Genomic DNA, 57,671 nt, shown 5'->3' with positions numbered 1-57,671 from the left:
AGGTTTGGATGGTGAATAAGCCTAAGGGCTGTGACCTTCATTACGTGTAAAAATGATGATAAAAAGCCTGCTTGATATTCAAGTGGGCTTTTTTGTAACTAAAGTTGGCCTCTTTAAGCTAAATATTGAAAGTTAATTTTTTCGATGCTTACTTTTACTCTGAAAATGGTGTTAAAAATTTTAGTGAGTTAAATAAACGATTGCTAAATGTATTGAGTGCATATTTTGGCTGCTTGGTGCTATTTTTCAATTAGTACTCGAAAAAAAGCTATTTTGCTGTACAATCCTGAGCGCGCTCAGCAAGCTGGGCCAGTTTGACCTTATAACTAAGCAGGAGATGCCATGTTAGATCCAAAAGTAATTGTCGCTCTCGACTACCCAAGCCAAGACGAGGCACTCGCCTTTGTTGATCGAATTGAACCGGGAAGTTGCCGATTGAAAGTTGGCAAAGAGATGTTTACTTTTTTTGGCCCTGACTTTGTGCGTAAACTGCATGATCGGGGCCATTCTGTATTTCTTGATTTGAAATTCCACGATATTCCTAATACCTGCTCACGCGCAGTGGCTGCGGCTGCTGATCTGGGTGTTTGGATGGTGAATGTTCATGCCAGCGGTGGCGAGCGGATGATGACAGCATCACGCGAAATTCTTGAGCCGTTTGGCAAAGATCGTCCGCTACTTATCGGTGTAACCGTGCTGACCAGTATGGAAGCATCCGACCTGCAAGGCATAGGTATTACGGCTGAGCCAAAAGAGCACGTATTGAACCTTGCTCGTTTGACTAAGAACAGCGGCCTTGACGGTGTAGTGTGTTCTGCCCATGAGTCAACAATGCTGAAAACAGAACTGGGAAGCGAGTTTAAGTTAGTTACCCCGGGTATCCGCCCTGCAGGTAGCGCAGCAGGCGATCAGCGCCGTGTCATGACCCCAGTTGAAGCGGTACAAGCTGGCTCTGACTACTTGGTTATCGGCCGACCAATTACCAAAGCGGCTGATCCGGCAGCGGTTCTAGCTGAAATCAACAAGACGCTTGTTTAACTGACTGCTGCTTATTTTGTAAAGACAGGTCCTCATGAGGGCCTGTTTTTTTATATATCAATATAAAATTCGTGATAGAGCAGACAGTTGCTCGTCGTTGCTCATCCTAAACTAGATTAAGGAAATCTAGTTTAGGTGGTCTATGGACTCGGATTTAGCATTAACTTCTCCTTATATTCGGTTGGCTATTGCTTTACTGCTTGGTGCCATCATAGGTATCCAGCGCGGCTGGGTCGAGCGTAATGAAGCGGCCGGGAGCCGAATTGCCGGGATCCGAACCTATTCCTTAGTCGGTTTGCTCGGTGGTATCTGTGGGCTGATGGCTGAACATTTCTCCGAGCTATTTCTCGGCTTATCGTTTGTCGCGCTTACCATTGTTTTGACCGTTGCTTATTCCCACCGTCTAAAGTGGCAAACCAACCTCAGTATCACGGGCTTGGTGGGTACGTTAATTACCTTTCTGCTCGGGGCACTGGCGATTGTTGGTGACCCTACTTTGGCTGTCTCGGCTGCGGTGATCACCGCGATTATTCTTGATAACAAACAAGAGCTGCACGCAGCCCTGCAGCGGTTGCAAGAGTATGAACTGGATGCCGCCCTTCGTTTGTTGCTTATCTCTGTTGTATTACTGCCGCTACTGCCCAATGAACCGATGGGACCGTGGGGAGCCATCAATCCCTACGAAATTTGGTGGATGGTGGTGTTGATCGCCGGTATTTCGTTTGTCGGCTACTTTGCAATGAAGATCGGCGGGGCGAAAAAGGGTATTTTGTTGACCTGCCTCTTTGCCGGGCTCAGTTCGTCGACGGCTCTGACATTACAGTTTTCCCACTTGTCGAAACAGCAGCCGCAACTTAATGGCTTGCTAGGCAGTGGGATCTTGCTTAGCTGTGGGACCATGTTCCCTCGTATTATCTTTGTATGCTCAGTGGTAAACCGGGAGCTAATAGATTGGCTGTGGTTGCCTATGCTATTGATGATGCTTGGTTTCTACTTGCCAGCATGGTGGATATGGCAGCGAAACAAAGTCGATAGCCAGACTAGCCCCGAGATGAAGCAAAACCCGCTGGCGCTGACGTCAGCACTGGGTTTTGGGCTTATATTGCTACTGATTATCCTACTGGCCAACGGGTTGCAGGAGTGGTTTGGTAATACGGGGACCTTGGTGCTGGCGGCGATTTCAGGGATCACAGATGTTGATGCTATTACACTTGCGCTAGGTCGGCAGAGTGCGGATGGCCAGATGCTAGCTACGGCATCGATGGGGATATTTATCGCGGCTGCCGTGAATAGCCTGGTAAAAATGGGGATGGTGTGGTTTATCGGTGAGTCTGGATTGCGTAAGTATGTTGCTTTGCCTGTGATAGGGGCGGTGATGCTTGGTGGCTTGGCGGTGTTATTGGCTTAGCCAAGAACACCGCAGGTGGAAGTAAAAAACGGACGGTATGCCCGTTTTTGATTTCGCATTATTCGCCCCGTCTAAAGTGCCGTCTTAACACTCGATTTTTGGTGTTGCCCGGCTGAGACGGTTGCTCCGGTCATGGGATGGGGCGGAAAAGTGACTGTCGAGCAACTTCTGGGTCAGTGCGTGCTGCGGGTTGCCGAAGACTTCATTGGTTTTGCCTTCTTCAACAATCACACCGTGTTGCATCACGATAACCCTGTCCGAGAAGTGCTTGATCACTCCCATATGCTGCGATACATAAATGTATGACAGTCCCATCTCTTCTTGAAGCTCAAGCAGCAGGTTGATGATCTGTGAGCGCATCGACATATCAAGCCCGTTAAGCGCTTCGTCAGCCACAATAATACAAGGTTGCAGAATCAAGGCTCGTGCTAGTGATACGCGCTGCTTTTGGCCGGTTGCCAGCATTTGTGGGTAAAAATAAGCATGTTCAGGTAGCAAACCCACACGCTTCAGGGTTTCCATGATCCGACGCTCACGGGCTTGTGGCGTCATGCTAGTATTTCGTTTCAGCGGTCCTTCGAGGATTTTACCGATCTGTATTCGCGGGTTTAGCGATGTGTTGGGATCTTGGAAGATCATTCTGATCAGTTTGCAGCGGGTCTGGTAGTCTCGGTGTGTTAATGGCTCACCATTCACACGGATCACTCCCTCAGTAGGCTCGACCACCCCAGAGAGCATTCGTGCTAACGTGGACTTTCCTGATCCGTTTTCACCCATAAAGGCAATAGTCTCTCCGGCTTCCAAGCTGAAGGAGACTGGTTTTACTGCTTCTATGGTACGGCGACGGAATAAGCCTGAGCGGTAATGGTAGTCTTTTTTTAGGTTTTCGACTTCAAGTAACGCACTCATTTTGTATTGCTCTCCATGTTCAGCGGAAAGTGGCAGCTGAACTTGTGATTCTTGATCTTTTTGCGCTTCGGCACTTCGACACATTTACGCTGGGCATGCGGACAGCGGGGCCCGAGTCGGCAGCCAATAGGCAGGTGCTGAAGCGGGGGAATAGAGCCAGGCAGGGTTTCCAGCTTACTTTTATGGGCAAGTTTATCGAGATTGAAATCCGGCATGGCCCGCAGCAACGCTTCGGTATAGGGGTGATGCGGTGACTCCAACAATTGTTGTCGATTGGCTGACTCAACAGATTGGCCACAGTACATGACTGTGATCCGGTCTGCCCATTGAGTTACGGTGGTCAGATCATGGCTGACCAGCAAAATGGTCGTATTGCCCAGTTGATTCATCCGGCTCAATAAGCGGAAAATTTGCGCTTGAGTGATCGGATCCAAATCATTGGTCGGTTCATCGGCGATCAGTAGTCGAGGGCGGTTGGCGATCGCCATGGCAATCATCACCTTTTGGCATTCCCCATCAGTCAGTTCGTAAGGATAGCTCCGCATCACACGGCGGTGATCTTTGATCCCGACTTTGTGGAGTAGGGCGATAGCCTGCTTCTGGCGCCAGTGGAACCGTTGCCAGAAAGAGCCATTAAACGATGCTGATGGAATGGCCTCTTCTAATTGTTCACCGACTTTTTCAGACGGATCCAGGCATGATGACGGCTCCTGGAAGATCATTGCAATTTCACGGCCGACGACCCGGCGCCGCTCTCGAGCTGACAGGGTCAGTAGGTCTATATCACCAAGCCGCAGGCGGTCGGCACTGACCCGCCAGTTGCTTTTGGTCACACCGGCGATGGCTTTGGCTACCAAGCTTTTACCCGAGCCGGATTCGCCGACTAAGCCACGAATTTCGCCTTCGTTAATAGTCAGGCTCATCCGTTCGACGGCTTTTACCATACCTTGCGGCGTATCGATCTCAATGGTCAGGTTACGAATATCTAATAGTGGCATCAGTCAATCCCCGCATTAATGGCTTGGCGGAGTCCTTCTCCTACTAAGTTTACAACCAAAACACTGAATGTAATGGCCAGTCCCGGTAAGGTTACTGTCCATGGAGCAAGATAGATCAGTTCGATGGAATCACCCAGCATTGCGCCCCATTCAGGCATCGGTGCTTGGGCACCAAGACCAAGAAAACCCAGTGCGGCAATATCGAGAATAGCAATAGAAATTGCCCGAGTGAATTCATTGGTCAGCACGGTCAGGATATTGGGCAAGATAGAGTTGTACAGCAGGTAGAAGTTGTTGGCACCGTCAAGACGTGCCGCCATGATATAGTCTTTTTCTACCTCGTTGTGTACTGCGGTATACACCGCACGGATAAAGCGCGGGATCAGTGCTAGCCAAATCGCCAGCAGGATATTGGTCTCACCCGGCCCCATGTAAGCGACAACGATTATCGCCAGCAGCAGGGAAGGAATAGACAGTACGGTATCCAACACGTGGTTGAGGAAGCTGGATTTCAAGCCTTGGGTCATCCCGGCCAACACGCCGATCAAAATCCCGATAGTCGCGGAGCCAATAGCTACCAGCACGGCGTAGCCGAAAGTCAGACGTGAACCGAGCAATAAGCGGCTGAGCATATCGCGACCAAGGTCGTCGGTACCGAAGAAGTATTCGACTTTACCGGCTGTATCCCACGATGGCGGCATCAGCAGTTCACCCACTTGGCTGAAAGCATCGTAGGGCGTTAGCCAAGGTGCTAGCAATGTAATGACACTGAGGAGAACCAGGCACCACAGACCAAACATCGCTAAGGAGTTGTTTTTGAAGTTTTGCCAAGCCCGCTCACGCTGGGTTGGGATCTTGGTCTCCTGGTAGATGTTATTTGATAGCATACCATTCCTTCCGTACGAGAGGATTGACAAGGGCGCCGGTCAAATCAGACAGGATATTGGCAATCAGGATAAAGGTACCTACGGTGATCACTCCGGCTTGGATAGCGACGTAGTTCTGGCTTGAAATGGCATCAAGTAACCAACGGCCGATCCCCGGCCAGTTGAAGATAGATTCGGTTAGCATCGCGAAGGTCATCATGGTCGAGAACTGCATACCCAGTTTCGGGATAATCGGTGGAATGGCATTTCTCAGTACATGCCGGGTAATGATTTCAAACATCGATAAGCCCTTAGTTTGGGCAACCTTGATGAAGTTTTGATCCATGACATCAGATACAGATGCACGGGTTAGCCTGATCACCTCGGTAGTTGGTGCCATTGCTAATACCACCGTAGGCAGCACAAGGTGTCTGATGGTATCCATCAGGGCTTCAGCACGGTAAGGCTTGTCAGATAGCATCACATCGATTAGCGCAATACCGGTGACATGGTCAATTTCGTACAGCAAACTGTAGCGACCAGAAACGGGTAGCCAACCTAATTTAAGTGAAAACAGTAGGATAAGCAGCATCGCCAACCAAAAAAGTGGAATAGAGTAACCCACGAGAGTGATTGAAGAGATGGCGGTGTCAATGAATTTGCCGCGTTTGACACCGGCAAGGGTACCCACAGGGATACCGATGATCAGCGAAAGCACAAAAGCAAAGAAACTCAGTTCAAGAGTCGCCGGGAAAACTGCCATCACTTCGTTGACGATTGGCTCGCCTTGGAGGTTCATGCCTAAGTGGCCAGCCATCAAGTTCTCAAGGTAAATCGCCCAACCAGACCAGAATGACTGTGTGCTCCACAGTGACGCATTGTCTAGGCGCAAAATACTATAGCCGATCAAGGTCAGGATCAGCAGAGTAATCAGAAAGAGGTTTAGCCTACGGATGGTATAGATAAACATATTAGTTCTCGCTCCGGAAAACTGTCGAGAAGGAGCGGGTGCCAAATGGACTCATCTGCAAACCCTGGAGGGATTTGTGATGAACCTGGAAATGGACGCCATGGGCCAGTGGGACAATAGGTACCTCGGTATCCAAGATATCTTGGGCGAGGTGGTAATAATTGAGTCGCTGGTTCAGTTTAGGGGTTCTCGATGCTAGCTCCAACAGGTTGTCAAAGCTGAGGTTACACCAGTTAGCGACATTCAGGCCGGCTTTCTTGGCATCGCAAGACAGCAGCGGGCGCAGGAAGTTGTCCGGATCGCCGTTATCGGCAATCCAACCGGTTAAGATTAAATCACTGTTGTACTTATCAATTGCACTAAAGCGGTTGACGGTATCTTGGGTGATAATATCTACCTTGACTCCGACAGCATTGAGATCCGCTTGGATTAGCTCTGCCGTTTTGCGCGGGCTCGGATTATATGGACGTGGCTCAAGCGGTACCCATAGGGTCAAAGCCAGGTTTTTGTCGTAACCGGCTTCCTTGAGTAGGGCAAGTGCCTTTGCCGGGTCATAATCCAGTGCCTGGCTACCATGGTTGTAAGCCCAAGACATTGGCGGCAGAAGGCTACGTGCTTTGGTACCGGTACCGTAATAGACCGAATTGAGCAGATTCTCACGGTTGATGGCATGGTTGATGGCTTTGCGAACTCGAATATCACTCAGCTCTGGCTGGTTGTTATCCAGCGCTAAGAACGCCACGTTCATGCCGGTTTGGGCATTAAGGTTAAAATCATCGTCGGCACTGATGACGGGTAGTTGACTGGCAACAGGTGATGACAGTACATCACACTCGTTGCTAAGCAATTTGGCCAATGTACCCGTACCGCGACTCGCGATATCGAACACCACTTGTTCCATGGGGGCCTTACCTTGCCAGTAGTTTTCATTGCGGTTTAGCCGAACAAAATCGTTGGCTTGGTAGCTATCGAGGTAAAACGGCCCAGTTCCAACGGGTAAGGAGTCCAGTTGATCTGGCTTGCCGGCGCGCAGAGCTTGCTCGGCATATTCCTGTGAGTGGATCACTGCATAGGTCGTTGCCAAGTTGGACAAAAAGGCGTTATCAGGCCGGCTTAGAGTAAACCTTACTGTGAGTGGGTCAACAACCTCGATATCTTCAATCAGGCTGGAAAATCCCTGGCTGTCGAACCAAGGATAGCGACCGCCGGAGATCGCATGGAAAGGGTGATCCGGTTGAATGACGCGTTTAAAGCTAAACACCACATCCTGAGCGTTGAACTGGCGTGTAGGTTTGAACCAATCAGTGGTTTGAAACTCAACACCTTGCCTTAACGTAAAGGTATAGACCAAGCCATCATCACTGGTACTCCAGCCCTCGGCTAGCGATGGAAGAGGCTGGTGGCTAATAGGGTCGAGGAGTAACAAGCGGTCGAAAAGTTGCGCAGCCAAGGTATCAGCCGTTAACCCACCGTCGATTAGCTGTGGGTTAAAGGTTGTTGGCTTATCTTGTCCGCAATAGACGAAGCCGCGGCTGCGAATATTGCTATCCTGCTGCGGGTCATCACTACAGCCAATCAGGCCGGCAAGGCTGACGCACACAAGCAAAAGACGAGTATAGGCGCTCATAAGATAAGAAATTTTTTGGAAACAAGATTATAAATTTACCATTAACCCAGTCTGTCACCAAGTCACCTTACTAAAATACCTGTTATTTCTGGGTTCTTTATGGCTAGAAAATGTACAGAAAAGTGCTTTTAGTCATTTCCGACCAACTGGTACTTGCGCAGCAGTCCCCTCAGTTGATGGTAGCTTAAGCTGAGTAAGTCAGCGGCTTTGCGCTGATTATACTGTGCTTGTTCGAGAGCCTGTTGAAGAATGGCAATCTCCTGATCTTGTTGCCACTGGCGAAAATCAATGGGGAATTCCCATGTGCCGTCGCTGTGGCTGATTGCGAGATCACCAGTGGAAGAGCTGGGGGCGGTATGATTTTTACTGCTGCTTTCATTGCCGTCCTCTTGTTGCCAAGGTGGCGTGAACGGGTCAAAAATAATGGTATCGACCGGTTCATTTTCGATGCTATGGCGAAAGACGGAGCGCTCAGTCACATTCTTCAGTTCACGGATGTTGCCGGGCCAGGGATAGGTTTGCAGTTGCTGCTGAGCTTGCAGACTGAACCCGGCGAAAAAGCTGAAGTTAAGCTCGCGGCACATTTTCACGGCGTAGTATTCGGCAAGGGGTAAAATATCTTCTTGTCGTTCGCGCAATGGCGGTAAGTGAATGATGTCGAAGGCAAGGCGGTCGAGCAAATCGGAACGGAACTTACCCTCTGCGGCCAGTTGCGGCAGGTTTTCATTGGTAGCGCAGATCAACCGGACATTGGCCTGGCAAGTTTTGCTGCCACCCACTCGCTCATATTCGCCGTATTCAATTACCCTGAGCAGTTTTTCCTGTACTCCCATAGGTGCCGTTGCTAGTTCGTCGAGAAACAAGGTCCCATTCTCGGCGCGCTCGAAGCGCCCTTGGTGCCGGCCTTTGGCGCCAGTAAATGAGCCAGCCTCGTGGCCGAACAGCTCGGAGTCAATCACACCTTCACTCAGCGCGGCGCAGTTTAGCGAGACGAGGGGTTGGTCCCACCGGCGTGACAGATAATGCAGGCGCTGGGCGATGAGCTCCTTACCCGTTCCTCGTTCGCCGATGATCAGGATCGGACGATCAAGCGGAGCAAGGCGCGAGGTTTGATCCAGTACCGTGAGGAACGCTTCGGACTCGCCGATGAGGTTATCTGTCTTTCGCATGGTTAATCTCACTAATAGTTGGCGTAATTGCTTACACCTTAGCAGGAGGACTGTTAGGGTGTAAATCTAAGTATATGATATATAAAAGACAAAAAGTTGGCATGCTTGTTGTAATGGTAAATAGAGTTACAGTTCTGGAACAGAACGCAAATATATTTAGGAGATGTAATTATGGGTATTTTTTCTCGCTTTGCCGATATTGTTAATGCCAACGTCAACTCACTGTTGGACAAGGCTGAAGATCCGCAAAAGATGATCCGACTTATCATTCAGGAAATGGAAGATACGCTGGTTGAAGTGCGTACGTCTTCAGCCCGTGCATTGGCTGACAAGAAAGAGCTGCAGCGCCGTATCCAGGCGATTGAAGCTCAGAGCCGTGATTGGCAGGAAAAAGCCAGCTTGGCGATTCAGAAAGGCCGTGAAGATCTTGCTCGTGCTGCGTTGATTGAAAAGCAGAAGCTTAACGACGTCGCGCTGACATTAAATGAAGAGTACAAGCTGGTAGAGGCAACTATTGAGAAGCTTGCAACGGAAGTGGCGGAGTTGGAGCGTAAGCTGCAAGAAACCCGCGCCCGCCAGCAGGCGTTGGTAATGCGTCACAAAGCTGCCGATACTCGTCGTGATGTGCGTCGTCAATTAGATACAGGTAAAGTCGATGAAGCGTTGTCGAAATTCGAGCAGTACGAGCGCCGTATCGATGAGATGGAAGCAGAAGCTGACAGCTATAGCATTGGGCGTGGCAAGAACCTAAACGATGAGTTTGCTGATCTGCAAGCGCAAGATGAAATTGAAAAAGAGCTTGAGCGCATGAAAGCCAACCTTAAGGACAAAGAGTAATTCACCTTACCGGAAATTGGTTGTTATGATGGCAATGGCTATTGTGACAATCTAATGAATTGAATCTGCGCGAAAAAAGGAGAAAAATAATGTCTATGGGGTTTATTGTTGGGCCGTTAGTCGTATTCATGATCTTTGTTGCCCCACTGTGGTTGATCCTTCACTACCGTAGCAAGAAGCATGCTGGTGAAGGGTTGTCTGGTGACGATCAGCAGAAACTACAGGAGCTGGTGGCTCGCGCAGAGCAGATGCAAGAGCGGATCGTGACCTTGGAACGTATCTTGGACTCGGAAGTCCCACAGTGGAGGCGCAAATCATGAATAAGACCCTCTACCGAGACCCGAAAAACGGCAAGCTAGGTGGCGTTTGTGCCGGAGTTGCCGAATACTTTGGTATGGAAATCTGGTTGGTGAGGATCCTCACTGTGTCAGCGTTTTTACTTGGGGTGGGATTCTTTGTCACCCTGGCCTATGTCGCCGCTTGGCTGATCCTCGATAAGATGCCCGAGGAACGCATACAGCAGCAGACGATTTTCCGCGATCACCATGTTAAGCAGAAACCATGGCAAGCCGGAAAGCCAGCAGGCCAAATTTTACAGAATGTCGAGAATGAGCTCGATAACATGGAACATGAGTTACGTGATATGGAGGCTTATGTGACTTCATCGGCGTTCAAAGTGGACCGCGAGTTTCGCAACCTATAACTAATGAGCAAGCTGAAAAGCAGGCGATGGCCTGCTTTTCTTTTTTTTGCAAACCACCTTCTAGCAAATCCAAGCTTGATGTCTACTGGGTTAACGTCCCAATTCATCAGAGGTTAATAAGCCGGGGCTTATAGTCAGGGTTATGGTTTCTCTGGGGCATTATTTCTTTGGGACTTTTGGGGAGTAGGCTTCGCATCCGCTCTGTGCTGTGTTTGATATTTTCAGGATAGTTTATGAATCGATTTAGCAATGAGTTGAACAAACTGGTGAACAGGAGTTTAGACCGCCATGTCCGTTTGGCGGTGACGGGCCTATCCCGGGCGGGTAAGACCGCTTTCATTACTTCACTGGTTAATCAGCTCATGCATGTGAGTACCAATCCGCGATTGCCGCTATTCACCGCCGTGAGGGATGATCAACTGCTGGGCGCTAAGCGGGTGCCGCAAATTGATATGCATGTGCCTAAATTTGCTTACGAAGAAGGGATGGGATCACTGCTATCGACACCGCCGAGTTGGCCCGAGCCGACGCGCGATGTCAGCCAGACACGTTTGGCACTGCGTTACAAGCCACAGCGTGGAGCAATGAAACTGTTGCAAGAAACGGCAACATTGTATTTGGATATTGTCGATTACCCCGGCGAATGGTTATTGGATTTACCACTGTTGGAACTGGACTTTATGGCATGGTCGCGCCAGCAAGCCCAGATCCTGAAAGGTAAGCGTGCCGAGTTGGCATCGGATTGGTTGGCCATGGCCGAGTCTTTCGACCCATTGGCGCAGGCAGACGAGGCGTTGATTGAACAGATCTCGGCGCGTTTTACCGAATATTTGTATAAGTGCAAAGCTGAAGGTGGATTGCACTGGGTTCAGCCGGGCCGATTCGTTCTACCGGGTGAGCTGGCGGGCGCACCGGTATTGCAGTTCTTCCCGATGGTCTGGCTCGATAAGATAACCGAGCAGCAATGGGCCGATGCCAGTGAAGAGACCAACCTCGGAATGCTTAAAAGTCGCTACCGTTACTACCAGCAGCATGTGGTGAAGGCGTTCTATAAGGAGCATTTTTCCAAGTTCGACCGCCAGATCATCTTAGTTGACTGTTTGCAGCCGCTCAATGCCGGGCCGGAATCATTCAATGATATGCGCCAAGCGCTCGATCAGCTGATGCAGAGCTTCCGTTACGGTCGTAGCTCAATGTTAAAACGCTTGTTTTCACCCAGAATCGATAAGGTACTGTTTGCGGCAACCAAAGCTGATCATGTCACTCCCGAGCAGCATCCCAACTTGGTGAGTTTGCTACAGCAGCTGGTCAATGAAGCATGGCAGACCGCATCATTTGAGGGGATCAAGATGGATTGTGTCAGCCTGTCTTCGATTCAGGCCACCGAACCTGGGTTTGTTGATTATCATGGCCGCCAGGTGCCTGCATTACGTGGCCACCAAATTGACGGTGATGCCAAGACCTTATTTCCTGGTGAGGTGCCACGTCGTTTGCCAAACGATACTTTCTGGCAGCAATCAGGTTTTGATTTTATTAATTTCCGTCCGCTTGAAATGCAAAGCGACGAGCCATTGCCACATATCCGCATGGATAAGGCGATGGAATACCTGCTGGGGGATAAATTGCGATGAGTGAGTCGTTAAAAAGTAAGATCGTCTTTGATGAGCCATCAAAGTCAGACGCGGATGCTGTCGAGGTTGAGTTGACGTCACAGTTGCAGTTTGCCGAGCAGGACAAGAGTTTCTTACCGGAAGCGATGGATACCGAACAGCCGGACGTTGAAGCCGAACTCGACCGAGCCCTGCGCAGTAAGCCCAAGCGCCGCTCTGGTTGGCTAAAAGGCTTGTTGGTTGGCGGTGCTGCCATGGTGGGTTGGCAAACAGTGGATTATGTCGTGACGGCCTATCAGGGCGGTGATTGGCTTGCCTTAGGCTGGAGCGTCATTGTTGCCGGTATTGCCGGTGCGGGGATCACGGCACTAGGACGTGAGCTAATGAGCTTGCGCCGCCTAAAGCGACGTCAGAGTGAGCGAGAGCAGGCGCAAGCATTGCTTGAGGCCGATGGTATCGGTCAAGCTAAGGCGTTTTGTACCCGGCTAGCCAAGCAGGGCAAGGTGATGGAAGAGCATGCTGGTTATGATAAGTGGCTGCAGTCATTGGCGGCCACTCATAATGACCGTGAGGTAATGCAGCTTTATGACCGCATGGTGCTGGGTCAGCAAGACAAGATGGCGCGTAAGCTGGTGGCGAAATATGCCAGTGAAGCCGCGGTTATGGTGGCGGTCAGTCCGTTGGCCTTGGCGGATATGTTGCTGGTGGCTTGGCGGAATTTCCGATTGATTGACCAAGTTGCTAAGGTTTATGGGGTCGAGTTGGGATATTGGTCGCGGATCAAGTTGGTAAAATTGGTGCTGGCCAATATGGCGGTCGCGGGGGCCAGCGAGGTGATTGCCGATAGTGGCATGGACATGTTGTCGATGGATTTGGCAGGTAGAATGTCTACCCGGGTCGCGCAAGGGGTCGGTGTTGGTCTGCTGACGGGCAGACTAGGGCTCAAGGCGATTAACGTGATGCGTCCGCTGCCGTGGCAACCCGAGCAGCAACCTAAGCTGAGTGAAATTCGTAAAGATTTGCTTAGCAGGCTGACCCACAAAGAACGCTAAAGACCAAGCTTATCGTAATGGAAATATTTCATCACTAAATGAAGGCCCATAGCGGCCTTCTTTCCACTCTTTCCACCCCTCATCCCGCTTCGTTTTTCTTATTCATTGGGTCGATATTGATCCGGTAATGGATTGATAGTGCGCAACCTCTCAGCTACGGACGTCAATGACTTGACTCAACTACGGGGAAGGCGCAAACTTCTAGTGTCAACAATTCCTGACACCTTGGAAGATAATAAATATGAGGCTACAAGTCTTTTGCGAAGACCGACTTGGTATGACCCGAGAGTTGCTGGATATCCTTGCGAGCCGGCAGATTGACTTACGGGGCATCGAAATTGACCGGGTTGGGATCATTTATTTAAATTGCCCCGAAGTTGAATTTGAGCAATTTAGCCAGTTGATGTCACAGATCCGCCAGTTGGATGGGGTGACTGATGTTAGAAAGATCCAGTTCATGCCTAGCGAACGTGAACACAAAGAGCTGAAAGCGTTACTGGAAGCCTTACCTGATCCGTTTTTCTCTATTAGCTTGCAGGGCAAGATTGATCTTGCCAATGACGCAGCAGAAGTCTTGCTCGGCAAACCCCGTGAGGAGATTGTCGGCGAACATATCCAAACTTTCGTCGGCTTTAATATCCACAACTGGTTGGAAAATGATAATGCCAGCCGTCGGAGTGAGTTGGTTGTGCTCTCAGGCCTCGACTACATGATGGAAATCATGCCGGTCTATGTGACCGATGAAACGGAAGAACAGGTACTGGCCAGTGCGGTTACCCTGCTCAAATCCCTTTCGGAAGCCAAGATGCCCTTAGCGATGCGACAGCTCAGTGGTGATAATGGATTCGAACATCTGGTCGGTCAATCATCCCGCTTCAAGCAACTAGTCTCGCAGTCGAAGAAGCTGGCTATGCTGGATGCACCATTATTGATCCAGGGTGAAACGGGTACCGGTAAAGAGATGCTGGCAAGGGCTTGCCATCAACGCTCACTGCGTCGCGATAACCCATTCCTGCTCGTCAACTGTATGTCGATGCCAGACAATGCAGCCGAAACAGAATTGTTCGGTATGGCCGCGACCACGACCGAGCCGGGCAAGAAAGGGATCTTCGAGCAAGCTGATGGTGGTATTGCCTTTTTATACGAAGTCGGTGAGATGTCAGAGCACCTGCAAATCAAACTGCTTCGTTTCCTGCAGGACGGTACGTTCCGCCGTGTTGGTGAAGAGCAGGAGATGAAGGTCGATGTCCGGGTTATCTGTTCGACCCAGAAGAAACTGCCTGAGCTTGTCGCGACCGGACAATTCAGGGAAGACTTGTACTATCGCTTGAATGTATTGGCATTGACTGTCCCGCCGCTACGTGAAAGAACGGCGGACATTGTTCCGTTGGCCGACTTGTTCCTGAGCCAGTTTGCTCAAGAGCTACAACAGCAGAAACCAGCGATTTCCGCCGAAGTTGCCCAATACCTTAGCCAATATGCATGGCCGGGTAATATTCGCCAGCTTCGCAATGTACTGTTCCGCGCCATGACCCAGTTAGAAGGGACGGAAATCAAAGTCGATGATATCCAGTTGCCAGAAAACGAGTCAGCGACAGTGATCAGCGAGGAGACCCTTGATGGCTCGCTTGACGAGATTATGAAGCGCTATGAGTCGGGTATTTTGAGTAGCTTGTACCGCAGCTATCCGTCGACACGCAAACTGGCGAAAAGGCTGGGGGTTTCACATACCGCGGTCGCTAACAAGTTACGCGAATACGAGATCGGGAAGCATTAATCTGACCCCACCCAGTTATGTTTGAAAACGTTAATCCAAACGCCCGATGAACTTCATCGGGCGTTTTCGTTTAGAGCGGATCCTACTCACTTCAACAATGTCAGTTTCCCTTGTTCCAGCTCTCTGAGCTGGCAGATAAGTTCTTGCCCATAGCGACAGCTTTGCTGGGCCTCTACTTCGGAGGCGACGCGGTGGCAAGGGATGATAATAGGAATTGGGTTGACGTTCTTAGCCATACCGATAGCGAGAATAGCGGTGGAATGTTCAATGTGTGTGGCGATTTGCTGGTATGAGCGATGGCTGTTATAAGGGATTTCGCAGATGGCTTGCCATACTTGTTGCTGGAACTCTGAGCCGGGAGGGGCAAGGGGGAGGGTAAACTGCTTTCTTTTTCCATCGAGATACTCAGCGAGCTGGGTGATGTAAGGCGCCATGAAATCCGGGTCGTGATTCCAGTGGCTGTCTGGGGCAAATCCGCCACTGGCGATGGTCAGTTGCCGAAGTCCTTGCTCGTCTGCCAATAAATATATTTTGCCCAATTCCGTATCAAGGTGGTCGTAATACATAATCTTCACTGTGTTGGTTAGCGTCAAACGCGGCGCGGCTATCACAATGATAGTTCAAACATACGGCCAAATCTTTGTCATGAAATAAGTTTATGGCTAAGGTGTATTCATCATCAACGGGCTGTGCTAACGTTTCAACATTACGTATGGCATAAGGATAAGGTGCTGTTGTTTCATTCGATTATCAGCCGAGCAACATCAATCGATATAGGTGATGCCACTGTTAGGCTTATTACCCCTAAAGATGTTGTGGCCATTACTGCCTATTATCAGCGAAACCGGGCTTTCCTTCAGCCTTGGGAGCCGTTGCGTGAAGAAGCCTTTTTTACCGAAACCGGCTGGCAGCGACGGCTGGAACAGCTTATGCAATTGCATAAGCACAAAATGGCTTATTACTTTATTATCCAGCAAAAAGACAGCGATGAGATTTGTGGTGTGGTGAATTACAGCAACCTTGTCCGTCACCCTTTCCATGCTTGCCATGTCGGATATTCATTGGATCAGGACTGCCAAGGGCAAGGGTTGATGAGTAGGGCACTGGCAGCCGCCAATTGCTGGATGTTCGAAGATCAAAGCTTCCACCGTATTATGGCCGCGTATATGCCCCGTAATGCGAAGAGTGAGGCGGTATTGAAAAAATGCGGCTTTGAAATTGAAGGCGAAGCGAAAGACTACCTCCTGATTAACGGCAAGTGGGAAGATCATATCTTGACGGCATGTATCAACGAAAATTGGACGATGCCACTGTAGTCGTATGCAACATCACTGGTACGTGAAATAAAAAACGAGAGCCATAGGGCTCTCGTTTTCGTTAGGGGTATGGATTGCTTGGATTGGGGTAGAACGGTATTAGATACGTTGCCAAAGCTCGGTGTATCGGCCGTTCTGGCTCAGCAGTGCGTGGTGCTTGCCTTGCTCGATAATTTCACCTTCATCCATCAAACAGATATGATCCATGTGCTCCAAACCAACCAGTCGGTGGGTAATGAACAGCACGGTCTTGTCTTTGGCGTGTTCCAGTAGCAAAGTCATGATCTGCTGCTCAGTACGGCGGTCAAGGCCTTCGGTTGGTTCATCCATCAGTAGGATTGGCGCGTCGTGCAGCAGGGCACGGGCGATACCGATACGGCGGCGTTCACCACCAGAGATTTGGCGTCCGCCTTCACCAAGCCATGTATCCAGCCCTTTACCTTCCAGCAAAGCGTCTAGGCCAACGTTGGTAAGCACGTTGCAGAACTCATCGTCAGTACCTTTCGGCTTGGCAAGCAGCAGGTTTTCGCGCAGCGAACCGTTGAAAACATCAACACGCTGGCTAACAACAGTAATTGCTTGGCGCAGCGGCGCTTCTTGCCATCGGGGTAGCGGTACTTCATCGAGGGTGATTTGCCCCTGCTGCGGATCCCAGTTACGGGTGATCAGCTGCAACAGGGTCGATTTACCGCAACCAGTTCGGCCTAGCAGTGCGACTTTTTCGCCTTTGCCTATGGTCAATGAGATATTTTTCAATACCGGTTCGTCACTGCCGTAATAGGTGTAGCTGATATTCTGGAGATCCAGAGCACCCTCAACTTCTGCGGTATGGCCGTTAGGATCAAACGGTGTATCTGGTGTCGCTTCAATAATCTCATTCAGTCGACGGGCAGATGTCAGGGTTTGCCCCAAGTACTGGAATGCCCCAGCCACTGGCATCATCAGCTCGAAACTGGCCATGGTGGCGAAGGCGACCATGGCAACAAACGGATCTGGTGCTTGTCCGGCTATGCCATCAGCCGCAATCCAGGTGATCAGCACCAAAGTCCAGCCCGTTGCTGCCATCAGGATCGCATTGGCAAGGCCGGTAAGGTTGGCCATCTTCCGCTGCGCATCCAATAAGGCTTGTTGCTCATTTAGGGCGGCTTGGTAGTAACGGTCCTCGGCATTGAACAACAGCAGCTCGGCATTGCCCTGGATCCAGTCCAGCATTTTCACCCGGTAGTTGGCTTTGGCCATCGTTAGGGTTTCACCGTTGGATTTACCTAGACGGTAGAAGAGAACCGGTAGGATCAGCATCAGGCTGAGCAAAATGGCACCAAGGGTCAGGCCGATAGTGACATCAAACCAAGCAAGGAAGCCGGTGATAGCCAGCAACCCAATAACACCGATAAGTAATGGATTGACCAAGCGTAGGTAGACGTGGTCCATCGCATCGACATCGGCGACCAAGCGGTTGAGCAAGTCAGCATCGCGTAGGTTGGTCTGGCGACCCGGGATCAACGGAGTCAGCTTGCGGAAGAAGAACAAACGCAAGTCAGCAAGCAGTTTGAAGGTTGCGTTATGGCTGACCACTCGCTCGCCCCAGCGGCCCGCCGTACGGGCAATAGAGAAGCCGCGTACACCCGCACCCGGTAGCATGTAGTTGAAGGTTTCACGGGCAATAGTGAGGCCTGCAACGGCTGAAGCCGTAATAAACCAGCCCGATAGGGTCAACAGGCTCATGGCAGCCAAAAGAGTGCCTAGCCCAAGCAACATGCCAAGTGTCATGCCGAACCAGTGTTTACGGTAGAGTTTGAGGTAAGGGATTAAATCACGCATCGAGATCCCTCTTGTCGGTGTGGGCTAGCATGTCTGCAAGCAGACCTTGCTGGCGGATGTGTTCGAAAGGACCATTTTGGACCAGTTTACCGTTTTCCATCACCAGAACGCGGTCCATTGCGGCCAGTTGATCGAGACGGTGGCTCACCATCAGAGTGGTTTGACCGCTCACTGCATTTTTCAGGCTTTCCAAGACTAAGTGTTCGCTGTTGGCGTCTAGACTTGCCGTTGGTTCATCCAATATCCAGAAGGCACCGCTTTGCAACATGGCCCGAGCTACGGCAATACGCTGGGCTTGGCCGACAGATAGGCCACCAGAGCGATCACCGACTTGATGGAGGTAACCTTTCTCTAGGCGCTGGATGAACTCGTCAGCATAGGCTTGTTGAGAGACCTGCTTGATGTGTTCTTCGGTGGCCAATGGGTTACCCAATGTGATGTTGTCGCGAACAGTACCGTGCAACAGTAGTGGGTTTTGGCCGACCCAGCTTATGGCTTGTCGCCACTGGCTGTGATCGAGTTCTTTAAGCTCGGTTCCGTTGATTTTCAAGCTACCGCGGTAGGGTAGGAAGCCCAGTAGGGCATTGAGCAGGCTGGTTTTGCCGGCGCCACTAGGGCCGATAAGCGCGACTTGTTCGTGGGCGTTGATGGTAAAGCTAAGAGGGCCAGCCAGTACTTGGCCTTGCGGGCTCAGTACTTCCACTTGTTCGGCTGTAATCGAGATAGTCTCTGGTGATTCCAAGTTAGTTTGGCCTTGGCTCATGCCATCGGCTTCGCTGTTAAGGAATTCAACAATGGACTCTGCTGCACCGATAGCCTGTGCCTTGGCATGGTAGAAGGTGCCAAGATCACGCAATGGCTGGTAGAACTCGGGTGCCAGTATCAAGATGAACAGACCGGTAAACAGGCTGATAGGTACGCCGTAGTGACCGAAGTTGAGTTCACCGATAAATGAGAAGCCAAAGTATACCGCGGTAATTGCAACTGAGAGCGCCGAGAAAAACTCCAGCACGGCCGATGAGAGGAAAGCCATTCTCAATACTTCCATGGTCCGCTTACGCAGGACATGGGATGCAGCATGTAAGTTTTCGGCTTCAGCTTCAGCGCGGTTGAATAAGCGCAGGGTCGATAGGCCTTGTAATCGGTCATAAAAGTGACCGGACAGGCGTTGCAGTGCTTTGAAGTTCCGGCGGTTGGCATCGGCTGCACCCAAACCAACTAGAGCCATGAACATTGGTACTAGCGGTGCGGTGATTAGGAAAATCAGGCCAGCTGCCCAGTTGAGCGGGAAGACTGCAAACAAAATCACCATAGGAACTAATACCGCGATCGACATCTGCGGAATGTAGCGGGAGAAGAAGTCCTGCATCTCTTCTACTTGCTCAAGTACTAGGCTAGCCCAGACACCGGCAGGTTTGCCTTTGATATAGGCGGGGCCCAGTTGTTGCAGGCGTTGCAGGATCAACTGGCGAATATGCAGCCGGATCTGCTCGCCGCAGCGGTAGCCGTATACCTCGCGTCCCCAGCTACAGGCAGCCCTGAGACCGACTATGGCAAAGAGCCCGGCAAAGCTAGAAACGAGTTGGTATTTATCTGTGTGTTCAATAATGAGTTGGTGCAGGATATGGGCAAGCAAAGCCGCTTGACCAACGAGTAGCAACCCCGACAAGAACCCCAGGCCGACACTGAGCATGAGCCAGCGTTTAGCCAGCTTACTCTGTGATTTCAACCATTTGGTTAAATCGCGTTGTAATTGTTTATCCATATTAAATACTTGCGCTACTCAGAAGAGCAGGCTTAAAAGTGAAGGCTAAAAAGGCCACCTTGAGTGGTGGCCGTGAGTATTATTTTTTTTCTTCTAACGCGTCGAGATAACGCTCTGCATCAAGTGCAGCCATACAGCCAGTACCGGCTGATGTGATGGCCTGACGGTAGGTGTGGTCCATAACATCACCAGCGGCAAAAATGCCTTCTACGCTGGTTTGGGTCGCGTTACCTTCAGTACCTGACTGTACTTTGATGTAACCGTTGTTCATTGTGAGCTGGCCTTCAAAAATACCCGTATTTGGCTGGTGGCCGATAGCAATGAAGGCACCCATGACTTCAAGGGTTTCAGTCGCTTCTGACTGGGTATCTTTGATACGAACTGCGGTTACCCCCATCTCGTCACCCAAGACTTCATCCAGTACACGATCGGTGTGTAGGATGATGTTGCCGTTTTCTACTTTGTCCATCAGTCGCTTGATCAGGATTTTCTCTGAACGGAAAGTATCACGGCGGTGGATAAGGTGAACTTCTGAAGCGATGTTAGATAGGTAAAGAGCTTCTTCGACAGCGGTATTACCGCCACCTACAACGGCAACCTTTTGGTTACGGTAGAAGAAACCGTCACAGGTCGCACAAGCCGAAACCCCACGTCCCTTGAAGGCTTCTTCTGACTCCATGCCTAGGTATTTGGCTGATGCACCTGTTGAGATAATCAATGCGTCACAGGTGTACTCGCCGCTGTCGCCTTTAAGGCGGAAAGGGCGCTGGCTAAAATCAGTCTCGCTAATATGATCAAAAATGATCTCTGTTTCGAATCGTTCTGCGTGTTCTTTCATGCGATCCATCAGACCTGGGCCTGTTAGACCTTCGGCGTCACCTGGCCAGTTTTCAACTTCTGTGGTGGTGGTAAGCTGACCACCTTGCTGCATGCCCGTAATCATTACTGGGTTAAGGTTGGCACGAGCAGCATACACTGCGGCTGTATAGCCAGCAGGACCAGAACCAAGGATGAGCAGTTTACAATGTCTTACGTTACTCATTACTTCTCCAGGCTGAATGAGGTTTTAGATCTTATGAGGGGTGATTGTAGGTAAATTGAGGCGCTATGGAAAGAGGGGATTGTAGCGCGGGCTTTTCCCTGTAAAATCACGCTGCCGAGTTTAATACTCGGCAGCAGGGATAACTCACTTAGATTATTTTTACATAAGCTATAACTTATAGTTATAAATATTCAAGGTTAGTGCATGCTGATGGCGACAGTCGGATCAGTGAAATGCAAGTCAAAACTGTCGGCAACTTCTTTACAAGTAACTTTACCGTATATCACATTCATGCCAGCAAGGAATCCGGGATCAGCCAGCAAGGCTTTTTTGTAACCGAGGTTCGCAAGCTTTATTACATAGGGCAGCGTCGCATTATTAAGCGCAAAGGCAGACGTTCTTGCGACGGCTCCCGGCATATTGGCCACACAATAATGCACCACACCATCGATGATATAGGTGGGGTCTGTATGGGTGGTAGGGTGAGAGGTTTCAAAGCAGCCACCTTGATCAATTGCGACGTCTACTAGTGCAGATCCGGTCTTCATTTTCTTGACGTGATCAGCGGTGATCAGCTTGGGCGCCGCTGCACCGGGGATCAGCACCGCACCAATGATAATGTCGGCTTCAGGCACCAGTCGGTCGATGATCTCGGTGGTTGAGTAGATGAGATTCACCGCTCCTTTGAATTCGGTATCCAGTGCTCTGAGAGTATCGAGATTACGGTCAAGCAGGGTGACGTTAGCACGCATCCCCACCGCCATGCGCGCGGCATTGGAGCCGACGACCCCGCCTCCTAAAATCAGCACGTTGGCCGGTTCTACGCCAGGAACGCCACTGAGCAGCAACCCTCGTCCTCCGTTAGAATTCTCTAGTGTTTGGGCTCCTGCTTGGATAGACATTCTGCCCGCCACCTCAGACATTGGGGCTAAAAGCGGTAATTTGCCTGAGGAATCGGTGACGGTTTCGTAAGCAATACAGACAGCTTTGCTGTCAATCAGGTCTTTTGTTTGCGGAAAATCTGGTGCAAGATGGAGATACGTGAATAAAATCTGCCCTTTATTCAGCATGGCTCTTTCTTCTGCTTGAGGCTCTTTTACTTTGACAATCATCTCTGATCTGGTAAAAACTTCTTTAGCGTTAGAAATAATTGTAGCGCCAGCGTTTTCATAGTCTGCGTCTGACAGCCCGATCCCGACTCCGGCCTGGGTTTCGACCAAGACTTGATGACCGAGCGATGTGAGCTCACGGACACTGCTGGTGACTAGGCCAACACGGTATTCGTGGTTTTTGATTTCTTTGGGGACTCCAATAATCATGCTGCTCCTCCCTTGGCATCCAGTATGATTGGCTATTGACAAGGATGTAAATGCAGATCTAATGGCAGTATAGTTTGACTAACAGAGTATTTGATTCTAAAAAATAGAAAGATATAGTATATTTTTTTGCAAGGAAGTAAGAAGGTGGAATAAAAAATGGTAGATACCAAGAAAAAACCATCCAAGGAATTGGATCGTATTGACCGTAACATTTTGAATGAGCTTCAAAAAGATGGTCGTATTTCAAATGTAGAGTTATCCAAGCGTGTCGGCTTGTCTCCAACACCATGTCTTGAGCGTGTACGTCGTCTAGAGCGTCAGGGCTACATCAGTGGCTATACAGCGCTTCTCAATCCGCAGTATCTTGATGCCTCTCTGTTGGTTTTCGTAGAGATCACGCTAAACCGCGGTGCTCCAGATGTGTTTGAGCTGTTCAATGCGTCGGTACAAGAGTTAGAAGATATCCAGGAATGCCACCTGGTATCCGGTGATTTCGACTACCTACTGAAAACCCGTGTGGCAGACATGTCCGCTTACCGTAAGCTACTAGGTGAAACCCTGCTACGCCTTCCTGGTGTTAACGACACCCGTACCTACGTGGTGATGGAAGAAGTGAAGCAGACCAACAACCTTGTGATCAAAACACGTTAAGCTTCACTGGTTATATGGGTCTATACCCAAGGATTTTGGGTATATCAATCAAGCGGCGTTCAGCCGCTTGATTTGTTTCTACGGACTAACCAATGAAAAGTAAATAATGTCCATGCAATACTGTGTTAGTCATTGCTAACTCAAGGTGCTTGGATTTTCAGCACTTCCTGTGAAAACTTTGTCGCCCCTTCCTATATTCACCTTTTCAAAATGGCAAAAACTGACGCTATTTAGTATAAGATATGCGTTAGGTCATCAGGCCCTATTTTTACTGGCGCCTGACACGCCATCAGCTATTGGTATAATAATAACACCGAGCAGGGATGTCCTTGTTCTGATAGTTAAAAAGATTCAACGCATCTGCCTGTAGGCAGAATGGGTTGGGCATTAAGCAATTTGTTACATCGGAGTGTTTTTTTGAGGAAAGTAAAGGGCAAGAAGCAGCCTAAAATGCGTCTTTCCGGGGGACAGCGCTTACTGGAAAGCTTTCTTATCATCGGCATCCTGTCGGCGATTTTCATCATGGTTGCGCTGTTAAGTTTTGATCCTGCCGATCCCTCTTGGTCCCAGACGGCTTGGGAAGGGCCGGTGCAAAATAAGGCAGGGGCCTTTGGTGCTTTAGTTGCCGATACCTTGCTGTTTGCATTTGGTTCGCTTGCCTACCCACTTCCTGCGGTGATTATTCTCGCTGCTTGGATATTGTTCCGCAGGCGCCAGCAGCCCCTCAAGCTAGATTACATGATTTATGGTACCCGCTTGCTTGGTTTGTTGTGCATTTTTGTCGCCAGCTGCGGACTTGCTGATCTTAACTTTGATGATATCTGGTATTTCTCCTCCGGCGGTGTGATTGGTGATGTCGTATCGAATATGGCACTGCCAATGTTCAATTTGCTGGGGGCCACACTGATCCTGATGTTTGCCTGGGCGGTGGGTTTTACTCTGTTTACGGGCATCTCTTGGCTGACCATCGTCGACATCATTGGTGAGACGGTACTCGGTTCTATGGCATGGCTGTTAAACAAGGTGCGCTCTGACAAATCAGAGACATTGACACCATTTGCGGCAGATATCCCGGATGAGCACCAGACCGAGTTCGGTCGCCAGCTTGCGATGCAACAAACGGAATCAGAGCCTGATGCGGACGATGTTTTGCTGGCTTCGAGTAGCCGTACAGCGTCACCTCATATTGAGGAACGACATCGCTTTGCCCGTCAGGAGCCAAGTTTTGACCAGTCAGCTCAGCATGATCCGTTACTGAGCGGTACTCAGCATGCTGCAGAGCAAGCCGATCCGCTATTGAATACCAGCGAACCGAAAATTGTAATGCCTGAGCGTCATCGTCAGTCCCAGGCCCAAGCTCATGGTAACAGCGCGATTGCCACTGCTGCTGTGACAACTGCGGTTGCTGCCAGTGCTGAAGCAAGCTCTGAAACTGTAGCCAATGTGGCGATGGCCGAAGCAGCAAATATTCAAGTGCCAGTCGTTAACGATCTCGCTGTTGAAGCGGAAAGTGTTGCGTCAGCTGCTCAAAATCAGCCGTTACCTAGCCAAGCGGTTATTCAAGCTGAGCCGGAACAGCTATCGGTGACTACCCCGGTAGAATCTGCGTTGTCTAGCATGCCGGAAAGCCCTATATCAGAAAGTACTGCCGCATTGAGTGCTGAAGAGATTGTTGAGGTTAATTCGACCCAGCAAGCCAAGGGGATGTCAATCGCCGAGCTTGAAAGGCAGCTAGATATCGATGAAAACTTCTCTGTATATGTCGATGAAGGAAAATTAACACCACAAGAAGATGTCGTTGCCTCAGGCATTGCCTCTTCCGTTGAGATGAATGCAGAGCAGACGGCTTCTGGACTTGAACCCGCTGCTGCTCCTGCGTTTGAATCAACGCCTTCTGCTAGCATGTCATTTAATAATGACGAGTTTATTCCTGAAGTGTTAGAGGATAATTCATCATCTGTTCACTTTGAGCCTGTTACAACAGAACCTCATGTTGCTCAAACTGGTATGTATGAACCAGTTCAACAGGAGGTGACAGCTATGGTAGAAAGTAGCCAAGAAGTACCGGTTGATAGCACTGCGCCAAACGATATCGAGTTAGCTCACGATATTGAAATTGGTGTTCAGGATGGGATGTCTGAGCTTGAACGGGCTGAGCGTGAAATGGCGCCTGTCGATAGCGAGGACCACATCGAAAACAGCAGCGGGGAAGGCTTGAATGATGAAGAAGCCTTCCTCAAGAAGATCCGTGATGCCCAGAAAGCCCAAGCCCAAGCGGCTGGCTTGGATAACCCGTTCTTGATGAAACGGGAAGCGGATTTGCCAAAACCGACTTCGCCGATGCCAACCATCGATCTATTGGCCCCACCGAAACAAAACGTTCAATCGACGACCGAGGAAGAGCTCAAGCAGACAGCGATGCTGGTTGAATCGAAACTTGCCGATTATAAGATCAAAGCCAAAGTCGTTGGGGTATATCCGGGTCCCGTTATTACCCGCTACGAGCTCGATCTTGCGCCTGGTGTGAAAGTAAGCCGTATTTCAGGTCTTGCGAAAGACTTGGCGCGCGCCTTGTCAGCATCAGCAGTTCGTGTGGTTGAAGTGATCCCGGGTAAGCCATACATAGGTCTTGAACTACCGAATGTGAACCGCGAAACGGTTTATATGTCTGAAGTCGTTGCCAGTGATAACTTCCAGCACAAAAAAGGTGCGCTCCCGATTGTATTGGGCTACGACATCGCTGGTGAAGCTGTGGTAGCCGATCTGTGTAAGATGCCACACTTGCTGGTAGCCGGTACAACTGGCTCGGGTAAGTCGGTCGGGGTGAACGTAATGATCTTGAGTTTGCTGTATAAATGTAAGCCAGAAGATTGTCGCTTCATTATGATTGACCCGAAAATGTTGGAATTGTCGATTTATGAAGGCATACCGCATTTGTTGACCGAAGTGGTAACAGACATGAAGGACGCCAGCAATGCCTTGCGCTGGTGTGTTGGTGAGATGGAACGCCGTTACAAGCTAATGGCGGCCTGTGGTGTACGTAACCTGGCAGGTTACAATGCCAAATTGGAAGAAGCCTCTGCAGCGGGTCATCCAATTCATGACCCACTTTGGAAGCCGGGCGATAGTATGGATGAGTACCCGCCGTTATTGGAGAAAATGCCAAGCATTGTTGTTATTGTCGACGAATTTGCCGACTTAATGATGGTGGTGGGTAAGAAGGTTGAAGAGTTGATTGCCCGCCTAGCGCAGAAGGCGCGTGCGGCAGGAATCCACTTGGTGCTGGCGACCCAGCGTCCATCGGTGGATGTGATCACAGGTCTTATCAAGGCTAATATCCCGAGCCGTATGGCCTTTACCGTATCGACCAAGACGGACTCGCGAACAATCCTCGACCAAGGTGGCGCAGAGTCGTTGCTGGGTATGGGTGATATGCTCTACTTGCCAGCAGGGAGTAACCATCCCGTCCGTGTTCACGGTGCGTTTGCCTCGGATGAAGACGTTCATAACGTGGTGAATGATTGGAAAGCCCGTGGCAAGCCTCAGTATATCGAGGGGATCTTGGAAGAGAACCAAGGTTCGGAAGGGTTGTTGCCTGGTGAAGCATCATCTGGTGGTGAGGACGATTTGGATCAGCTGTTTGATGAGGTTGCCGCTTTTGTTGCTGAGTCACGTCGAGCATCGGTTTCTGGTGTTCAGCGCCGCTTCAAGATTGGCTATAACCGTGCAGCCCGTATTGTCGAGCAACTTGAAGCGCACGGTATCGTTAGTGCGCCAGGGCATAACAGTAACCGTGAAGTGTTGGCACCACCGCCACCCCCTCGTGATTAATTGTGAAAAACACAAGACAACCCGCAATTACCATGCCTGCTACGATCAAATAGCAGGCATCAGAAAAGGTTTAACAGAATGATTAAGAAAGTGCTTTTGAGTATGTTGGTAGCCAGCCCATTGTTGTTGGCAGGTCAGGCACTGGCAAACCCACAGCAGGAACTGAGTACTCGTCTCGGTAAAGTGAATGCCTTTAGTGCTGATTTTACCCAAACCGTAGTGAGCCCAGAGGGTAGCCTACTGGTGGAAGGCACCGGTGATGTATCCATCAAACGACCAAACCTGTTCCGTTGGAATACGGAAACGCCAGACGAGAATATTTTGATCTCTGACGGCAAGACATTGTGGTATTACAGTCCGTTCATTGAGCAGGTGACAGCGATGTGGCTCAATGAAGCGACAGATCAAACGCCATTCGTACTGCTGACCCGCAATAGTGCCTCAGACTGGGCAAATTATAATGTGTCACAAACGGCTGACACCTTTACCCTGACCCCAAAAAGTGGTGCATCCTCTATGGGGCAATTTGTTGTGACCGTGGCCCAGTCGGGTGAGGTGCGTAGTTTCTCTGTGGTTGAACAAGATGGTCAGCGTAGTAACTTCAAGCTGACTAAGTTCCAGAAGCAAACGCCAGCTTCGAGTATGTTCACCTTTACCCCGCCGCAAGGGGTTGAGCTGGATGACCAGCGCAATTAAGCTAGAGCGAATGAATTAGATTATATATCTAGGCGATAGCAAACAGTGGACTAGATTGATTTAGGTGGTACGACAGTACCACCTAATTTTGTTTTAAGACCACGCCGAATAAGTGATTATTTGGTTTGGTTATAGAGGAGCGGTGATTTTGAGTAATTTCAGCCTGGACTTTTCATCGGATTTTCGTCCGTTGGCAGCCAGAATGCGCCCACGAACCGTGCAGGAATACATTGGCCAAAAACATATTCTGGCTGAAGGCAAGCCCCTAAGGCGTGCACTGGAAGCCGGACACTTGCACTCGATGATTCTGTGGGGACCCCCGGGTACCGGCAAAACCACGTTGGCCGAAGTGGCTGCTCACTATGCGAATGCTGAAGTTGAGCGTGTGTCGGCTGTGACATCGGGGGTGAAAGATATCCGTGCCGCTATCGATAAAGCCCGCGACAATAAGATGGCTGGTCGCCGTACAATCTTGTTTGTGGATGAGGTCCATCGTTTTAATAAAAGCCAGCAGGATGCCTTCTTACCCCATATCGAAGATGGTACTGTGACCTTCATTGGCGCGACGACTGAAAACCCGTCTTTTGAGCTCAACAACGCACTGTTGTCACGCGCGCGGGTCTACAAGCTAAAATCCCTAGACACCGACGAAATCCTTGAGGTTGTCGAACAAGCTCTCGAAGACAGCGAACGTGGTGTGGCAGAGAACAATCTGATCTTTGTCGATGAAGTTAAAGAGCGTCTTGCCGAATTGGTTGGGGGCGATGCCCGGATGTCACTGAACTATCTTGAGCAGTTGATTGATATGGCGGATGAGGACAATCAGGGCAATAAGCAGATCACTCTCGCTTTACTGGCTGAGGTGGCGGGCGAGAAGATAGCTCGTTTCGATAACAAGGGGGATCTGTGGTACGACATGATTTCGGCAGTGCACAAGTCAATTCGTGGCTCGAGCCCGGATGGTGGCCTTTATTGGTTTGCGCGTATGCTGCAGGCGGGCTGTGATCCCTTGTATGTTGCCCGCCGCCTACTGGCTATTGCCTCGGAAGATATCGGTAATGCCGATCCTCGTGCAATGCAGGTGGCGGTTTCGGCCTGGGATTGTTTCACCCGGGTAGGAGCCTATGAGGGCGAACGCGCAATTGCCCAGGCGATTGTGTATTTGGCTTGTGCGCCGAAAAGTAATGCAGTGTATACCGCATTTAAACAAGCCAAGTTAGATGCCGCTAACTATCCTGACTATGAAGTACCGCATCACTTGCGTAACGCGCCGACCAAACTGATGAAAGAGATGGGGTATGGACAGGAGTATCGTTATGCTCATGACGAGCCGGGAGCCTATGCTGCAGGTGAGAGCTATTTCCCGCAGGAATTGGCGGGCACTCGCTATTATCAGCCGGCAAATCGCGGCTTAGAGACCAAAATTTCCGAAAAGTTAGATTATCTTGCTTCTTTAGATGCAAAAAGCACTTCAAAGCGCTATCAATAATAGGGCTTTTTGGGTATTGTTTAGGGATCCGCGTTAGGTTGCCTAACGCCTTATGAATTAAAAATTATTTGGTCATCAATTTGGCTAAATAATGTGCACTTTAGAGCCATTTGAGCACAGGATTAGCATGCTAGATTCTAAATTACTTCGAACTGAGCTGGACGCAACAGCCGAAAAATTAGCGCGCCGTGGTTATACTCTTGATGTAGAGCTACTACGTTCCCTAGAAGAAAAACGTAAGTCACTTCAGGTGAAAACTGAAGAGCTTCAGGCATTGCGTAACTCCCGATCGAAGTCCATTGGCCAAGCGAAAGCGAAGGGCGATCACGAAGAAGCTGAGCGTATCCTGGCTGAAGTTGGTAACCTTGGCTCTGAGCTGGATGACGCGAAAAAAGCACTTGCAGCGCTTCAGGCTGAGCTAGATGCCATTGTACAAACGATTCCTAACCTGCCAGACGACTCAGTTCCTGCAGGTAAAGATGAAAACGAAAACGTTGAAATTTCTCGTTGGGGTCAACCACAGTCTTACGACTTTGAAGTTAAAGACCACGTTGACCTAGGCGAAATGGCTGACGGCCTTGATTTCGCAAGTGCTGTTAAGCTGTCTGGTGCACGTTTCATCGTGATGAAAGGCCAGTTTGCTCGCCTACACCGTGCGATTGCTCAGTTCATGCTGAACCTCCACACAGACGAGCACGGTTACACAGAGATGTATGTTCCGTACCTAGTGAACTCTGACAGCCTATTCGGTACTGGTCAGCTGCCTAAGTTCGGTGCTGATTTGTTCCACACTCAACCACTGACTGAGAAAGTGAACGATGAAGAGCCGCGTACTCTTTCTTTGATCCCGACAGCAGAGGTTCCTGTAACCAACATGCTGCGTGACACAATTTCTGATGAAGCAGATCTGCCTGTTAAGATGACTGCGCACACACCTTGTTTCCGTTCAGAAGCCGGTTCTTACGGTCGTGATACTCGCGGCCTGATCCGTATGCACCAGTTCGATAAAGTTGAGCTTGTACAGGTGACTCGTCCTGAAGATTCAATGGACGCGTTAGAAGAACTAACGGGCCACGCTGAGAAAGTACTTCAGCTGCTTGACCTGCCATACCGTAAAGTGATCCTATGTACAGGCGACATGGGCTTCGGCGCTGTGAAGACCTACGATCTAGAAGTATGGGTTCCTGCTCAGGAAACTTACCGTGAGATTTCTTCTTGTTCGAACTGTGGTGACTTCCAGGCTCGTCGTATGCAAGCGCGCTTCCGCCGTAAGGGTGAGAAGAAGCCTGAGCTCGTTCATACCTTAAACGGTTCTGGTCTGGCGGTTGGTCGTACTATGGTTGCTATCCTTGAGAATAACCAGGAAGCAGACGGTCGTATCCGTATTCCTGAAGTTCTTCGCAAGTACATGAACAACGTAACACATATCGGTTAATTTTTTTCCGTTGTTACTAAATACCAAAACCCAGCCAATTGGCTGGGTTTTTTTATAGCTATCTTCAATGGCTTTCAACAGAAATAGCTGCCATTGAAGATGTGGAGTGGTTTTTTATGCGATAAATATGATTATTTTGTCAGTTTGCGCTTGTGTCGTCATTGATATTCGATATAATCGCAATATTGAAAAGTTATGCACTTTTATTGAAAGTGTAATCATTCAGGAAGCAGTAGAATGACAGATACCCTTTTAGCCCAAAGCAACTACAAGACCAGCCGGAATGTGCTGATGTTCGCCATTCCCTCGATACTGGGGTTGTTCTTTTTCTTGGCACCATTGACCGTTAACGGTGACTTTACCTTCCCGCTAGCCCTGATGGCCAAAGGCTTTAAAGCCTTACTGGGTGATGCAATTCTTCCGACGGTAACGACGGTTATCTGTTTGTCTGCTGCAATTTCAGTCGTGGCCAGTGTAGCAAAGCCTACTTTTGTGACCCAATCTCCTTTGCTTACTCGCCTATTCGTATTGAGCCCAACGTGGTTAGTTATTCGTAGCCTAGGTGCCGCTTTTACTTTGGCAGCCTTGTATCAAGTTGGCCCAGAAATGTTGTGGAACGGTAATACCGGTGGGTTGGTACTGCATGATTTGCTACCGTCGTTGTTTGTGACTTTCATCTTTGCGGGTTTGCTACTGCCGTTGCTGCTTAATTTCGGTCTACTTGAGCTTCTTGGTACTATGCTAAGCAAGTTCATGCGTCCGGTATTCAGACTGCCGGGGCGTGCTGCTATCGACTGTATTTCGTCTTGGTTGGGTGATGGCACGGTAGGCGTGATTTTGACAAGTAAACAATACGAGCAGAAGAAATACACCGCCCGTGAAGCGGCAGTGGTTGCAACCATGTTCTCACCAGTTGGTATTTCATTCTCGCTGGTGGTACTGACTCAGGTTGGCTTGCAGAACTATTTTGTCCCTTTCTATGCCGCGATTTGTTTGTCTGGTGTGGTTGCCGCGATGGTGATTCAGTTCCTGCCACCTCTGTGTTACAAAAAAGACCTATACATAGATGGAACGGCTCCAAATCGTGATGACGAATTGGTACCGGCAGGTCAGTCGGCAATGAGCTTTGGCATGGATTTGGCCCTGCAGCGTGCTGATAAAGTGAAAAGCCTCGGCTCGGTGGCTAAAGAAGGTGTTCATAACGCGCTGGATATGGTGATTGGTGTACTTCCAGTGGTAATGGCTATTGGTACTCTTGGTCTGGTTGTAGCAGAAACTACACCGCTATTCTCTCTGCTCGGTACACCCTTTGTTCCGCTTCTTGAGTTGCTGAATGTCGCTGAGGCACAAGCCGCAGCACAAACGGTGCTGGTTGGTTTCACGGATATGTATGTTCCGTCAATCATTGCAGCTTCGAGCATTGATGCAGATATGACTAAGTTTGTTGTGGCGGCGCTTTCTGTTACTCAGCTAATTTTTATGTCGGAAACGGGCTCAGTTATCCTTAGCAGCAAGGTGCCAATTAACTTCTTGGAGTTGGTTGCTATTTTTGTACTACGTACACTAGTGACTCTGCCACTTATCGTTGCGATTGCCCATTTGATTTTCTAATCAATACTATGCTCTAAGCACTGCTCCTAACCCCTTCAATTGCCCGGTCTCAGTACCGGGCAATTATTTGAACCACCTTTTTATCTTCCTTTGCTGTCAGCTCCGGCAGCTTAATAGACAATTCTCCTCCGATATGGCTAAGCACTAAATCAAACAAGTGGAAAAGGGTATCTGAGGCTTCCAAAGAGAACTGATAGAGCTGATGTTTGACCAATTCTTTGTCATGAGCGTTCAAATCGATGTTTTCAAAATGGCTAAAAAGTTTCTCGATGATCAATGGCGGTACTGCAGGATCATCGGGTAAATGCAACTGTGCCATTCTGCGTTTGAGGATTTGTACATGAAGTCCAAGCTCTCTAGCCATTACGTCACTACCCAACTTGTAGTTTTCAATGGCATAACGAAAACGGCTCAGGCTATCGATGGCATTGAGCATGACGGGCCAAGTGCCTTGGTAATGTTTGAACAGCTCCTCTTTTTCTGAAGTGATCAAGCATTGGGTTAAAGTATCATCAATAAGGTACAGCACGTGGCGGATTGCTTTGCCGTGGGTGGACTGGTTGCGCTGTACAGAATACTTAGGCCATTCATCTAAGATGATGTGGAGCTGTTTGTTGAGGATACGGTACATCGGTTTGTTGGTGGTTTCCGTTTGGCTGATCAGGCTGTGGATTAAGGTTTTGATAGCAATAGACTCGCTCAGGTTTTCCGTTATCGGTGGTGAGTTTTTCAATGCTTGATGCGACTGACGGCGATGAAAACGCAATAGGTGGATGAGCTGGCGCAGTCCGATAATTTGATTGAAGCGGCTTTGCAACAGATCACGTTGCTGCCGGGAGCGGATAATGATGACACTAAGCACAATGCCAACAAGACAGAGGGTAAGAATAAAATATAACATGCAGCCTCCCTTCCAATCACATAAGTTTGATTATGATGAGTAACGTTGCAAGCATTATTCCATCGTGGAGCAGATGGTAGAAATATTTAATCTTTATTTTTCAGTTTGTTATGTTTTGTTGCTGATTAGAGCGTTATGGCGAGCGTGATAATGGTGCAGGCGTGATACGAAGTGGTGCAAAAAAGGCTCCCGAAGGGAGCCTTTGAATTGGGGAGCTATCTAATTGTAATCGCGTGACTACGAGTTAGAGATAGGGTGTAGGTGGACCTCTTCTTCTTTCTCACCCGCATGCGGGTCGTTGAAGCGGTCGATATCCATTTCACCTTCTGTCTTCGCGACGATACAAGTTACGCAGCTATCACCTGTGATGTTAACAGCGGTACGGATCATATCCAGTAGTCGGTCAACACCCATGATAAGTGCGATACCTTCGACAGGTAGGCCAACTTGGTTCAGTACCATTGCCAGCATGATAAGGCCAACGCCTGGTACACCAGCTGTACCTACAGAAGCCAATGTCGCGGTAACGATAACAGCCATGTAGTCGCCCATGGTCAGGTCAATGTTGAAGGCCTGAGCAATGAATGCGGTCGCTACACCTTGCATGATCGCAGTACCATCCATATTGATGGTTGCGCCAAGTGGTACAGTGAACGATGCGATACGGTTTTTAACACCTAAGCGCTTGGTTGCGGTTTCCATGGTGACAGGAATGGTCGCGTTTGAAGATGCGGTGGAGAAGGCGAACATGATCGCATCTTCCATTTTCTTTAAGAACACTTTCGGACTCAGGCCGGTGAAAATCTTGAATAGTGAACCGTAGACGACAAAGCCGTGCAGCAGCAGGGTACCGGTTAGGACCAAGAAGTAACCGAATAGGTTGAAGATAGCGTCCAGACCTAGGCCGGTGAACAGTTTTGCCATCAGGAAGAATACACCGAATGGAGCAATGTTCATCAGTAAGGCAACAAGCTTCATGATCACTTCGTTGAGATCAGCAAAGATACCGGCAATACGCTCACCCGGTTTACCCGCAGCACTGATCGCAACACCGAACAGAATCGCAAACACGATGATCTGCAGCGTGTTACCTTGCGCCATAGAGCTGATTGGGTTGGTCGGGAACATATCGATAATGACCTGACCCAGTGATGGCGCTTCTTTTGAAGCAAATGTGGTTGCTGCAGAAAGGTCTGCACCAGCACCTGGCTTGAAGAGGTTACCCATGATCAAGGCAAGTGAAATAGCAATTGCAGTGGTGGTGAGGTAGAACGCTAACGTTTTACCGCCCAAGCGGCCCAGTGTACTGATGTCTTTCAGGGTACTGGTACCACATACCAAAGATACAAATACCAATGGTACAACTAGCATCTTCAAGCTTGCGATGAAAATTGCACCGCCAACCTCGAACAGGCCATTCACTATATATTCGTGGACAAAAGATGATTCAGCAAAAAGCGAACGAATAATGAATCCTGTCAAGATACCCAAAACCATACCTAGAATGACTCGGCCGGTCAGGGACATTTTTCTCTTTTGTGCTTGCATGAATAAAACACTCCTTATAATTATTCACTCTGTAAATCTTTCATCAGAGCGCGGAGCAGGTTAACAGCACTTCACGTGTTAAGGCGAAGTAAAATGCTGTGCAATAATCAAAGATCTGTTTTAGATCACACTTTTTCAGGCAGAACGATATCCTGAAAACATGTTTGTTAACTGAATTTTAACGCATTGGCTGTTTCTTGGGCGTTTTTTATACTGATAAATCGTTTTGAGCGAAAATATGCTAAGGTTTAGCCGAGTTTGGCCCTTGTTTTGGAAGGGAGAAAAAGCCTCTATTAACATTGTCTTTTGCAGGATTTCATGGCGTTATATGCCTGTAAAGTACATTCTGTGACACCAAGGTTAAACGTGCTGTTTAATTATGACTTCAATGGTGGTTGATGCTGCTTTTTAGGTTTTACTTTGGTTTGATATTCGGCATGCCCTGGCATTTGCATATTTATATGTCGAGCGTGTTTTGGCAGGGAGATATTCGAAGCACAACGAACCAGCATAATCTGATCACAGATATGCTGGCCGCTATGCTTAATGTATTGTTTATTAAGCTTATGCTGTCGCGTTAACCGTGTCTTCCAGCAGCATATCAATACGGGAAATATAGTCGTGATACTCCGCAGTATTGTCTTTTGCGTAATGGAAGTTTCGGAAGTAACGAGTCATGGATGTAAAGTACTTACGCGCTTCAGCTTTGTCAGTGAAGTCGTAATTGGTACGAATGACATTAACGACTTTGCCGAAGATAAACTGCTGGCGTTCGAAACTGCATGACGCGTCGACCTCATCAAAGGCATCTTGCTGCAGGTAAACCATATCGAGGAACAAGGCTTTCTGGTAAACCACGTAGTCCTCCAACGAAATCCCTTCCTCACCCGTTACTTGCATCATTTGACCAATGCTGTCTCCGGTGGAGAGTAGTGCTTTCATCTCTTTAACCGTCGGCACCCACTCGGGGCCAAGATTATCTGCGTACCAACCTTCAAGCTGATCCAGATAGCGAGACCAGGAAATTAATGGGTCGATAGCCGGGTAGAAGCGCTTATAGGCACGTTCATAGGACAGACCGAGGAAGGTCTTGACGGTACCCAGCGTCGATTGGGTTACCGGCTCTTCGAAGTTACCGCCAGCCGGGGAAACCGAGCCAATCATGGTCAGCGAGCCATCAGTACCGTTCTCGTTATCGACGACACCACAGCGCTCATAGACGCCCTTGATAGCCGAGTCCATATAAGCCGGGAAACCTTCTTCACCGGGGATCTCTTCCAATCGGTTTGAGGTTTCGCGCATCGCCTGCGCCCAGCGGGACGTGGAGTCGGCCAGCAACAGCACGTTATAGCCCATTTGTCGGTAATACTCGCCTAGCGTAAGGCCAGTATAAATAGAGGCCTCACGAGCAGCTACCGGCATGGATGAGGTATTACAAATGATCACTGTACGGTCGATCAAGGTACCGCCGTGCTTCGGATCGGGCAGGTGAGGGAATTCCTCGATGGTTTCTACCACTTCCCCTGCACGCTCACCACAAGCCACCACGATAACGATATCGGCGTCACAGTAGCGGGAGATCCCGTGCTGAAGGACGGTTTTACCCGAGCCAAATGGTCCCGGTACACAACCTGTTCCACCACGGGCTATCGGGAAGAAGGTATCGATGGTTCGAGTGGTGGTGACTAGCGGCTCGTTAGGGAATTTACGTTGGGTTTTACCCCCGTTTTTAGTCAAGGTGTTGGCGATGGATTGGCGAACTGGCCACTTTTGTACCATGGTAAGATTGTGCTCTTTACCACGGTTATCAGTGATGTGGGCAATAACAGTATCAATGGTAAAGCTGCCTTCTTGGATCCAGGTTACCTCGACTTCTCCCTTAATATAGAAGGGCACCATAATTTGATGGGTGAAGCGGCCTTCCTGCACCGTTCCCAGTGACTGTCCGGCCCGAAGTTTGTCGCCCTTTTTGGCGACGGCATTGAAGGCCCAGGTGTCGGCTTTATCTAGCGCATCAACCTGAACTCCCCGCTTAAGGAATTTGCCATGGATTTGCGCCAGACGCTCGAGTGGGTTCTGCAGTCCATCATAGATCTGAGCCAAAATCCCCGGGCCTAAATCCACACTCAGCATTTCGCCGGTTTGGATAATACTGTCACCCACAGCAACACCGCGGGTATCTTCGTAGACCTGGATATCGGCAGAGTCGCCTCGCACGCGTAACACCTCGGCCATCAGCATTTCATCAAGGCCATCGGTTTGTTTGCGGCTAGGTAGCACATATACCACTTCGTTTTTGACCAGTTGACCGTTATCGCCAACATTAAGGCGAATGGTCAGCGTGTCGCCAATAACTGCCGTTACGTGGGCAGTCGGCTTTTTATTGATTAATTCCGTGCTCATTGAACAACCTGTTTTTAAAATTAATGCGGTAGATCACTGGCAAAGTCACCCAGTGCGTTTTCTACGAGTTGGTCGAATCGCTCGATGGCTATCTCGCTGTTGTAGGTGGTCCAGCGAGAAACCAGATTCCAGCGCAATAGGTAAATCACAACGGCTTCGAAGCTAAAGCGCTCTTTGGTACTGATGCGGTCAAGCTGCTCCCATACAGCTTCGAGTAGGGCTTTTTCAACCTCAAGGCTCTGATCGTGCTCCATGTACCGAGCGACATCCGGTAGCCACGGAAAGGTGAAGTGCAAATTAAAGTAGGGTGCACTCCAGTTGCGACGGATAAACTCGTAACGGGTCCCGAAACTCCAGCGCGGTCCGGTTGGTGCTTTTTCACCCGCTTTTTTTCGGCGTAGGGCCGCAACCACACTGCGCATATCTAGTCGCCAATCAATGAGGTCACGAAGCACTTGGCTTTTCACCTCGCTTCTTGCTCGGGTCGCAAACTTGATGAGCTCAGCATCACCGGCATCATTCTTGGTGCGATCCCAGTGCATGATTTGCTCAATCATGTTGAGGTGCTTGCGTTCATCAAATGACAGGGCACTTAACCGGCGCTCTAGCTGGTAACGTGAAATCGGCGTGATTTTACTGTTAAACAGAGAGTCGATATGCGGCAGTGACGTCAATAGGCCATGATATGCTTTATCAGACATATACGTTCCTTGTTAAAGGAGAGGCAGGGCAAGCCTGCCTCTGTACTTATTTGACGATACCTTCTAACAACGCGCGGAAACGCGGTTGGAGATGGTTAAGCATCATCTGAGTGACAGTGTCGTCTGACAGTGCTACTTCGATGTCTTTATCCTTCAGGCGGAATACAACAGCGTTTTTGTTATCTTCATTCACGCTGAACGTTACCCCTTCACGCAGCATCTCAGCCGCTTGCGCTACCGCGAAGTGGATCAATGTTCCTTCCTTGAGTTCTTCAGGGTTGGCACTGAGATCATTCACCCCGACGACACGGGTTGGCAAGATTACCTCAACCGGTTCGTCGGATTTGATGGCACTGCGGCCTGTCACTTCGAGGATCATTTGCTGTAGTAGCTTTTCATCCGTCAACTGGGTACCAACTGTCGCCTTGATCTGCTTGGCGAATTCATCTTGCAAGAAGGCTTTCAGTTCCAAAATGGCATTTCGATTAGCCATTTCAAAGGCTTGCTTTCCTGCTGTTGAGATGAAGTCGGCTTCTTTACGTGCATTGCCCAGAATAAGGCCTGATTTATCGCGAGCTTCGGCAACGATGGTCGATGCCTCTTCACGCGCCTCTGCAATAATCTTATCTGCCGCTTCTTTACCGGCATCTACACCTTCTTGGCGAAGGGTATCAACCAACTGCTTGATCCCTGTCGAAACTGGTGTTGTCTTTTGATTTTCTACTGGCATGGTCTGTTCCTTATGCGCCGATGTTGGCACCCATCACTAGCGCAAAGACGAAAGCAAATACTGAGAAGCCTTCTACGATTGCTGCTGGAGCAATAGACAGGCCGAATACTTCAGGCTTGTTCTTCGACGCATTGATTGCAGCAGAAACCGCTTGTCCCTGGTAAATAGCAGAGAAAAGCAAAGCGAAACCTGTCATCAAGCCTACGCCGAATAGGCCGCCAGCTGTCTCGGCGCTAACACCAATTGCTGACAAAGAGAACATGATCACGATACCGTAGATAACCTGAGAGGAAGGCATTGCTGATAGGCCAATGTATTTACCATAGCCAGACTCGACATCTAACATGGCGCCACATGCGGCCTGACCGGCTACCGAACAGCCAATCGCTGAACCAATAGCACCCAGAGCAACAGGAGCGAATGCGCCCAACCAACCAAGTGCAATAACAAATTGTTCCATGTTTTAATCCTCTTTCTTTCGAAAAGCTTTAAATGGGTATCCTTCATCGGATAGACCCCAGTTAACAAATTCAATTACATTCAAGCGCATACCATGTACTACGCCGCTCATGACACAGAGCGCGAAGTTCAGGATATGGCCAAGCAATAAGATCAGGCCGGCAAACAGCACCCCAGAAACGGGCTGAGTTTCAACAACTTGGCCTGCCAGTGAGTTAAATGTCATCGCTAGCGATGCTCCGGATAAGCCAAGTGCAAACAAACGCATGTAGCTTAAGATGTCACCGAAGGCGCTGGTGATGTTGTAAATCGCTTTGGCGCCGTCGAGAACCCGAAGGGCTAGATCTTTGCGGCTGTTGATTGGTCGGTCGCTGCTGTAAACACAGACCAGACCAGCACCACCTAGCATCAGTAGTCCGCCGAGCCCTTTACCGAACCAGCTCCAGATGGCACCGGTAACACCAAACCACAGCAACATGCCCCCGAGCATCAGGGCTGCCCAACCAAGTGGTGCAAATGCACGGTTTTGTGAGCGGTTGATATAAGCTGTCATGGCGTTGGCAATGATCAGGTGCATGACACCAATAAAGACCGAAAGTCGCATCATGGCGCCGTAATCGTTCATGTCGATGATGTGGAAAAAGTCCCAGAAACTGCCCTCATCGGGTGCAACACCAAAGTAGCTACCAGCAAGCACGCCCCAGAAAATTCCCAATCCAGACATGAACAGGCCCATATTCTTCAGTCGTTTGCCTTCTTCAGAGGCATCGAACTTGTCACGGAAGAATAGGATGATCAGACCGAGAATGGCACTGTACATAGCATCATTCATGATCATTGCGAAGAACAATGAGAACGAATAGAACACCAAGTTGCCCGGATCCCATGCCCGATAATTCGGGGTCTGGAAAAAGCCCATTGCCTCAGCGCCGCCACCGGTTAACTCGGAGTTTTCCAATAGGGTAGGTGGCTGGTCATCGGCCTTGGGATCCTCAAACAGTACGGCGGAGCCATAAACGTTGGCCAGTTCGATAACGGCATCTTGGGCATCGGCTGGCATCCAACCTTGGATCAGGAAGAATTCGCCTTCGTCTTGCACCCCTGATGAGGCCAATAGCAGTTCGGCATGATCCTGACTTGCAGCCAGTGACTGGCTCAGCGGGTAAATCCAGCGGGTTAACGCCTCGCGCTCAGCCAGCAAGTCCTCTAGGTGCTGTTCGGCAATTTCAAGGTACTCTTCGACTTGGGACAGGCTACTCCCACCGATGTGCGAACGATCGACAGGTAACAAGGCCGGATCGGGCTCAGACTCAGACACTATCACCACATAGGCGTTTTTCTGGTCTCGATGTACCTCTTGCCAAGGCTGATCCACTTCTGCCATGGCAGAGAGTTTCTTCAAAGGCAATAGATAAAACCAGAAGCGCAAATTGTTGATGGTGCTGATATCTGGTAGCTCAAATTCTCCCCATGGGCGTAACAACTGCAGGCGCTCCTTGAGCAAGTCACGTTTGTCTTGCTGCTGGCGGATATGCAGTTTGTTCTCGAGAATTTGTGCAACCAATTCGTCGACATCAACCAGATCTTTGTCCCTGACCGGGCGGCGTCTGCGTTCGACGCGGCTCAACCATGCCAATGCTTCGCTGGCATCGGTGGGTTGCTGCATGGCAATAGCATGGTTGCTATCGGCATCGTCCTGACTCAGAGGAATAAGGTGCATGCAACCCAGAGCCTGTAGCGCTATCAGGATTTCATCCTGGCGAGAGGCTTGGCCACCGAGCGTTAAGCGTTTTAACTGTTTGATACTCATGATTGGCCTCCCTGCGTTTTCTCTTGCTGCGCCAACACTTTTTGCTTTGATAGCTTGGCGTTCATTACCGCAGCGCGCTCTTGATCCGATAGGTAGATACCGATCCGCTTGATACTTTCTTGGGTATCAGGGATCAGGACCTTCGAGAACAAGTTCACGCGCTGGCTGGTAACCCGCGTGGCGTCACTGATTAATTCGTAGCGCTGCTGGCACACGGCCAATTCAACACGCAAGCGAACCATTTCTTTCAGTTGACGTACCACACTATCGACCCAGTGTGGACGGGCAAGATAACTGTACGGGGTCACTTCGACATCGACTGATTCGACGATCGGGACCCGGCAGCCAACAATATTCTGGGTGGCAAGCTTCACGTCGGTAACCTTCACCAGGTTGTTGACGTTAATCTCTTTGCAGGCAAGCATGGGAATGGCTTCCTCAACCAGAGCACGCAATTCAGCGACTCGCTGTTTGGCTTGCTCCAGGGCTTGCTCGGCTTTTTTCCGCTCCAGCATCAATTGTTGACGTTTCAGTTCCAACGCAGGCAGGTAGCGGTTGTAGGTTTTCAAACTCCGCTTTTGCTTGTTCAGCGAGCTTTTGTTAAGTGCTACCTTTGCCATGGATTAACCCTCTGTAGTTTCAGCTTCCAGATCCAACTGCTCTGGGAAAGGCCAGTACATTTCCAGTAAGCTGTCTTTGATCAGGGTTTCTTCCGGGTCAAAACACTCAGCAAGGATCTTCCAGCTGAAGTCCAAGGCATCTTCCAAGCTCATATCGACATCCAGTGTCATGAAGTTGTCTTTGAAGTATTTGCCAAATTTCAGGGTCTTCTTGTCATACTCTGACAGTTCAAACGCCATCGCTTGCTTCTGCTGGGCTTCCACGGAGTCGGAGTAGAAACGGATCATCACGCTCATGATGGCGCTATGATCTTCACGGGTTTCTTTACCTACCACCATCTGCTTAAGACGGGACAGGGATCCGAATGGGTCAAGTACACCTTCGTGGAGGTAGAATTGACCTTCGGTGATATAACCGGTGTTATCTGGGACTGGGTGGGTCACATCATTGCCCGGCATGGTAGTTACGGCCAGCAAGGTGACAGAGCCCGCGCCTTTATAGTCACAGGCTTTTTCATATCGCTTGGCAAGTTGTGAGTACAGATCGCCCATGTAGCCACGGTTGGCTGGGATCTTGTCCATTGCGACCCCGATTTCCTTCATGGCATCGGCATAGGACGTCATATCGGTCAGCAGTACCAAGACCTTCTTGCTTTCATCAACAGCAAAGTGCTCGGCAACAGAGAGTGCCATATCCGGTGCAAGCAAACGCTCAACGGTTGGATCTGAGGCTTGGTTGACAAACATCACGGTACGCGATGATACGCCGGCTTCTTCAAACTGGGTTTTGAAGAAATGGTAGTCATCATAAATGAGACCCATACCTGCAAATACCACCACATCGGCTTCGGCCTGAATGGCTATACGGGCAAGGAATTTGTTGTACGGTTCACCAGCGACCGAGAAAATCGGAATCTTCTGTGATTCAACCAAGGTGTTGAAAACATCGATCATCGGGACATTGGTACGTACCATACGGGAGGCGAGTGTACGGCGAACCGGGTTAACCGAGGGACCATCGATTTCGACTTTGGGATCGGTCTCTAGCTCTGGGCCGTGGTCAATCGGTTGTCCTGCTCCGTCAAAGATACGGCCAAGGATGTTGGGTGAATAGGTGACCTGCATTGGTTGGTCAAGAAAGCAAACGGCGGCATTGGTTGATAGACCCTTACAGCCAGCAAAGACTTGGAGGGATACTTCTTCATTGTCGATTTTGATGATCTGAGCAAGTGAGTAGTTTTCACCGTTTTGCTCAATCATCGCAAGATCGCCGTACTTGGCCTTCGAATTGCTTGAAGAGAGGTTGGGTACTTCTACCCTGATCAAATCACCAACAATGCTGAGTATGTTGGTGTAACGCAATAGACTCTGTGGCATCACAATACCTTGATAACTGCCTGGGGAATGAGTGTTTAAATGATGGGTGTTACCCCTGTTCATTTTTCGACCCGCTTTTGAATGATTTTTGTCTATCCAAGACAAGTCATTCAAAGCACAGTTACTAAGGTTAAGCTGATGTAGCCTATTTGGTATCGGTGTCTTGTTTCAGTCGGTGTCCATTTGTAACAAATGATTTCAATCACATCGGGAAATTCGAACTAATCTATCGGATTAATTATGGGTGTTGATAGTGGTGATAGAGACTGCAGAACAATAATAAATTGGATAAATCATTGACTATTAAGGGGTGTTTTCTTTTTCGGGGTGAATGTGAACAAATTTACGATAGTGACTTTATTTTCTTTCTGCGAGCTGTGTGGCAAATTTCAAATCTGGAAAATAAGATATCGGCATTATTGTGTCTTTTAACACATGTAAAAAAAGTAAATGAAATGGATGTAAATGAAAATGTGAATTTGATTGTTTTTTGAACAAAGCGGTGTGTGTATATTGGCGTAAGGCCTGAGAATTGCTTTAAGATGTGATTAAGGGGCTGTTAGCCCATTCTCGGATACAAAAAAACCAGCCCGTCTTGGGCTGGTTTTGTGTGTTGTGTCTAGTCAGACGGCGTATTACATTACGCGCATGCCAGGCTGTGCACCTTCGTGTGGTTCAAGGATCCAGAGATCTTGTCCACCAGGGCCCGCTGCCAGCACCATACCTTCAGACATGCCGAACTTCATCTTGCGCGGCTTCAGGTTGGCCACCATTACGGTGTGCTTGCCAATCAGATCTTCTGGGCTGTAAGCCGATTTGATACCTGCAAATACCTGGCGAGTTTCGCCGCCTAGGTCAAGCTCAAGTTTCAGCAGTTTGTTAGCCTTAGGCACAGCTTCACACGAAACGATCTTAGCAATACGCAGGTCAACTTTAGCAAAATCATCGAATTCGATTTCGTCTGCAATTGGCTCTTTGCTTAGTTCGGTTTCAGTCTTTGCTGCTTCAGCTTTCTCTTTTGCTGCCGCTTCTGCTGCTGCATCCGCTTTTGAAGATTCAACCATAGCTTCAACTTTTTTAGCATCGATACGGTTGAATAGCGCCTTGAACTTAGTCACTTCGTGACCAGTTAGTGGCTGGGCAATACCTTCCCAAGTCAGGGTTTCGTTTAGGAAGCCCTCTGTACGTTCAGCAAGCTGAGGCATAACCGGTTTCAGGTAAGCCATCAAAACGCGGAACAGGTTGATACCGACAGAGCAGATTTCCTGTAGTTCCTGATCTTTACCTTCCTGCTTAGCGACAACCCAAGGGGCTTTTTCGTCAACGTACTGGTTCGCTTTGTCAGCCAGGGCCGTGATTTCACGAATAGCACGGCTAAACTCACGGGTTTCGTATAGCTCGGCGATACGATCTGCTGCAGCAACGAACTCGGCGTATAGCTCAGGCTCAGCAAAGTTGTCAGACAGCTTGCCGTCGAAGCGCTTGGCGATGAAGCCAGCGTTACGAGATGCTAGGTTAACAATCTTGTTCACTACATCGCTGTTTACGCGCTGGGTGAAGTCTTCAAGGTTAAGATCCAAGTCATCGATACGACTGTTTAGCTTCGCTGCGTAGTAGTAGCGTAGGCATTCAGGGTCTAGGTGCTCTAGGTAAGTACCTGCTTTGATAAAGGTACCTTTAGACTTAGACATCTTCGCACCATTTACTGTTACGTAGCCGTGGACGAATACGTTATCAGGCTTACGGAACCCCGCACCTTCCAGCATGGCAGGCCAGAACAGGCTGTGGAAGTATACGATGTCTTTACCGATGAAGTGGTAAAGCTCGGTTGAGCTGTCTTTGTTCCAGAACTCATCGAAGTCTAGATCGTCACGCTTGTCACACAGGTTTTTGAATGAGCCCATGTAACCAATAGGTGCGTCTAGCCATACGTAGAAGTATTTGCCGGTTTCACCTGGGATCTCGAAGCCAAAGTAAGGTGCGTCACGTGAGATATCCCACTGCTGCAGGCCAGACTCAAACCATTCCTGCATCTTGTTAGCTGTTTCATCCTGAAGGGCGCCAGACTTGGTCCACGCTTTCAGCATGTCTTCGAACTGAGGCAGGTCAAAGAAGAAGTGCTCAGAATCTTTCATTACTGGTGTCGCACCAGAAACGGCTGATTTAGGGTTGATCAACTCAGTTGGGCTGTAGGTTTCACCACAGTTGTCACAGTTGTCGCCGTACTGATCTTCAGACTTACACTTAGGACACGTACCTTTTACGAAACGATCCGGTAGGAACATTTCTTTCTCAGGGTCAAACAGCTGAGAAATCGTACGGTTGGTAATGTAGCCATTGTCTTTCAGCTGGGTGTAGACAAACGACGCTAGCTCACGGTTCTCTTCAGAGTGTGTGCTGTGGTAGTTGTCGAAGCTGATATCGAAGCCAGCAAAGTCAGCCTGGTGCTCTTTGCTCACTTCGGCAATCATCTGCTCAGGATCCATACCCATCTGCTGGGCCTTAAGCATGATTGGAGTACCGTGTGCATCGTCTGCACAGATGAAATGAACTTCGTTGCCGCGAAGGCGCTGATAGCGCACCCAAATATCCGCTTGCACATGCTCAAGCATGTGGCCCAAGTGGATAGAACCGTTAGCGTACGGTAGGGCGCAGGTCACCAGAATTTTTCTTGGATTTGCAGCCATAATGTCTTATTTCGCTCATGATGGGTAATAAAAACGTAGCTGTAAATAGTACCTGATGGATAGCACCTTGCCTAGGAGGATCTGCTGTAAATCACGGTAAAATGGAGCGCTATATAGGCATAGGTGTTAGGATGTAAAGAAACAATAAATGTGGAGCGCTAAAAGATCATGAGCAGTGATTCAATTACCCGTTTTGAAAGCGTGGCAGATATTTGCCTTTGGTTGAACCAGTTTGAACACCCTTGGTTGCATGACGAGTGGGCCGAGACGACGAATGTAGTATCGGTATCGGTTGATGGCAAAATTTCGGTGACTCTTCCGTTTGCTGCTGGCCAAGTGGCTGAACTTTTAGAGCAGTGGATCATCACTCAGCAACAGCTCCACCATATTGCAAGTGATATCAAGTTTGATGTCGGTTTTCGTGTCGCACCGCTGGCGTCTGGCGACAAGCAGGCTCTCAATGGTGTAAAGAACATTATCGTGGTCAGCTCTGCCAAAGGCGGGGTGGGTAAATCGACCACTTCAGTGAATCTGGCTTTGGGGCTGCAGGCCCAAGGCGCCAAAGTGGGTTTGCTGGATGCCGATATCTATGGCCCGTCAGTTCCGATGATGCTCGGTACGGTGGAGGAAAAGCCCCAGTCACCGGATGGCAAGATGATGATGCCCATTGAGTCTTGTGGCTTATATACCAATTCGGTGGGTTATCTCGTGCCAGCTGACAGTGCCACTATCTGGCGTGGCCCAATGGCGTCTAAGGCTTTGTCTCAGATCATCGCCGAGACTTGGTGGCCAGACCTGGACTACTTGGTCATTGATATGCCGCCAGGTACCGGTGATATCCAGTTGACGCTAGCCCAGCAAATTCCAGTGACGGGCGCTGTGGTAGTAACCACCCCGCAAGATTTGGCACTGGCTGATGCGATAAAGGGTGTCAACATGTTCAACAAAGTTGATGTACCGGTACTGGGTGTGGTCGAGAATATGAGTTACCACATCTGTAGCAATTGTGGTCATCACGAACCGATCTTCGGCACTGGTGGTGCTGAACGCATGGCACAGGAATATGCCGTACCGCTGCTGGCTCAACTGCCTTTGCATATCAAGATCCGTGAAGACATTGATAATGGTAAGCCGACAGTGGCAGCGTCACCTGATTCTGAGCAAGCCCTGGCTTATATTCAATTAGCCGGTTCTGTCGCCAGTCGCCTATATTGGCAAGGAACGCCAGTGGCCGAACAGATCACAATTCGTACAATGTAAACCATTGCTTTTGTCAAAGCTGCAGAGTTTCTGAGCAAACGTGGCCGATGCCGCTTTTTTACTGGCATCTGCCCCTACATCTGCCTATAATCATGCGGTTTATTTTTATGCCTATTTAAGCCATTTCCTGACACAGTGAGTGATAGGAAGTGGTCTGTTTATTACGGTTTGTCCACTACGCCACGTTGTTTTACAGGTGCTTTCTGATATGTCTGAACACTCTCACCAATGCGTTATTATCGGTATTGCAGGTGCGTCTGCATCCGGTAAAAGTCTGATTGCCAGCACAGTTTATAAAGAGCTAAAAGAAAAAGTAGGCGATCATCAGATCGGTGTAATCACGGAAGATTGTTACTACAACGATCAAAGTCACCTAAGCATGGATGATAGGGTTAAGACCAACTACGACCACCCAAATGCCTTGGATCACGACCTACTTTGTGATCACCTTGAGCAGTTGATCCGCGGCGAAGCGGTGGAAGTTCCTCAGTACAGCTACAGCGAACATACGCGTATGACTGAAACCACCACGCTGACACCGAAAAAGGTGATCATCCTGGAAGGTATCCTGCTGCTGACTGACCCACGCCTGCGTGACATTATGCATGCAAGTGTCTTCATGGACACGCCTCTAGATATCTGCTTGCTTCGCCGTCTACAGCGCGACGTGGCTGAGCGTGACCGTACGATGGAATCTGTGCTTGCGCAGTACCAGAAGACAGTACGCCCGATGTTCATGCAGTTCATCGAACCATCAAAGCAATACGCAGACATTATTGTTCCACGCGGCGGTAAGAACCGTATTGCTATCGACGTATTGAAAGCACACATTGCCAAGTTGCTACGTGCTTAATACTTCGTTCTGACACTTAATTATCAATAGGCAGCATTACGCTGCCTATTTTTTTACCTGAAAAAAACATAGCGGCTGTAGGTTGGGTATAGACTTCAATCACTTGAAGTCGTTGGACTATATGCCACAATGGGATCAGGTAACTTTGGCGCTAGGCTCGTTTGATGAGCATGGATGAAAAGATGGGGATGTAATGAAAAAAATAATAATGGCTTTGCTAGCTGTTGTGGTGGTTGCTGTTGTCGGTATTGCTGCCTTGGTGGCACTGGTTGATCCGAACCAGTTTAAGCCAATGATTGCTGAGCAGGTAAAAAAAGCGACTGGGCGTGACCTCGTGATTGAAGGCGACATTAGCTGGCGCTTTTTCCCGAGTATCGGGTTTGATATTGGCAAGACAGAATTCAAAAACCCGCAAGGATTTGCCGAGCCGAATTTGGCCCAATTTGATCAAGCTGAACTTTCAGTTTCGGTGATGCCACTATTTTCCCAGCAGCTAGAAATTGGCAATGTCAGTTTGCTGGGCGGGCGGGTCTTTATTCAAACCCTTGAAAATGGTGCCAGTAACCTTGATGGCTTATCAGGTCAGAAGGCTACAGAGTCAACAGGAACGCCGGTAGAGCCATCTGTAAGCGAACCCCCACCGTCAGCTGAACAACAAGCTTGGCAGATCAGCTTGGCAGGGGTTGAAATCAGCAATGCCAGTGCGCTTATTATTGACGATAAAGCGGGCAGCCAAACTGAGGTCGACCGACTTGATTTCTCTTTGGATCAATTTGCTCCAGGCGAATGGACGGCTGCCCAGTTCAATATCGTAGGCAGTGCCGGAGAGTTGAGCTTCAGTGCCGAAGGGCAATCAGAGTTACTAATTGCCGAGAAGCTAGATGGTGCCGAGATTAAAGCCCTGTCGTTAACAGCAAGTGCCAAAGATGCAGTTAATGATATCCGCAATGCCACTATTTCGCTTGATAGCTTTAAGCTGGGTGACTGGTCAACGATTGATTTTGCTATTGAAGGAGAAATGCCGGATCTGAGCTTCAATACCCAAGGCTCTACGCAGTTGATGGTTGATGAGGAGATCAAACTCATTAGCTTGAAAGATGCCACGCTTAATGCCGATGTTAAAGGTGCCAGCCTGCCACGTCCTGAAATGAAGATTGGTCTAGAAACTGATGTTAGCTACAACCTGGAGAAAGGGTTAGCAGAATTAACAACGTTGAAAGCTGCCGTTGATGAACTGGCCTTGAAGGGTAATGTCTCTTTCCGATCGGCTGACATTCCGGTGATCCGTTTTGACTTATCGTCCGACAAGATTGATTTGGATGCATTCCTTGGCACGGCAGAAGAGAAGTCGACGGCATCGCAAGGTGGCGAAGAGGCTGGCTCTTCTGAAGCGGGTAGCTCAGATACAGCAGGTGGACAAACAAAGGATCAAGAGCCTGATCTTAGCGCGCTTAAGACACTCGATTTGGTTGGTAAAGTGGCTATTGAGCAGTTCAAAGCTGCCAATGCACACATGAGCAATGTGAAACTCGCTCTGAGTGTGAAAAATGGTGTTCTCGATATGAGTGGGTTAGATGCCAACCTTTATCAGGGCAGTATCCATGCCACGGCGAGGATTGATGCCAACGGTGAATTACCGACCTACAAGGCGACTAAGCAAATCAAGGGTGTACAGATCCAACCCTTGCTGGTGGATGTAGCACAAAATGATACCTTGGCGGGTACCGGTGATATCTCGGTGAATGTATCGGGTACAGGGCTTGCCGAGAAGCGTATGCGTGAAAATATTGCCGGTACGATTGATATCCGTTTCGCTGATGGGGCAATTTATGGTGTCAATATTCCGGAAATGATCCGAGAGGCTCGTGCGACGCTTAAGGGCCAGAAAGCGGAATACGTTAAGGAAGAAAAGAAGACCGACTTTTCGGCGATGACTTCAACGATTAAGTTAGGCAATGGTGCCGCCTCAACCAATAATCTTGATATCGACTCACCACTGCTTCGTATCAACGGTAACGGCTCGACTAGCTTGGTTAATGAAACCATCGATTTTGCAGTAAATACCTCTGTGGTTGCAACCAGCAAGGGACAGGGTGGTAAAGAGGCCGATGAAGTTGCTGATCTCACGGTGCCGATTGATGTTAAAGGTAACTGGAGCGAGCCGGCTTTCTCACTCAATATTGCTCAGCTGCTTAAGCAAAACAATGAGCTAGAGCAAAAGGCACAGCGCGAAGTTGAGCGTGGGCTAGAGAAGTTGTTGGGTGATAAGGCGAAGGATGACGATATCAAGAAGGCAGCTGATAAGTTGCTGAAAGGCTTGTTTAATTAACACTTAATGTAGCCGGTTATAATGCGACTAAGAAGGAGAGCAGCAGCTCTCCTTCTTCCATTTTATGGTAAATCACACTGCTCCTAATTGCTGTAGCAAGCCCATTTGATCCCACTGCTCCCACCGCTCAACAACTCGGCCATCAACAACATGATCTAATATCAGGCCTTCAAACTGCACTTTTTCACCGGATGGACTGATCTCACCAAGAGCACCAGTGTGTGTACCAGTGGCCGTCCAACGCGTTGCTACTTTGTCACCAGATAGAATCTGATCATCAACGGTCAGGTGCAAATCTGGAAAAGCCAGTAATAACCCACTGACTAACTCTTTGAATTCTGTTACTGATAGATTGGGACTTGGCGCACCCGCCATGTGAATAACGCTGTTGGCAGCGAAGGCTTCATCAGCGCCTGAGACATCGCCTCTATTTAGCCCATTAATCCATACTTGCTCGTACTTGGTTATTGTTAAAGCCATAGCCCTTTTCTCAATAAAGGAATCCATTGGTAAAGGTAGACGATATATATGAGTAGGGTTTATTGGGCAGCAGGTAAGACTCAGTTTGGATGGCCCTACTTGGGGGGTAGGGCACTGAATTTATTCGTTAAACTAGTTGCTTTTTCTTTTTTGAGGATTTCTGGCTTTCTAGAATATCCTGAAAGGCTTTCAGCAGATCGATGGCCGACAGCATACCGACCAATTGCCCCGTTTTGTCCAGCACCGGTGCGGCGCCAATTTGGAAGTCCAATACCGTTCCGATGGCTTTGGTGAGGGTATCGTAGGTACGAACATGCACAATATCCCGGATCATGACATCGCTGATATGCCACTCGTCAGTCAGGTGGTACTCATGGCCGATCTCTGGTGATTCATCAACCCAGCCCGGACGGCGTAATTCTCTGTCACTCACGATACCGACGAGCGTTCCTTCATCATTAACGACAGGTAAGTGACGGATATTTTCATCTCGCATCAAGAAAAAGGCTTCTCTTAATCCAGTGTCAGGTGAGATTATGATGACTTTGCGGGTCATGTATTCAGAGACTTTTGTTGGCATTGCATCTTCCTTTTATTCAAAGTTGATGGGTGTTGCCTGATTTACCGTAGCGAAAATTGCGCACCTGATCTGCGAGCAAAACCTAGTTTTTGCAGAATTAACGAAGAACTTAAACAAGTTTGTAACTTGTTGCGTAGCGACTAATAGCTCTGTTAAGGTGGCGACTTCAAAAAAGAAGAAGGAATCATTGTGGATTCAGTAACACAAGCGGCACTGGGTGCGGCGGTCGCTGGTGCGGTGGCTGGTAGGAAGTGCTCCCCGAAGATTTTGTTGGCAGGTGCGGCTTTGGGCACGCTGCCGGATCTGGATGTTTTGATTAGCTACGGTGACCCGGTATCGGATATGGTGAAGCACCGTGGGTTTAGCCATTCGTTGTTTGTACTCATTCCGTTTTCTTTTTTACTGAGTTGGTTATGGCAAAAGGTACGGCCAACCCGTTTCAGTTTCGGCCACCTTTGGCTACTGGTGGCTGCTTGTTTAGTTACCCACCCGCTGCTTGATTCATTTACGGCATACGGTACTCAGCTGTTTTGGCCGATAAATACTCCCATAGCAACTCCAAGCCTGTTTATTATCGATCCTCTTTACACCGTACCATTATTGTTAGCTGTATTGGCTAGCGTTATATGGCGTGAGCGGATGGCAAAACTGTGCAGTGTTGGCTTGGCTATTTCATCGCTGTATATCGCATGGTCACTCGTTGCGATGAATACGATCGAAAACCGGGTCGAGCTTCAACTGGAAGGAAGCCCTCTTGCCGGAAAGCCTATTTTTATTACCCCTACGCCACTTAACACTGTGCTTTGGCGAATAGTGGTCAAAGGTGAGCATTATTATCTTGAGGGTTTATCCTCGATGCTGGATGGTGATGCAGAGATAGACTTTTTGGAAAAGCCGCTAGGCGCATGGCCAAAAGGGTTAGTGTCCGAACACCAACAGATGCTTGAACATTTCACCGGCGGGTTTATCCGCTATGAACAGCGTCAATCCGAATTGGTTGCATCCGATCTACGGCTGGGGATGGGGGAGCAGCTCGCCTTCCAATTTGCCCTAGCAAACAACAGCAACGAATGGACGGCTATAGAGCCAGTACGGGTTGAAAGTCCAGAGGCTAGACTGGCCCAGATCCCGAACCTATGGCTTCGGTTGTTGGGCAACCAAGATATTGATGCCAACTTATGTCATATATCAGAATGTCCTCAGCAGGCAGTGCCATTGGCAAGCCGGTAGAATTACGCAGCTAGTTTTTTCTGAGAGCGAAGCCAGCGACTACGGTTGCTGGTTTTTTTATATATTCTTGCGTTTGAATAATTAAAGTTATGTAAATTGGGGTGAAAATATTCAACCAAGCAATTTATTGAGTATATAATTGATTGAAAAGTATCTTCATTGGTTGAAGATTAACGGTTTTGATTAACCGTACTGTGATGGTTGAGAAAATCTAGAGTATTAGAGAGGTAGCAATTAACAGTTTAAAGCGGGTTTTGACGACGACAGACTTTGAATCACTCAGAGCTAAAATGCATACGAAGATCGTCAAAAAAGCAGAGGCTTACTACAAGAATAAGCTGGGCAAATCCAAGAAGCCTCAATCACATCGAGAATAATATCGCATTTAAAAAAGGGAGTGATCATTCACTCCCTTTTTACTTTTTAGAGATCACGCTTAGTCGTGCGAATTACGATAGCCGGGTTCATCAGCATCCTCGTATGGCCAGTAATGGTGGCCAAGGCGAATAAGTAAGGTTGCTGCAGCCAAGATAAAGGCAGCGACCGATAGCCATACAATATAGGCACCGTCGAGTTCTTTCATTCCCAGCGTGATATAACGGGCTATAGCCATAATCGCAATGTAGATCGGGTAGCGAACCGGGATCTTACCATTGGTGACGAATTGCTGAACCATGGCCAGCACTTCAAGATAAATGAACATCAGCAAGATATCTGTTAGCGCGATTTGGCGGTTGGTATAGATGACAATGAATTCATTGATCATGGCAGCCAAGGTTGCCAAGGTAATAGCGACCAACAAGATAGCTTCGAGAATATGAAACAGTTTTAAGAATATCTCACTGAATTTCTTTGGTAAATGTGAAGGCATTAGTGTCCCTTGTAAGACTTGTAATCGATCTTTCATCGAAGACCTGTTATGAGCCAAATATTGGCTTTTTCTCACCAAGGGTCAAGTAAAAAATGTGACAAAGGTCGAGGTCAAAAAGTAGCCGCTGCTGTAATTCGAGTGGCTACCTTGGGAAATCATCGTTTACCGACAGCTTACCAATCAACACCCTTACGGGCTTTGACACCACTCTCAAAGGCGTGCTTCACATTGCGAACTTCGGAAACAGTATCAGCTATTTCAACAAGTTCCCGGTGTGCACCACGGCCAGTCACGATAACAGACTGGGTATTCGGGCGGTTAGTGATGGCTTCAATGACCTCTTCAAGCTCTACATAGCCGTAGGTCACCATATAGGTCAGCTCATCGAGAAGAATGACATCATAGCGATCATTTCCCAACATTTGTTTACACTCCGCCCATGTTGCTTGGGCAGCTTCCGTATCTGCTTCTTTATTTTGGGTTTCCCAGGTAAAGCCGGTCGCCATGACGGCAAAGTCGACATCGTGCTGCTCGAGTAGAGCACGCTCACCACAGTCCCAGGTGCCTTTGATGAACTGGCCGACACCGCACTTTTGGCCATGGCCGACAGCACGGGCTATGGTGCCAAATCCTGACGTTGATTTTCCTTTGCCATTCCCGGTGATGATGAGGAAAAGGCCCTTCTCTTCTTGTGCTGATTCGACACGTGCATCAATTTCCGCTTTGACCTTTTGCTGGCGTGCTTTATAGCGGCTGTCTTTCTGGGTTTGATCTACCATGATGATCCTTATTATTGTTGGGCAACCATTGCCAATATGATTAGATAACCTGTTACTTCAGCAAGTTGCTGGCATGCGCCAAGGCAATCTCCAGTATAGCCACCCAACTGATGGGTAAACCAGCGACCACAAACATGACGAATAAGTAGCAGGGCAACAGTGAGCAAAAGTGCCATTGGCAGTGGTAATAACAGTAATATAAAGAAACTGGTGATAATTAAAACCCACAAATCTTGTTGGCTTTGTTGGTTAGCCAGTGGTTTGACTTTGCTTTGTTCATCGAGGCGAACGTATGGGTAGCTGAATATGAGGCTGGCAGCAGCTGCACGGCTTAAGCCATGAAGGCAGAAAAGTGCCATTGCTGTCAATGGTGGCGATATCTCAGCCAAGGCTGTTAGGCTGGACCATTTGATTGCAAGTACGACAAACAATGCTGAGGCTCCATAAGTACCGAGCCGGGAATCTTTCATGATCTCGAGTTTTTGATCGGGCTGCCAACCGCCACCAAAACCATCGAATACATCAGCCAAGCCGTCTTCGTGAAAAGCTCCTGTGAGCAGCAGGCTTGCCGCCATTGCGATGATCACAGCGACAGAAGCCGGTAACACAAGCTGTGATAGCCAGAAACAAGCTGCGCTTGCAAAGCCAACAATGAGTCCCACCAAGGCAAAATATCGGTTTGCCTTGTTTAGTAGCTCAGGGGAATAGGGCGTGTTGGCTGGGATCGGGATACGGGTAAAAAAGCCAAGTGCAATTAGGAAAATCTGCCCCTGCTGCTTAATCATATGATTATGCACCTTCATGGTAAGCGGCCTTGCGTTAAAAATCTTAAAAACAATACGTTACTTCAATTAGTCAGAAGATACCAGCCAAGCACTACCCGGAAAGTGATGTCAGCGGTAGAATGCATGTATTTTTACGTATATCATACTGTTAATATACTAAGGGAGTTGAAAATGCGCAGTTTGGTCTTGATAGGCTGTTTATTGGTCGCGGGTTGTTCAAGCCGTTTGCCGACCGAAGAAGAAAGGGCGGTATCGAAGGCGGTAAATAACCGTAACTTGGTTGAAGTGAACTATGTCAAAGATGCCAATGGGTTGCAGTGGGTCTCTCCAGAGCTGGAGTTATCTGATTATGAGCAAATTATGGTTGAACCTATTGGGTTGCACCAACGGACGCAGGCCGTGCATCAGATTCCGCCAGCCGTACTGGAACGAATATCGACAAGGCTTCAGCATCGCTTAGTCGAAGAATTAGCCGACGGTGTCCCTGTGGTCGAGAGAGCTGGCCCGAAGACGGCGGTACTGAGAGTGGAAATCAGCCACGCCAGTACGGATATGGAAGATTTGAAAATTACCGAAGTCCTGCCATATGGTGCACTGATTGGTGGAGCGAAGGCACTGCTTGGTACACGGGATAGAAATGTCAGGTTACTGGTTGAATCACAGCTGGTTGATAGTCAGAGCGATGAAGTTTTAGCGGAACGAGTCAGTGTATTATTGGCGAAAGACGTTCTGGAAAATGATCGAGAAATGTTACGCTTCGACCAAATTCAGGAGACAGTTGACCGATTTACCCAAGATATTGTCTATTTCATCCGTTTGACCGCTTATACTGCCAAAGAGAACGAAGACAGCGTCCTGTAAAACAAGCAGATTAAGGAGTGATGATGACACAAAGGATTTTAGTGGTATGCATGGGCAATATCTGCCGTTCGCCTACGGCTGAGGCTGTTCTGCGCGCTAAAGTGGTCGAGCGTAAACTTGATATTGAGGTGGAATCAGCCGGAACCATAGGTTTTCATCAAGGTGAACAGCCGGATCACCGCGCTAGAGCCGCTGGCGAGGCGCGTGGGTATAGCTTCGACGGGATCCGAGCCAGACAGGTTACCGAAGAGGACTTCGACGCTTTTGATCTGATCCTGGCGGCAGATAATGATAATCTCCGCGATTTGAAACGTGCTTGCCCAACTCATTTGCACCGTAAGCTGGCACTCTTTCTTGAGTATGGCCGTCCAGATGTCGAGGAGATCCCTGACCCTTATTATGGCGGTAAACGTGGCTTTGACTACGTACTCGATTTAGTCGAGGAAGCCTCTGAGGGATTGCTTGATAAGCTATAAATGCAGTGATTGACTCTACAAAAAACGCCCGCATCTATATATAGGTGCGGGCGTTTTTGTTTCTGATGCTAACTGAGCTCGAGGGTTAATACAGCAGATTAACCTAGGGTATCGGTCGCAACCTTATAGGTCGGATCTTCCATCATGTTTACCTCAACCAAGTTACCCGCTTTCTTAAGCAGAGAACGGCACTCCGGGCTCAAGTGGCGGATATGCAGGGTCTTGCCTTGGGTCGCGTAACGTTCAGCGATGGTATCAATGGCTTCAATCGCAGAGTGGTCAGCGACGCGTGACTTGGCAAAATCAATGATTACATCCGCTGGATCGTTCTTGGCATCAAACAGTTCTAGGAAGTTTGCCACCGAGCCGAAGAATAGCGGGCCGTCAAGTGCATATACCTTTGAACCGTTGTTATCGAGGTAACTAGACGCATAGATATGCTTGGCATGTTTCCAGGCAAAGACGAGTGCTGAGTAAATCACACCAACAATAACCGCCAAGGCAAGGTCGAACGCGACCGTGACACCGGTGACCAGAATGATGGCAAAGAAATCGTGTTTTGGTACTTTGCGCGCCATTTTGAAGCTAGCCCACTCAAACGTGCCGATCACGACCATGAACATTACACCAACCAGAGCAGCTAGCGGGATGACTTCAATCAGTGAGGAGCCGAACAGGATGAACAACAGCAGGCCGACAGCACCGGTGATGCCTGATAGGCGTCCACGGCCGCCTGAGTTGATGTTAATCATCGATTGGCCGATCATCGCACAGCCACCCATAGCGCCGAACACCGAACAGGTGACGTTTGCCACACCTTGGCCCACACATTCGCGGTTACCTTGACCACGGGTACCCGTCATTTCATCAATCACAGTCAGTGTCAGTAGTGATTCAATCAGGCCAACTGCTGCCAGAATCAAAGAGTATGGCAGGATGATACGCAGGGTTTCCATGTTGAAACCCACTTCAGGGATCGCGAACGTTGGTAGTGAACCTGCGAGGGTGGCATTAGCATCACCACTCATGGTGCGAACGAAATCAATGACGGTACGGGTATCAAGACCAAGACCGTGTACCAGTACAGTTACCGTAATAATCGCAACTAGCGAAGAGGGTACTGCTTTGGTCAGTTTCGGCAGGAAATGGATAATGAACATGGTTAGGCCAACAAGGCCCAGCATGATGAAGAGCTGAGAGCCTTGCATCCACTGTAGGGCACCAGAAGCATCTGGCACCTTGAACTGACCTAGCTGGGCCAGGAAGATAACGATAGCTAAGCCGTTAACGAAACCAATCATTACCGGGTGCGGTACCATGCGAATAAACTTACCGAGCTTGAACACACCGGCAAGGATCTGCAAGACACCGGCAAGCATGACGGCGGCAAAGAGGTATTGGATACCATGTTCGGCAACAAGGCTGACCATAACAACAGCCATTGCGCCTGTAGCACCAGAAATCATTCCCGGACGCCCTCCAAGCACGGCAGTGACCAAACCGACGATGAAGGCAGCGTACAAGCCAACCATTGGGTCAACACCTGCAACGAAGGCAAAAGCAACCGCTTCAGGTATTAGGGCAAGGGCAACGGTTAGCCCTGAAAGAACGTCATTCTTGACGGATTGTCTTGAAAATTGTGGGAATTCAAACATGCTTATAGGTTTGTTCTGACTATGGTGGTTGATTGGAGCCGCTAGGCGACTAAGGCGCTACAAAGTCGCGGATCCTACAGACATCTGTGACTTAGTTCAACTTTCAAGCTGAATTATTCATCGCGCTTGTTACTTAGTGTAAGAAAGTTTGATGTCAGTAATGTTATTAGTGAAAAAGAGAAGAAGTTGCAAGGAATGCAGTTTTAAGGGCTGAATGAAAGGTAAAAAAAAGCCATGCAATTATGCATGGCTTTTTTGTCAGATTGCAAGCGTTAACTTACTCAGCGCTTGGCATCGTCGATTTTGCCCCTGCTGTCGCGTGGTTGGTTGCCGTCT

General features: G+C 49.0%; 50 protein-coding genes (2 of these 50 running past the window's edge). 22 read left to right on the top strand and 28 right to left on the bottom strand.

Annotated features, from left to right (window positions below; genetic code table 11):
• From lapB to ACVA58_RS06795, 3 genes are all read left to right on the top strand, one after another.
• Positions 1 to 19: the end of a lipopolysaccharide assembly protein LapB gene (gene lapB / locus ACVA58_RS06805; RefSeq protein WP_446509681.1), read on the top strand. The gene continues 1,151 nt to the left of window position 1, outside the view; only the last 19 of its 1,170 coding nucleotides appear in the window; its start codon lies off the left edge, out of view; the stop codon is at positions 17 to 19.
• 323 nt (positions 20 to 342) lie between these two features.
• Entirely contained in the window at positions 343 to 1,038 is a 696-nt protein-coding gene (gene pyrF / locus ACVA58_RS06800) for an orotidine-5'-phosphate decarboxylase (protein ID WP_446509680.1), read from the top strand.
• 142 nt (positions 1,039 to 1,180) lie between these two features.
• Positions 1,181 to 2,446, top strand: coding sequence for an MgtC/SapB family protein (locus ACVA58_RS06795; RefSeq protein ID WP_446509679.1), 1,266 nt, complete (start codon positions 1,181 to 1,183; stop codon positions 2,444 to 2,446).
• 84 nt (positions 2,447 to 2,530) lie between these two features.
• Here ACVA58_RS06795 and ACVA58_RS06790 read toward each other — a convergent pair whose 3' ends face one another.
• The 6 genes from ACVA58_RS06790 to pspF all read right to left on the bottom strand — a co-directional run bounded on the left by ACVA58_RS06790 (position 2,531) and on the right by pspF (position 8,985).
• Positions 2,531 to 3,355: a peptide ABC transporter ATP-binding protein gene (locus ACVA58_RS06790; protein WP_446509678.1), complete on the bottom strand. Its 825-nt coding sequence runs from the start codon at positions 3,353 to 3,355 to the stop codon at positions 2,531 to 2,533.
• The gene (locus ACVA58_RS06785; protein ID WP_446509677.1) at positions 3,352 to 4,353 is read right to left on the bottom strand and encodes a peptide ABC transporter ATP-binding protein; all 1,002 of its coding nucleotides are present in this window, start codon (positions 4,351 to 4,353) and stop codon (positions 3,352 to 3,354) included. The genes ACVA58_RS06790 and ACVA58_RS06785 overlap by 4 nt, the downstream gene beginning before the upstream one ends.
• A complete protein-coding gene (sapC, locus tag ACVA58_RS06780) occupies positions 4,353 to 5,240 on the bottom strand; it encodes a putrescine export ABC transporter permease SapC (protein ID WP_446509676.1) in 888 nt (295 codons plus the stop codon). The genes ACVA58_RS06785 and sapC overlap by 1 nt, the downstream gene beginning before the upstream one ends.
• Positions 5,227 to 6,189 (bottom strand): ABC transporter permease, encoded by a 963-nt coding sequence (locus ACVA58_RS06775; protein WP_446509675.1) that lies wholly within the window; start codon positions 6,187 to 6,189, stop codon positions 5,227 to 5,229. Before ACVA58_RS06775 ends, sapC begins: the two co-directional genes overlap by 14 nt.
• Before the next feature lies 1 nt (position 6,190).
• On the bottom strand, positions 6,191 to 7,816 hold the full coding sequence (gene sapA, locus ACVA58_RS06770; RefSeq protein WP_446509674.1) for an ABC transporter substrate-binding protein SapA: 1,626 nt from the start codon (positions 7,814 to 7,816) through the stop codon (positions 6,191 to 6,193).
• Positions 7,817 to 7,944: 128 nt separating this feature from the next.
• Positions 7,945 to 8,985 carry a phage shock protein operon transcriptional activator gene (gene pspF / locus ACVA58_RS06765; RefSeq protein ID WP_446509673.1) on the bottom strand — a complete coding sequence of 347 codons (1,041 nt, stop codon included), beginning with the start codon at positions 8,983 to 8,985 and terminating at the stop codon, positions 7,945 to 7,947.
• Positions 8,986 to 9,156: 171 nt separating this feature from the next.
• On the opposite strand from pspF, the gene pspA reads away from it, so the two are divergent.
• The 6 genes from pspA (at position 9,157) to tyrR (ending at position 14,964) form a co-directional block, all read left to right on the top strand.
• Positions 9,157 to 9,822: a phage shock protein PspA gene (gene pspA, locus ACVA58_RS06760; protein WP_446509672.1), complete on the top strand. Its 666-nt coding sequence runs from the start codon at positions 9,157 to 9,159 to the stop codon at positions 9,820 to 9,822.
• Between the two features lie 89 nt (positions 9,823 to 9,911).
• Positions 9,912 to 10,142, top strand: coding sequence for an envelope stress response membrane protein PspB (gene pspB / locus ACVA58_RS06755; protein WP_428652840.1), 231 nt, complete (start codon positions 9,912 to 9,914; stop codon positions 10,140 to 10,142).
• Positions 10,139 to 10,525, top strand: a complete 387-nt coding sequence (pspC, locus tag ACVA58_RS06750) for an envelope stress response membrane protein PspC (RefSeq protein ID WP_446509671.1) — start codon at positions 10,139 to 10,141, stop codon at positions 10,523 to 10,525. Before pspB ends, pspC begins: the two co-directional genes overlap by 4 nt.
• Before the next feature lie 233 nt (positions 10,526 to 10,758).
• Positions 10,759 to 12,156, top strand: a complete 1,398-nt coding sequence (locus ACVA58_RS06745; protein ID WP_446509670.1) for a YcjX family protein — start codon at positions 10,759 to 10,761, stop codon at positions 12,154 to 12,156.
• Positions 12,153 to 13,187 carry a YcjF family protein gene (locus ACVA58_RS06740; RefSeq protein ID WP_446509669.1) on the top strand — a complete coding sequence of 345 codons (1,035 nt, stop codon included), beginning with the start codon at positions 12,153 to 12,155 and terminating at the stop codon, positions 13,185 to 13,187. Before ACVA58_RS06745 ends, ACVA58_RS06740 begins: the two co-directional genes overlap by 4 nt.
• 241 nt (positions 13,188 to 13,428) lie before the next feature.
• Positions 13,429 to 14,964, top strand: coding sequence for a transcriptional regulator TyrR (gene tyrR / locus ACVA58_RS06735; RefSeq protein ID WP_446509668.1), 1,536 nt, complete (start codon positions 13,429 to 13,431; stop codon positions 14,962 to 14,964).
• Between the two features lie 86 nt (positions 14,965 to 15,050).
• Here the strand turns inward: tyrR and ACVA58_RS06730 are convergent, their stop codons facing one another.
• Positions 15,051 to 15,530 carry a methylated-DNA--[protein]-cysteine S-methyltransferase gene (locus ACVA58_RS06730; protein ID WP_446509667.1) on the bottom strand — a complete coding sequence of 160 codons (480 nt, stop codon included), beginning with the start codon at positions 15,528 to 15,530 and terminating at the stop codon, positions 15,051 to 15,053.
• Positions 15,531 to 15,698: 168 nt separating this feature from the next.
• Between ACVA58_RS06730 and rimJ the strand changes: the two genes are divergently transcribed.
• Complete coding sequence (rimJ, locus tag ACVA58_RS06725) at positions 15,699 to 16,280, top strand: ribosomal protein S5-alanine N-acetyltransferase (protein ID WP_446509666.1); 582 nt, start codon at positions 15,699 to 15,701, stop codon at positions 16,278 to 16,280.
• Positions 16,281 to 16,379: 99 nt separating this feature from the next.
• Here the strand turns inward: rimJ and cydC are convergent, their stop codons facing one another.
• The 4 genes from cydC to ald form a co-directional block, all read right to left on the bottom strand.
• Positions 16,380 to 18,101 carry a heme ABC transporter ATP-binding protein/permease CydC gene (cydC, locus tag ACVA58_RS06720; RefSeq protein WP_446509665.1) on the bottom strand — a complete coding sequence of 574 codons (1,722 nt, stop codon included), beginning with the start codon at positions 18,099 to 18,101 and terminating at the stop codon, positions 16,380 to 16,382.
• Positions 18,094 to 19,866: a heme ABC transporter permease/ATP-binding protein CydD gene (gene cydD / locus ACVA58_RS06715; RefSeq protein WP_446509664.1), complete on the bottom strand. Its 1,773-nt coding sequence runs from the start codon at positions 19,864 to 19,866 to the stop codon at positions 18,094 to 18,096. Before cydD ends, cydC begins: the two co-directional genes overlap by 8 nt.
• Positions 19,867 to 19,945: 79 nt before the next feature.
• Positions 19,946 to 20,908 carry a thioredoxin-disulfide reductase gene (trxB, locus tag ACVA58_RS06710; RefSeq protein ID WP_446509663.1) on the bottom strand — a complete coding sequence of 321 codons (963 nt, stop codon included), beginning with the start codon at positions 20,906 to 20,908 and terminating at the stop codon, positions 19,946 to 19,948.
• A gap of 197 nt (positions 20,909 to 21,105) precedes the next feature.
• On the bottom strand, positions 21,106 to 22,227 hold the full coding sequence (gene ald, locus ACVA58_RS06705) for an alanine dehydrogenase (protein WP_446509662.1): 1,122 nt from the start codon (positions 22,225 to 22,227) through the stop codon (positions 21,106 to 21,108).
• 156 nt (positions 22,228 to 22,383) lie between these two features.
• On the opposite strand from ald, the gene lrp reads away from it, so the two are divergent.
• The 6 genes from lrp (at position 22,384) to ACVA58_RS06675 (ending at position 31,940) form a co-directional block, all read left to right on the top strand.
• Entirely contained in the window at positions 22,384 to 22,878 is a 495-nt protein-coding gene (gene lrp, locus ACVA58_RS06700; RefSeq protein ID WP_255041380.1) for a leucine-responsive transcriptional regulator Lrp, read from the top strand.
• Positions 22,879 to 23,295: 417 nt separating this feature from the next.
• On the top strand, positions 23,296 to 26,709 hold the full coding sequence (locus ACVA58_RS06695) for a DNA translocase FtsK 4TM domain-containing protein (RefSeq protein WP_446509661.1): 3,414 nt from the start codon (positions 23,296 to 23,298) through the stop codon (positions 26,707 to 26,709).
• Between the two features lie 81 nt (positions 26,710 to 26,790).
• A complete protein-coding gene (lolA, locus tag ACVA58_RS06690) occupies positions 26,791 to 27,405 on the top strand; it encodes an outer membrane lipoprotein chaperone LolA (protein ID WP_446509805.1) in 615 nt (204 codons plus the stop codon).
• Between the two features lie 148 nt (positions 27,406 to 27,553).
• Positions 27,554 to 28,894, top strand: a complete 1,341-nt coding sequence (locus tag ACVA58_RS06685; protein WP_446509660.1) for a replication-associated recombination protein A — start codon at positions 27,554 to 27,556, stop codon at positions 28,892 to 28,894.
• Positions 28,895 to 29,021: 127 nt separating this feature from the next.
• Positions 29,022 to 30,329: a serine--tRNA ligase gene (gene serS / locus ACVA58_RS06680; RefSeq protein WP_446509659.1), complete on the top strand. Its 1,308-nt coding sequence runs from the start codon at positions 29,022 to 29,024 to the stop codon at positions 30,327 to 30,329.
• 237 nt (positions 30,330 to 30,566) lie between these two features.
• Complete coding sequence (locus ACVA58_RS06675) at positions 30,567 to 31,940, top strand: YjiH family protein (RefSeq protein WP_446509658.1); 1,374 nt, start codon at positions 30,567 to 30,569, stop codon at positions 31,938 to 31,940.
• 49 nt (positions 31,941 to 31,989) lie between these two features.
• On the opposite strand, the gene ACVA58_RS06670 is transcribed toward ACVA58_RS06675, so the two are convergent.
• The 10 genes from ACVA58_RS06670 to metG form a co-directional block, all read right to left on the bottom strand.
• A complete protein-coding gene (locus ACVA58_RS06670) occupies positions 31,990 to 32,841 on the bottom strand; it encodes a hypothetical protein (protein WP_446509657.1) in 852 nt (283 codons plus the stop codon).
• A 237-nt stretch (positions 32,842 to 33,078) separates the two neighbouring features.
• Entirely contained in the window at positions 33,079 to 34,389 is a 1,311-nt protein-coding gene (locus tag ACVA58_RS06665) for a dicarboxylate/amino acid:cation symporter (RefSeq protein WP_446509656.1), read from the bottom strand.
• A 564-nt stretch (positions 34,390 to 34,953) separates the two neighbouring features.
• A complete protein-coding gene (locus tag ACVA58_RS06660; RefSeq protein WP_446509655.1) occupies positions 34,954 to 36,792 on the bottom strand; it encodes a V-type ATP synthase subunit A in 1,839 nt (612 codons plus the stop codon).
• Positions 36,793 to 36,812: 20 nt separating this feature from the next.
• Entirely contained in the window at positions 36,813 to 37,493 is a 681-nt protein-coding gene (locus ACVA58_RS06655) for a DUF2764 family protein (protein ID WP_446509654.1), read from the bottom strand.
• 46 nt (positions 37,494 to 37,539) lie between these two features.
• A complete protein-coding gene (locus ACVA58_RS06650) occupies positions 37,540 to 38,223 on the bottom strand; it encodes a hypothetical protein (protein WP_446509653.1) in 684 nt (227 codons plus the stop codon).
• A gap of 10 nt (positions 38,224 to 38,233) precedes the next feature.
• Complete coding sequence (locus tag ACVA58_RS06645) at positions 38,234 to 38,683, bottom strand: ATP synthase subunit C (protein WP_446509652.1); 450 nt, start codon at positions 38,681 to 38,683, stop codon at positions 38,234 to 38,236.
• A gap of 3 nt (positions 38,684 to 38,686) precedes the next feature.
• The gene (locus ACVA58_RS06640) at positions 38,687 to 40,492 is read right to left on the bottom strand and encodes a V-type ATP synthase subunit I (RefSeq protein ID WP_446509651.1); all 1,806 of its coding nucleotides are present in this window, start codon (positions 40,490 to 40,492) and stop codon (positions 38,687 to 38,689) included.
• Positions 40,489 to 41,112, bottom strand: a complete 624-nt coding sequence (locus tag ACVA58_RS06635; protein ID WP_446509650.1) for a V-type ATP synthase subunit D — start codon at positions 41,110 to 41,112, stop codon at positions 40,489 to 40,491. The genes ACVA58_RS06640 and ACVA58_RS06635 overlap by 4 nt, the downstream gene beginning before the upstream one ends.
• A gap of 3 nt (positions 41,113 to 41,115) precedes the next feature.
• Positions 41,116 to 42,489, bottom strand: coding sequence for a V-type ATP synthase subunit B (locus ACVA58_RS06630; RefSeq protein WP_107349638.1), 1,374 nt, complete (start codon positions 42,487 to 42,489; stop codon positions 41,116 to 41,118).
• Between the two features lie 635 nt (positions 42,490 to 43,124).
• Positions 43,125 to 45,176 (bottom strand): methionine--tRNA ligase, encoded by a 2,052-nt coding sequence (metG, locus tag ACVA58_RS06625; RefSeq protein WP_446509649.1) that lies wholly within the window; start codon positions 45,174 to 45,176, stop codon positions 43,125 to 43,127.
• A 168-nt stretch (positions 45,177 to 45,344) separates the two neighbouring features.
• On the opposite strand from metG, the gene apbC reads away from it, so the two are divergent.
• The 3 genes from apbC to ACVA58_RS06610 all read left to right on the top strand — a co-directional run bounded on the left by apbC (position 45,345) and on the right by ACVA58_RS06610 (position 49,618).
• Positions 45,345 to 46,436: an iron-sulfur cluster carrier protein ApbC gene (apbC, locus tag ACVA58_RS06620; protein WP_446509648.1), complete on the top strand. Its 1,092-nt coding sequence runs from the start codon at positions 45,345 to 45,347 to the stop codon at positions 46,434 to 46,436.
• A 208-nt stretch (positions 46,437 to 46,644) separates the two neighbouring features.
• Positions 46,645 to 47,289: a uridine kinase gene (udk, locus tag ACVA58_RS06615; protein ID WP_446509647.1), complete on the top strand. Its 645-nt coding sequence runs from the start codon at positions 46,645 to 46,647 to the stop codon at positions 47,287 to 47,289.
• A gap of 193 nt (positions 47,290 to 47,482) precedes the next feature.
• Positions 47,483 to 49,618, top strand: coding sequence for an AsmA family protein (locus tag ACVA58_RS06610; RefSeq protein ID WP_446509646.1), 2,136 nt, complete (start codon positions 47,483 to 47,485; stop codon positions 49,616 to 49,618).
• Between the two features lie 72 nt (positions 49,619 to 49,690).
• Here the strand turns inward: ACVA58_RS06610 and ACVA58_RS06605 are convergent, their stop codons facing one another.
• Together ACVA58_RS06605 and ACVA58_RS06600 are read right to left on the bottom strand one after the other, a co-directional pair.
• Complete coding sequence (locus ACVA58_RS06605) at positions 49,691 to 50,098, bottom strand: ester cyclase (protein WP_446509645.1); 408 nt, start codon at positions 50,096 to 50,098, stop codon at positions 49,691 to 49,693.
• Positions 50,099 to 50,225: 127 nt separating this feature from the next.
• Positions 50,226 to 50,678 (bottom strand): CBS domain-containing protein, encoded by a 453-nt coding sequence (locus tag ACVA58_RS06600; protein ID WP_446509644.1) that lies wholly within the window; start codon positions 50,676 to 50,678, stop codon positions 50,226 to 50,228.
• A gap of 189 nt (positions 50,679 to 50,867) precedes the next feature.
• Here ACVA58_RS06600 and ACVA58_RS06595 point away from each other — a divergent pair, with 189 nt between their 5' ends.
• Entirely contained in the window at positions 50,868 to 51,908 is a 1,041-nt protein-coding gene (locus ACVA58_RS06595; RefSeq protein ID WP_446509643.1) for a metal-dependent hydrolase, read from the top strand.
• A gap of 436 nt (positions 51,909 to 52,344) precedes the next feature.
• On the opposite strand, the gene ACVA58_RS06590 is transcribed toward ACVA58_RS06595, so the two are convergent.
• The 3 genes from ACVA58_RS06590 to ACVA58_RS06580 form a co-directional block, all read right to left on the bottom strand.
• The gene (locus tag ACVA58_RS06590; RefSeq protein ID WP_446509642.1) at positions 52,345 to 52,779 is read right to left on the bottom strand and encodes a phosphate-starvation-inducible protein PsiE; all 435 of its coding nucleotides are present in this window, start codon (positions 52,777 to 52,779) and stop codon (positions 52,345 to 52,347) included.
• Positions 52,780 to 52,952: 173 nt separating this feature from the next.
• On the bottom strand, positions 52,953 to 53,558 hold the full coding sequence (cobO, locus tag ACVA58_RS06585; protein ID WP_446509641.1) for a cob(I)yrinic acid a,c-diamide adenosyltransferase: 606 nt from the start codon (positions 53,556 to 53,558) through the stop codon (positions 52,953 to 52,955).
• Positions 53,559 to 53,569: 11 nt separating this feature from the next.
• On the bottom strand, positions 53,570 to 54,343 hold the full coding sequence (locus tag ACVA58_RS06580; protein WP_446509640.1) for an adenosylcobinamide-GDP ribazoletransferase: 774 nt from the start codon (positions 54,341 to 54,343) through the stop codon (positions 53,570 to 53,572).
• 171 nt (positions 54,344 to 54,514) lie between these two features.
• Between ACVA58_RS06580 and ACVA58_RS06575 the strand changes: the two genes are divergently transcribed.
• Positions 54,515 to 55,204, top strand: coding sequence for a DUF3313 domain-containing protein (locus tag ACVA58_RS06575; protein ID WP_446509639.1), 690 nt, complete (start codon positions 54,515 to 54,517; stop codon positions 55,202 to 55,204).
• A 23-nt stretch (positions 55,205 to 55,227) separates the two neighbouring features.
• Positions 55,228 to 55,680, top strand: coding sequence for a low molecular weight protein-tyrosine-phosphatase (locus ACVA58_RS06570; RefSeq protein WP_446509804.1), 453 nt, complete (start codon positions 55,228 to 55,230; stop codon positions 55,678 to 55,680).
• Between the two features lie 98 nt (positions 55,681 to 55,778).
• On the opposite strand, the gene ACVA58_RS06565 is transcribed toward ACVA58_RS06570, so the two are convergent.
• Positions 55,779 to 57,335: a SulP family inorganic anion transporter gene (locus tag ACVA58_RS06565; RefSeq protein ID WP_446509638.1), complete on the bottom strand. Its 1,557-nt coding sequence runs from the start codon at positions 57,333 to 57,335 to the stop codon at positions 55,779 to 55,781.
• Between the two features lie 277 nt (positions 57,336 to 57,612).
• On the bottom strand, positions 57,613 to 57,671 hold the 3' end of the coding sequence (rne, locus tag ACVA58_RS06560; protein ID WP_446509803.1) for a ribonuclease E. 3,322 nt of this gene lie beyond the right edge of the window; the window shows 59 of its 3,381 coding nt (coding positions 3,323-3,381); its start codon lies beyond the right edge, outside the window; it ends in the stop codon at positions 57,613 to 57,615.

This window comes from Photobacterium sp. DNB22_13_2 (assembly GCF_052873915.1).
Note: the sequence above shows the minus strand (reverse complement) of the source record. Positions and strands in the feature narration are given on the sequence as shown.

What these genes read in the sequence shown, in the direction of transcription:
- cydD (WP_446509664.1), bottom strand. Translation starts at nt 19,866, where the DNA reads ATGGATAAACAATTACAACGCGATTTAACCAAATGGTTGAAATCACAG.
- ACVA58_RS06675 (WP_446509658.1), top strand. Translation starts at nt 30,567, where the DNA reads ATGACAGATACCCTTTTAGCCCAAAGCAACTACAAGACCAGCCGGAAT.
- sapC (WP_446509676.1), bottom strand. Translation starts at nt 5,240, where the DNA reads ATGCTATCAAATAACATCTACCAGGAGACCAAGATCCCAACCCAGCGT.
- ACVA58_RS06645 (WP_446509652.1), bottom strand. Translation starts at nt 38,683, where the DNA reads ATGGAACAATTTGTTATTGCACTTGGTTGGTTGGGCGCATTCGCTCCT.
- ACVA58_RS06795 (WP_446509679.1), top strand. Translation starts at nt 1,181, where the DNA reads ATGGACTCGGATTTAGCATTAACTTCTCCTTATATTCGGTTGGCTATT.
- ACVA58_RS06570 (WP_446509804.1), top strand. Translation starts at nt 55,228, where the DNA reads ATGACACAAAGGATTTTAGTGGTATGCATGGGCAATATCTGCCGTTCG.
- pyrF (WP_446509680.1), top strand. Translation starts at nt 343, where the DNA reads ATGTTAGATCCAAAAGTAATTGTCGCTCTCGACTACCCAAGCCAAGAC.
- ACVA58_RS06605 (WP_446509645.1), bottom strand. Translation starts at nt 50,098, where the DNA reads ATGGCTTTAACAATAACCAAGTACGAGCAAGTATGGATTAATGGGCTA.
- serS (WP_446509659.1), top strand. Translation starts at nt 29,022, where the DNA reads ATGCTAGATTCTAAATTACTTCGAACTGAGCTGGACGCAACAGCCGAA.
- pspC (WP_446509671.1), top strand. Translation starts at nt 10,139, where the DNA reads ATGAATAAGACCCTCTACCGAGACCCGAAAAACGGCAAGCTAGGTGGC.
- ACVA58_RS06610 (WP_446509646.1), top strand. Translation starts at nt 47,483, where the DNA reads ATGAAAAAAATAATAATGGCTTTGCTAGCTGTTGTGGTGGTTGCTGTT.
- pspA (WP_446509672.1), top strand. Translation starts at nt 9,157, where the DNA reads ATGGGTATTTTTTCTCGCTTTGCCGATATTGTTAATGCCAACGTCAAC.
- ACVA58_RS06660 (WP_446509655.1), bottom strand. Translation starts at nt 36,792, where the DNA reads ATGAGCACGGAATTAATCAATAAAAAGCCGACTGCCCACGTAACGGCA.
- ACVA58_RS06670 (WP_446509657.1), bottom strand. Translation starts at nt 32,841, where the DNA reads ATGTTATATTTTATTCTTACCCTCTGTCTTGTTGGCATTGTGCTTAGT.
- sapA (WP_446509674.1), bottom strand. Translation starts at nt 7,816, where the DNA reads ATGAGCGCCTATACTCGTCTTTTGCTTGTGTGCGTCAGCCTTGCCGGC.
- pspF (WP_446509673.1), bottom strand. Translation starts at nt 8,985, where the DNA reads ATGCGAAAGACAGATAACCTCATCGGCGAGTCCGAAGCGTTCCTCACG.
- ACVA58_RS06775 (WP_446509675.1), bottom strand. Translation starts at nt 6,189, where the DNA reads ATGTTTATCTATACCATCCGTAGGCTAAACCTCTTTCTGATTACTCTG.
- cobO (WP_446509641.1), bottom strand. Translation starts at nt 53,558, where the DNA reads ATGGTAGATCAAACCCAGAAAGACAGCCGCTATAAAGCACGCCAGCAA.
- udk (WP_446509647.1), top strand. Translation starts at nt 46,645, where the DNA reads ATGTCTGAACACTCTCACCAATGCGTTATTATCGGTATTGCAGGTGCG.
- ACVA58_RS06740 (WP_446509669.1), top strand. Translation starts at nt 12,153, where the DNA reads ATGAGTGAGTCGTTAAAAAGTAAGATCGTCTTTGATGAGCCATCAAAG.
- ACVA58_RS06580 (WP_446509640.1), bottom strand. Translation starts at nt 54,343, where the DNA reads ATGATTAAGCAGCAGGGGCAGATTTTCCTAATTGCACTTGGCTTTTTT.
- ACVA58_RS06590 (WP_446509642.1), bottom strand. Translation starts at nt 52,779, where the DNA reads ATGCCTTCACATTTACCAAAGAAATTCAGTGAGATATTCTTAAAACTG.
- ACVA58_RS06640 (WP_446509651.1), bottom strand. Translation starts at nt 40,492, where the DNA reads ATGAGTATCAAACAGTTAAAACGCTTAACGCTCGGTGGCCAAGCCTCT.
- ACVA58_RS06665 (WP_446509656.1), bottom strand. Translation starts at nt 34,389, where the DNA reads ATGCAAGCACAAAAGAGAAAAATGTCCCTGACCGGCCGAGTCATTCTA.
- lrp (WP_255041380.1), top strand. Translation starts at nt 22,384, where the DNA reads ATGGTAGATACCAAGAAAAAACCATCCAAGGAATTGGATCGTATTGAC.
- ACVA58_RS06790 (WP_446509678.1), bottom strand. Translation starts at nt 3,355, where the DNA reads ATGAGTGCGTTACTTGAAGTCGAAAACCTAAAAAAAGACTACCATTAC.
- ACVA58_RS06630 (WP_107349638.1), bottom strand. Translation starts at nt 42,489, where the DNA reads ATGCCACAGAGTCTATTGCGTTACACCAACATACTCAGCATTGTTGGT.
- ald (WP_446509662.1), bottom strand. Translation starts at nt 22,227, where the DNA reads ATGATTATTGGAGTCCCCAAAGAAATCAAAAACCACGAATACCGTGTT.
- metG (WP_446509649.1), bottom strand. Translation starts at nt 45,176, where the DNA reads ATGGCTGCAAATCCAAGAAAAATTCTGGTGACCTGCGCCCTACCGTAC.
- ACVA58_RS06730 (WP_446509667.1), bottom strand. Translation starts at nt 15,530, where the DNA reads ATGTATTACGACCACCTTGATACGGAATTGGGCAAAATATATTTATTG.
- trxB (WP_446509663.1), bottom strand. Translation starts at nt 20,908, where the DNA reads ATGAGTAACGTAAGACATTGTAAACTGCTCATCCTTGGTTCTGGTCCT.
- tyrR (WP_446509668.1), top strand. Translation starts at nt 13,429, where the DNA reads ATGAGGCTACAAGTCTTTTGCGAAGACCGACTTGGTATGACCCGAGAG.
- ACVA58_RS06600 (WP_446509644.1), bottom strand. Translation starts at nt 50,678, where the DNA reads ATGCCAACAAAAGTCTCTGAATACATGACCCGCAAAGTCATCATAATC.
- ACVA58_RS06565 (WP_446509638.1), bottom strand. Translation starts at nt 57,335, where the DNA reads ATGTTTGAATTCCCACAATTTTCAAGACAATCCGTCAAGAATGACGTT.
- ACVA58_RS06575 (WP_446509639.1), top strand. Translation starts at nt 54,515, where the DNA reads ATGCGCAGTTTGGTCTTGATAGGCTGTTTATTGGTCGCGGGTTGTTCA.
- cydC (WP_446509665.1), bottom strand. Translation starts at nt 18,101, where the DNA reads ATGCGTGATTTAATCCCTTACCTCAAACTCTACCGTAAACACTGGTTC.
- pspB (WP_428652840.1), top strand. Translation starts at nt 9,912, where the DNA reads ATGTCTATGGGGTTTATTGTTGGGCCGTTAGTCGTATTCATGATCTTT.
- ACVA58_RS06650 (WP_446509653.1), bottom strand. Translation starts at nt 38,223, where the DNA reads ATGCCAGTAGAAAATCAAAAGACAACACCAGTTTCGACAGGGATCAAG.
- ACVA58_RS06635 (WP_446509650.1), bottom strand. Translation starts at nt 41,112, where the DNA reads ATGGCAAAGGTAGCACTTAACAAAAGCTCGCTGAACAAGCAAAAGCGG.
- ACVA58_RS06785 (WP_446509677.1), bottom strand. Translation starts at nt 4,353, where the DNA reads ATGCCACTATTAGATATTCGTAACCTGACCATTGAGATCGATACGCCG.
- apbC (WP_446509648.1), top strand. Translation starts at nt 45,345, where the DNA reads ATGAGCAGTGATTCAATTACCCGTTTTGAAAGCGTGGCAGATATTTGC.
- ACVA58_RS06745 (WP_446509670.1), top strand. Translation starts at nt 10,759, where the DNA reads ATGAATCGATTTAGCAATGAGTTGAACAAACTGGTGAACAGGAGTTTA.
- ACVA58_RS06655 (WP_446509654.1), bottom strand. Translation starts at nt 37,493, where the DNA reads ATGTCTGATAAAGCATATCATGGCCTATTGACGTCACTGCCGCATATC.